General features: G+C 67.1%; 46 protein-coding genes and 1 tRNA gene (2 of these 47 running past the window's edge). 12 read left to right on the forward strand and 35 right to left on the reverse strand.

The genetic code is table 11. The features are described 5' to 3' along the window. The 10 genes from KF833_08260 to KF833_08305 form a co-directional block, all read right to left on the reverse strand. Positions 1-1,208, reverse strand: partial view of a CRTAC1 family protein gene (locus KF833_08260; GenBank protein ID MBX3745291.1) — the 5' portion only. Its footprint begins 316 nt before the window's first position; 1,208 of the gene's 1,524 nt are visible here — the first part of the coding sequence; its start codon is at positions 1,206-1,208; its stop codon lies off the left edge, out of view. A 146-nt stretch (positions 1,209-1,354) separates the two neighbouring features. Continuing rightward, complete coding sequence (locus tag KF833_08265; GenBank protein ID MBX3745292.1) at positions 1,355-3,595, reverse strand: amidohydrolase family protein; 2,241 nt, start codon at positions 3,593-3,595, stop codon at positions 1,355-1,357. Beyond that, positions 3,592-4,527, reverse strand: coding sequence for an ABC transporter ATP-binding protein (locus tag KF833_08270; GenBank protein ID MBX3745293.1), 936 nt, complete (start codon positions 4,525-4,527; stop codon positions 3,592-3,594). The genes KF833_08265 and KF833_08270 overlap by 4 nt, the downstream gene beginning before the upstream one ends. Beyond that, on the reverse strand, positions 4,524-5,303 hold the full coding sequence (locus tag KF833_08275; protein ID MBX3745294.1) for a CPBP family intramembrane metalloprotease: 780 nt from the start codon (positions 5,301-5,303) through the stop codon (positions 4,524-4,526). The genes KF833_08270 and KF833_08275 overlap by 4 nt, the downstream gene beginning before the upstream one ends. After that, complete coding sequence (locus tag KF833_08280) at positions 5,296-5,952, reverse strand: CPBP family intramembrane metalloprotease (GenBank protein MBX3745295.1); 657 nt, start codon at positions 5,950-5,952, stop codon at positions 5,296-5,298. Before KF833_08280 ends, KF833_08275 begins: the two co-directional genes overlap by 8 nt. Further along, positions 5,927-7,288, reverse strand: coding sequence for a YcaO-like family protein (locus tag KF833_08285; protein MBX3745296.1), 1,362 nt, complete (start codon positions 7,286-7,288; stop codon positions 5,927-5,929). Before KF833_08285 ends, KF833_08280 begins: the two co-directional genes overlap by 26 nt. Before the next feature lie 20 nt (positions 7,289-7,308). Then, entirely contained in the window at positions 7,309-8,412 is a 1,104-nt protein-coding gene (locus KF833_08290; protein MBX3745297.1) for a hypothetical protein, read from the reverse strand. Positions 8,413-8,422: 10 nt separating this feature from the next. Continuing rightward, positions 8,423-9,406, reverse strand: coding sequence for a SagB/ThcOx family dehydrogenase (locus tag KF833_08295; protein MBX3745298.1), 984 nt, complete (start codon positions 9,404-9,406; stop codon positions 8,423-8,425). Between the two features lie 33 nt (positions 9,407-9,439). Then, a complete protein-coding gene (locus tag KF833_08300) occupies positions 9,440-10,597 on the reverse strand; it encodes a radical SAM protein (GenBank protein MBX3745299.1) in 1,158 nt (385 codons plus the stop codon). 47 nt (positions 10,598-10,644) lie between these two features. Continuing rightward, on the reverse strand, positions 10,645-11,811 hold the full coding sequence (locus KF833_08305; GenBank protein MBX3745300.1) for a GyrI-like domain-containing protein: 1,167 nt from the start codon (positions 11,809-11,811) through the stop codon (positions 10,645-10,647). A 738-nt stretch (positions 11,812-12,549) separates the two neighbouring features. Between KF833_08305 and KF833_08310 the strand changes: the two genes are divergently transcribed. Next, on the forward strand, positions 12,550-13,470 hold the full coding sequence (locus tag KF833_08310; protein ID MBX3745301.1) for a hypothetical protein: 921 nt from the start codon (positions 12,550-12,552) through the stop codon (positions 13,468-13,470). 184 nt (positions 13,471-13,654) lie between these two features. Here the strand turns inward: KF833_08310 and KF833_08315 are convergent, their stop codons facing one another. From KF833_08315 to KF833_08340, 6 genes are all read right to left on the reverse strand, one after another. After that, entirely contained in the window at positions 13,655-15,121 is a 1,467-nt protein-coding gene (locus KF833_08315) for a DUF1501 domain-containing protein (protein ID MBX3745302.1), read from the reverse strand. Between the two features lie 81 nt (positions 15,122-15,202). Continuing rightward, positions 15,203-16,285: a hypothetical protein gene (locus KF833_08320; protein MBX3745303.1), complete on the reverse strand. Its 1,083-nt coding sequence runs from the start codon at positions 16,283-16,285 to the stop codon at positions 15,203-15,205. A gap of 106 nt (positions 16,286-16,391) precedes the next feature. Further along, positions 16,392-17,969 (reverse strand): sodium:solute symporter family protein, encoded by a 1,578-nt coding sequence (locus KF833_08325; protein ID MBX3745304.1) that lies wholly within the window; start codon positions 17,967-17,969, stop codon positions 16,392-16,394. Continuing rightward, on the reverse strand, positions 17,966-18,217 hold the full coding sequence (locus tag KF833_08330) for a hypothetical protein (protein ID MBX3745305.1): 252 nt from the start codon (positions 18,215-18,217) through the stop codon (positions 17,966-17,968). The genes KF833_08325 and KF833_08330 overlap by 4 nt, the downstream gene beginning before the upstream one ends. Positions 18,218-18,340: 123 nt before the next feature. Beyond that, a complete protein-coding gene (locus KF833_08335; GenBank protein ID MBX3745306.1) occupies positions 18,341-19,948 on the reverse strand; it encodes a PQQ-binding-like beta-propeller repeat protein in 1,608 nt (535 codons plus the stop codon). A 143-nt stretch (positions 19,949-20,091) separates the two neighbouring features. Beyond that, positions 20,092-22,428, reverse strand: a complete 2,337-nt coding sequence (locus KF833_08340; protein ID MBX3745307.1) for a PQQ-binding-like beta-propeller repeat protein — start codon at positions 22,426-22,428, stop codon at positions 20,092-20,094. A gap of 120 nt (positions 22,429-22,548) precedes the next feature. On the opposite strand from KF833_08340, the gene KF833_08345 reads away from it, so the two are divergent. Both KF833_08345 and KF833_08350 read left to right on the forward strand, forming a co-directional pair. Next, on the forward strand, positions 22,549-23,028 hold the full coding sequence (locus tag KF833_08345) for a MarR family transcriptional regulator (protein ID MBX3745308.1): 480 nt from the start codon (positions 22,549-22,551) through the stop codon (positions 23,026-23,028). 17 nt (positions 23,029-23,045) lie between these two features. Beyond that, on the forward strand, positions 23,046-24,920 hold the full coding sequence (locus tag KF833_08350) for a CRTAC1 family protein (GenBank protein ID MBX3745309.1): 1,875 nt from the start codon (positions 23,046-23,048) through the stop codon (positions 24,918-24,920). Between the two features lie 75 nt (positions 24,921-24,995). On the opposite strand, the gene KF833_08355 is transcribed toward KF833_08350, so the two are convergent. After that, a complete protein-coding gene (locus tag KF833_08355) occupies positions 24,996-25,367 on the reverse strand; it encodes a prepilin-type N-terminal cleavage/methylation domain-containing protein (GenBank protein ID MBX3745310.1) in 372 nt (123 codons plus the stop codon). Between the two features lie 350 nt (positions 25,368-25,717). Between KF833_08355 and KF833_08360 the strand changes: the two genes are divergently transcribed. Next, complete coding sequence (locus KF833_08360; protein ID MBX3745311.1) at positions 25,718-26,299, forward strand: DNA-3-methyladenine glycosylase I; 582 nt, start codon at positions 25,718-25,720, stop codon at positions 26,297-26,299. A 20-nt stretch (positions 26,300-26,319) separates the two neighbouring features. On the opposite strand, the gene KF833_08365 is transcribed toward KF833_08360, so the two are convergent. The 4 genes from KF833_08365 to KF833_08380 all read right to left on the reverse strand — a co-directional run bounded on the left by KF833_08365 (position 26,320) and on the right by KF833_08380 (position 32,594). Beyond that, positions 26,320-27,681: a M20/M25/M40 family metallo-hydrolase gene (locus tag KF833_08365; GenBank protein MBX3745312.1), complete on the reverse strand. Its 1,362-nt coding sequence runs from the start codon at positions 27,679-27,681 to the stop codon at positions 26,320-26,322. A gap of 56 nt (positions 27,682-27,737) precedes the next feature. Next, a complete protein-coding gene (locus KF833_08370) occupies positions 27,738-30,437 on the reverse strand; it encodes a hypothetical protein (GenBank protein ID MBX3745313.1) in 2,700 nt (899 codons plus the stop codon). Positions 30,438-30,490: 53 nt separating this feature from the next. Beyond that, positions 30,491-31,531 carry a TIGR00730 family Rossman fold protein gene (locus tag KF833_08375; protein MBX3745314.1) on the reverse strand — a complete coding sequence of 347 codons (1,041 nt, stop codon included), beginning with the start codon at positions 31,529-31,531 and terminating at the stop codon, positions 30,491-30,493. A gap of 436 nt (positions 31,532-31,967) precedes the next feature. Next, positions 31,968-32,594, reverse strand: coding sequence for an EF-hand domain-containing protein (locus KF833_08380; GenBank protein ID MBX3745315.1), 627 nt, complete (start codon positions 32,592-32,594; stop codon positions 31,968-31,970). A gap of 214 nt (positions 32,595-32,808) precedes the next feature. Here KF833_08380 and KF833_08385 point away from each other — a divergent pair, with 214 nt between their 5' ends. Next, on the forward strand, positions 32,809-33,546 hold the full coding sequence (locus KF833_08385) for a response regulator transcription factor (protein MBX3745316.1): 738 nt from the start codon (positions 32,809-32,811) through the stop codon (positions 33,544-33,546). 22 nt (positions 33,547-33,568) lie between these two features. Then, the gene (locus KF833_08390; GenBank protein MBX3745317.1) at positions 33,569-35,125 is read left to right on the forward strand and encodes a HAMP domain-containing histidine kinase; all 1,557 of its coding nucleotides are present in this window, start codon (positions 33,569-33,571) and stop codon (positions 35,123-35,125) included. A gap of 87 nt (positions 35,126-35,212) precedes the next feature. Here the strand turns inward: KF833_08390 and KF833_08395 are convergent, their stop codons facing one another. The 12 genes from KF833_08395 to KF833_08450 all read right to left on the reverse strand — a co-directional run bounded on the left by KF833_08395 (position 35,213) and on the right by KF833_08450 (position 50,823). Further along, the gene (locus KF833_08395; protein MBX3745318.1) at positions 35,213-37,354 is read right to left on the reverse strand and encodes a hypothetical protein; all 2,142 of its coding nucleotides are present in this window, start codon (positions 37,352-37,354) and stop codon (positions 35,213-35,215) included. Positions 37,355-37,376: 22 nt separating this feature from the next. Then, positions 37,377-38,828 (reverse strand): HAMP domain-containing histidine kinase, encoded by a 1,452-nt coding sequence (locus KF833_08400; GenBank protein ID MBX3745319.1) that lies wholly within the window; start codon positions 38,826-38,828, stop codon positions 37,377-37,379. After that, on the reverse strand, positions 38,825-40,006 hold the full coding sequence (locus KF833_08405; protein MBX3745320.1) for a hypothetical protein: 1,182 nt from the start codon (positions 40,004-40,006) through the stop codon (positions 38,825-38,827). Before KF833_08405 ends, KF833_08400 begins: the two co-directional genes overlap by 4 nt. 136 nt (positions 40,007-40,142) lie before the next feature. Then, the gene (locus KF833_08410; protein MBX3745321.1) at positions 40,143-40,754 is read right to left on the reverse strand and encodes a hypothetical protein; all 612 of its coding nucleotides are present in this window, start codon (positions 40,752-40,754) and stop codon (positions 40,143-40,145) included. Positions 40,755-40,880: 126 nt separating this feature from the next. Next, positions 40,881-42,395: a sigma-54-dependent Fis family transcriptional regulator gene (locus tag KF833_08415; GenBank protein MBX3745322.1), complete on the reverse strand. Its 1,515-nt coding sequence runs from the start codon at positions 42,393-42,395 to the stop codon at positions 40,881-40,883. Positions 42,396-42,406: 11 nt separating this feature from the next. Beyond that, the gene (locus tag KF833_08420) at positions 42,407-43,243 is read right to left on the reverse strand and encodes a type II secretion system protein (GenBank protein ID MBX3745323.1); all 837 of its coding nucleotides are present in this window, start codon (positions 43,241-43,243) and stop codon (positions 42,407-42,409) included. Positions 43,244-43,563: 320 nt separating this feature from the next. Continuing rightward, positions 43,564-43,911 (reverse strand): glutaredoxin, encoded by a 348-nt coding sequence (locus KF833_08425; protein ID MBX3745324.1) that lies wholly within the window; start codon positions 43,909-43,911, stop codon positions 43,564-43,566. A 53-nt stretch (positions 43,912-43,964) separates the two neighbouring features. Continuing rightward, on the reverse strand, positions 43,965-45,695 hold the full coding sequence (locus tag KF833_08430; protein MBX3745325.1) for a GAF domain-containing protein: 1,731 nt from the start codon (positions 45,693-45,695) through the stop codon (positions 43,965-43,967). A gap of 51 nt (positions 45,696-45,746) precedes the next feature. Further along, complete coding sequence (locus KF833_08435; GenBank protein ID MBX3745326.1) at positions 45,747-46,868, reverse strand: LptF/LptG family permease; 1,122 nt, start codon at positions 46,866-46,868, stop codon at positions 45,747-45,749. 46 nt (positions 46,869-46,914) lie between these two features. Continuing rightward, on the reverse strand, positions 46,915-47,754 hold the full coding sequence (lpxI, locus tag KF833_08440) for a UDP-2,3-diacylglucosamine diphosphatase LpxI (protein MBX3745327.1): 840 nt from the start codon (positions 47,752-47,754) through the stop codon (positions 46,915-46,917). A gap of 400 nt (positions 47,755-48,154) precedes the next feature. Continuing rightward, positions 48,155-50,179 (reverse strand): M48 family metallopeptidase, encoded by a 2,025-nt coding sequence (locus tag KF833_08445; GenBank protein MBX3745328.1) that lies wholly within the window; start codon positions 50,177-50,179, stop codon positions 48,155-48,157. A gap of 50 nt (positions 50,180-50,229) precedes the next feature. Further along, a complete protein-coding gene (locus KF833_08450) occupies positions 50,230-50,823 on the reverse strand; it encodes a LemA family protein (GenBank protein ID MBX3745329.1) in 594 nt (197 codons plus the stop codon). Between the two features lie 418 nt (positions 50,824-51,241). Between KF833_08450 and KF833_08455 the strand changes: the two genes are divergently transcribed. Together KF833_08455 and KF833_08460 are read left to right on the forward strand one after the other, a co-directional pair. Further along, entirely contained in the window at positions 51,242-51,994 is a 753-nt protein-coding gene (locus tag KF833_08455; GenBank protein MBX3745330.1) for a TIM barrel protein, read from the forward strand. A 385-nt stretch (positions 51,995-52,379) separates the two neighbouring features. Further along, entirely contained in the window at positions 52,380-53,042 is a 663-nt protein-coding gene (locus KF833_08460) for an intradiol ring-cleavage dioxygenase (GenBank protein MBX3745331.1), read from the forward strand. Positions 53,043-53,088: 46 nt separating this feature from the next. On the opposite strand, the gene KF833_08465 is transcribed toward KF833_08460, so the two are convergent. Next, the gene (locus tag KF833_08465; protein ID MBX3745332.1) at positions 53,089-54,165 is read right to left on the reverse strand and encodes a PA0069 family radical SAM protein; all 1,077 of its coding nucleotides are present in this window, start codon (positions 54,163-54,165) and stop codon (positions 53,089-53,091) included. Positions 54,166-54,221: 56 nt separating this feature from the next. Continuing rightward, entirely contained in the window at positions 54,222-55,622 is a 1,401-nt protein-coding gene (gene ffh, locus KF833_08470) for a signal recognition particle protein (protein MBX3745333.1), read from the reverse strand. 91 nt (positions 55,623-55,713) lie between these two features. On the opposite strand from ffh, the gene KF833_08475 reads away from it, so the two are divergent. The 4 genes from KF833_08475 to KF833_08490 form a co-directional block, all read left to right on the forward strand. Further along, a tRNA-Tyr gene (locus tag KF833_08475) sits at positions 55,714-55,801 on the forward strand. 63 nt (positions 55,802-55,864) lie between these two features. Then, positions 55,865-57,061, forward strand: a complete 1,197-nt coding sequence (locus tag KF833_08480) for a site-specific integrase (GenBank protein MBX3745334.1) — start codon at positions 55,865-55,867, stop codon at positions 57,059-57,061. Then, positions 57,058-57,417, forward strand: coding sequence for a hypothetical protein (locus tag KF833_08485; protein MBX3745335.1), 360 nt, complete (start codon positions 57,058-57,060; stop codon positions 57,415-57,417). Before KF833_08480 ends, KF833_08485 begins: the two co-directional genes overlap by 4 nt. 74 nt (positions 57,418-57,491) lie before the next feature. Next, positions 57,492-57,671 carry the 5' portion of a helix-turn-helix domain-containing protein gene (locus KF833_08490; GenBank protein MBX3745336.1) on the forward strand. Its footprint extends 51 nt past the window's final position, so only the first 180 of its 231 coding nucleotides appear in the window; its start codon is at positions 57,492-57,494; its stop codon lies off the right edge, out of view.

The following is a 57,671-nucleotide window of genomic DNA, read 5'->3' on the forward strand; positions in this document are numbered from 1 at the left end:
GAGACGAGCAGGTCCATCCGCCCGTCGTTGTCGATGTCCCCGACGCACAGCGCGCGCCCCGCGATGCCGCGCCGCCAGCCCTCACCGAAATGAGTGACCTCGATGAACCGGCCCTCGCCCGCATTGCGAAAGACCTGCAACGGCTGGCGCGACGACGTTGCCGGATCGAGTTCTTCGATGCGATGGAGCGGGTGCCCATTGGCCACCACCAACTCCGGCAGGCCGTCGTTGTCCAGGTCCACCCATTGCACGCCCCAACCGACCGTAGGTAGGGTTGCCGTGCCGAGACCCGAGGTGAAGGCTGCGTTCAAAAACCGGCCCGATCCCTCGTTGCGATACAGGCTCATCGGCTCGTCCCGGTAGTTGGTCACCACGAGATCCTCGAGCCCGTCGTCGTTGTAGTCTCCGAAGGCCGCTCCCATCCCCGACTGGACGCCGCCGTGGATTCCCAATGCGGTCCCCGAAGAAAGGCCCGCGCTCACGAAGCCGCGGCCACCCCGGTTGAGAAAGAGGTCGCACGGCATACGATCATTGGCGATGTAGAGGTCCGGGTACCCGTCGTCGTCGATGTCGCCGAAGGCCACACCCAATGCCTTCCCCTCCGCCTCACCCAAACTGAACTCCGCCGTTGCCTCGACGAACCGGCCCTCTCCGATCCCCCGATAGAACACCCCCCGCTGCGGCCCGAACTCATCCGGGCCGCACGCCGTCACGATGCCGTTCGGATAAGTGCACGCACCCGAGTGCCCCGCGAGATCCACGTACCTTCCCACGTACAGGTCCAATCGGCCGTCGAGGTCCACATCCGCGAAGGCCGCGCCCGTCTGCCAGGCCTCGGGCGGCACGTCCCCCAACCCGCTCTGCTCGGTGATGTCCTCGAACCGGCCACCCCCGCGGTTCCGGTACAGGGCCGCGCAACCGAAGCCCGCCAGGAACAGGTCCGGCCGCCCATCGTTGTCGACATCCCCAACCGCCACGCCTTGCCAGTAGCCCTCCTGCCGGAACCCGGTGTCCAACACCTCCTCGAATCGCCAGTTGCCGAGATTGCGAAACAACGCCACACGGTTCGGCCCCGCCAGGAGCACATCCAGCAACCCGTCGCCGTCCGCGTCGAACAGCGCCGCCGCATGACCGATGGTCTCCTTGATCCCGACATCCCGGCTCGTGTCGTACGCCAGCGGAAACCGAATGCCTGAGGTCGGTTGCATGTTCTCGAAGCGAATTCCCTCCGGCGCCCCCGCCTCCCTGACCGCCTCCGCTTCCGGTCCACTGCGGTCACAGGCCGCCAGACAGACCGCGACCCCAATGATACCCGGTCCGGCCCGCCGGACGCTCCGCCAGTACCCCGCCCCCTTCATCGCCGGTCAACCCCCGCCCGCGGCATCCAATCGCCGGGAGCCGATGTGAGAATGGTTTCGCGATCCAATCGTTCCCCGCGGAAATAAACCGCCCGGACCCGTCGCAAGGCGCGGATGTCCACCGAAGGATCGCCATCCAGAACGACCAGATCGGCGAACGCCCCCGGCGCAATTCGCCCCACGTCGGTGGACCCGAGACGCCGGGCCGCCGCTCCCGTTGCCGAGATCAATGCCTCCGCCGGTGTCATCCCCGCAGCATCGACCAGCAGCTCGAGTTCGCGCAGCAATCCGAGCCCATGAAACGCCCCCGGATTCCCCGCATCGCTGCCCGCCAAAATCGGAACGCCTCCCGCCACCGCCCGCCGGATCGCCTCCAACGTTCGTTCGTGCCGTCGTGTGTAATACGCGACCGCCTCCGCCGAGGCGCCCACGCGGGTCACCCACGAACCGGGCGAGGTCAGCGACACCACCACTCGAGGGTCCACCCACCGTCGCACGTCGGAGTCGGTGACCGCTTCGCCCCGAATCGCCCGTGCCAATCCCTCCGACGCCGCCAGGGTGGGCGTCAATGTCACCCCCCGCTCCGCCAATTCCGCGATCGTCTCCGCAGACAAATCGGGAGGCACGTGCTCGATCCCTCGAACCCCGAGGCGAATGGCGAGACGCGCGTGAAGGTCGCTGTCCACATGCGCGGTGGTCGCAAGGCTCATGGCGCGCGCCGCGTCCATCCCCGCCGCCGCCGCGCTCTCCGTCAGAACCGGCAGGGATTCCCCAATGCGACCGGCGTCGAGATAGAACTTGATGAGATCCACCCCGCCCGCTCCGAGTTCCCGGACCGCCGCGACGGCCCCCTCCGGGCTGTCGATCTGCCGCGTGATCCGGCCCGCCAGACCCGGCACCGCCGCGAAATACACCGACGGATGCCCCCGGGGCGCGGTGAGACCCGGACCCGAGAAGAAGGGGCGCGGCGCCCGCATGGTCCCTCGCCCGACCGCTTCGCGAAGGCTCCTCAAGTCGTCGGGATCGTCGGTCATCGAGACGAACGACGTGACGCCCCATGCCAGGTAAACCTGCAGGTCGCGCCGCAATCGCGCGGCGCTGAACTCCGCGGACGACGCCGCGCCACCCGCCGAGCCGCCGAGGTGGACATGCGAATCGATCAACCCCGGGACGATGAACGCCCCTCCCATGTCGGTCCCTCCCTCCGTCCCCACCCCTCCCGCCGCCACCTCGACGATGCGTCCCCCTTCGATCGTCACGCGCCCGCGCTCGATGCGTCCCCCGAGCCCATCCAGAATCGTCGCACCGAAGAGCACCGTGCGGTCGGACGACCCCGAATCCGGAACGCCCGCCGACGGCAAAGGCGCCTCGGACGGCAGCGGCTCGGTCGGCGGTGGCCGGCTCGATTCCAGCGCCTCGCCCCGCAACAAGGCCGCCCCGTACAGCGCGGCCAGGCACACCACCGCCACCGCGACACGCCGTCGCTCGATCGGACCCTCGCTCTCCCAGCGAAAAGCCGCCGCCGCCAGCGGCATCCCCACCAGGACCGTCAACACGAGCATCACCGTCGGAAACGCAGGCCACCCGAATCCCGCGCCACGCAACGCAACCGCCTGCAGGAGGTCCACCACGTACGTGGACGGCAGCGCCAACGCCAGCGTCCGAATCCAATCGGGCATGAGAAACAAGGGCATGGCGGCCCCGGACAGAAACATCATCGGGAAAAACACGAGATTCGAAATCATGGGCGCCGACTTCATGTCGCGCGCGCCCCCGCCAACCAGGAGGCCCAGCGGCAGCAACGCCAGCGCCGCCAGCGCCGACGCCGCCATCAATGCCGGAGAATCCCCCCAGAACGTCACGCCGAACAAGGCACGGGCCAACGCGAGTTGCAGAGCCACCGAGACCATCATGTTCGCCATCGCCGTCACGACGTGAGCGGTCACCACGGTGGACGAAGTCGCCGGGGTCGCCCGCAACCGGCGGTACATCCCGCGCTCCCGAAGACTCACCATGTGCAGCGCCAACCCGAACACCGACGCGCTCAGCAGGTTGATCGTCAGGATCCCCGGCACGATCCAGGTCACGCGCTCCGTCTCCCCGCCCCCGAACACATAGGACAACCCGATCAGGAACAGCAGCGGCAGGACGAGGTTCCAGAACAATGCCGGCTTGCTCCGCCACGACTGCACCAGAAACGCCCACGTCAGGGCGCCAACCCCTCGGAATCGCCTCATGACGTCGCCTCCCGGCCGGGGTGCGGCTCCCGCCCCATCACCTCGACGTAGAACGCCTCAAGACTGGGTCGCCGCAAGTCCAGCCCGACAAGCTTCACCCCGCCGCCCTCCACGATCCGTCCTATCGCCACCATCGCCGCATTCGGATCGGGAGTGACGTAACGCCGGTGGCTCCCCTCCATGCCCTGCGCCATCGCGCCGGCCCTTAGCAGCGGCCCGTCGTCAAACGCCCCCTCCACCGCGATCCGAAGCACGGGAAGCGTTCCCGTGCCGGACGCCAGTTCCGCGGGCGTTCCGTCCGCGACGATCTCACCCGCTCGCAGGAGAATCACCCGGTCGCACAACCGCTCCACCTCCTCCAGGTCGTGGCTGGCCAGCAACACCGTCCGACCCGCCGCGCGCAACGCCGCCAGATGGGTGTGAACCTCCCGGCGCGCCACCGGGTCGAGCCCGCTGGTCGGTTCGTCCAGGATGACGAGTTCCGGATCGTTCACCAACGCCAGCGCCACCGCCAAACGGCGCTGCTGTCCCATCGACAACCTTCCATTCGGAACATTCCCCACCCCCGCCAACCCAACCGTGTCCAGGAGTTCGCCCGGCGGCCTTGCCCGGGCATAGAAAGCGCCGAACAATCGAAGCGTCTCGCGCGGGGTCAGTTCGGGAGGCAGCACCGTCGATTGCAGTTGCACGCCGATGCGTTCGCGGAGTCGCGCCGCCTGACTTCCCGGATCCAGTCCCAAAACCGTCACCCGCCCCGCGCCTGCCGTGCGAAGTCCCTCGATGATCTCGACCAGCGTCGTCTTCCCGACGCCGTTCGGTCCCAGAATGCCCACGATCTGCCCGCTCCCGCCGATCGTCAGGCTGACGCGCTTCAGCACCTCCGTCGCGCCGTACGCCTTCGACAGGTTCTCAATCTCGACGATCGTCATCACATCGGTGCCTCCGGGATTCCGGCAGGGTCGCCCCCCGGGTTCCGTCGCCATCGCCCGAGAAAAAAGACGACGAACGACCCATGGCAGACCACCGCCGGAATCACGCTCCCGGTCAACATCACCAACACTCCCCCAACGAACGAGATGGCCACGCACCCGCCGCCGACCACCGTCGCCTGGAACCGCGTCCGCAATTGCAGGAGCTGTTGGCCACAGAACAAGGCCCCCACCACCGCGACCGCCGTCCACGGTCCAAGGCCGACACGGCTCGTCGCAATCTCGAGCAGGACTCCGCGAAAGACCCATTCCTCGACCATCCCGCTCACCGCCCCAAGAATCACCGCCACCCGGGGCGGCAAAACCTCCAATCCGCGGATCCACGGAATCTCGCGCAACTCCGCGAACCGTTCGGGTCCGCCCTGCCGGGTCATCGCGCAGGCGAGTTCGACGCCCAGGTTGGTCAGCGAGATCACGGCAACGAGACCGAGCAGTGTCGGGCCCCACGGATCCGACCGGGAGGCGATCAGCTCCGCCGGGCGTATCCCGTAAGCCCAACCGAACCCCGCGGCGATCAATAGGCCCGCGCCCAGATAGATCGAGGTCAGCAGCAGGGATCTCACCTCCGCGGGCCGACGCCGACTGTAACCCATCGCCGCAAACTGCACCGACCGGAACAGCCTCGACCGCTCGTCGGCGTACCACAACGTCCGACCCCATAGCCAGGAAGCGCCGGCCGCCATCGCCAGGAACACCGCGATGGAAACCGCGCTAGGCATGGCGACCTCCCGCGAGACGAAACAGCAGCACGTTCTGCAACCCGTGCGCGACAATCGCCGGCCACAGACTTCCGCCGGCCGCGAGGAACAGGAGGCCGTACACCGCGCCGCAAAGGCTCTTCGACACCACCGTCCATCCGCCAAACGCCAGGTGATTCAGCCCATATGCCACGGAACCCGCCGCAAGAGCCACCGGCATGGCCCACCCCAGTGAGGCCATCGCAACCCCCAGCCACACCTGCCGATAGAAAACCTCCTCCCCCACCACGATGGCCCCGACCAGCAGCCGGTCCGTCGGACGAAACCGTACCCGCCAGATGGGAGGCAGTTCGAATCGCGGGAACCGGCCCGTGGCCCGATAGGCGCGCAGACCGTGGATCCCCAGCTCCATCCCCAGCGCCACCGGCGCCGCAAGAACCGCCATGGCCAGCCATCCGGCGGACGCCGGAGCGAACGCGATGAGACCGGGACGCATCCACACGATCGCGAACGCCACCGCGACGTACGGCAGAAGCAGGACCCCGAGGTAGGCGGTGGTCACCGACCCCGGCCTTCCTCCGAAGGTGTGATGGAGCGAATGACCGAAGCCGGAAGGATACGCGGTGGCCGCCAGAATCAGGCAGTCAAGGAAGGGGGTGGGGAAACCCATTGCGAATCCCTCCATGCGCCCGAAGACGCGGGTGCTCGCCGTAGGGAACCCCCGGCACACACATCGTCACCAACTCCGGCACGAACACCCGCATCACCCTCCACCCGCGCCCAGCCGTCTCCGGGGGCGTGATGTCCAGGTACACCCCGTATTCGCTGTGTCGCGAGAGCTGCCGGATCAAACGGGCGGTGTCCGCCTTCGCATCCCCGCTGTCATGGGAGGGCAGCCCCGACAACACCGTGCGTTCCCCGATCAACCGGTCGATCGTCGCCCGCTTCTCCGCGGCCCGGTCGGGCGACGCGAAGAAGGCCACGTTGGCGTCCAGGTCGTCGAAGGCCTCCTCCGCCGACCGCGTCGCCATGTACTTGTCCGGAAGAAAGACCGGTCCGTAGATCCCGAGAAACGCGATGGCCACGGCCTCCATGAGGCTCCGGTAGTACGCGCGAACCGGGTCCAGATGCCCCTGGGCGCCGAGCACGATGTACGGGCGCTCGCCACGCCGGTTGATCAGTACGGATGCCAGGACATGGGCATCGACTCCTTCGAGAAGATTCAGCAGCAGCGGCACCACCTCGTAGCGGGAGTCGGCCTCGTGGAGCCTCGGAAGCAACCTCGCCACGGTGAGATCATCAACCGTGACTCGTGGGGCCTTCAAGGCCGCGTACCAGTGAATCATCAGGGCGTCGATCTCGATGAACTCCAGCAGGGCGCTCTGCAAGGCGCGCTCGACCGACCGATGCGCGGCCGTGCCGGTCGAGAACCCGGGGGAAAAGGCGACCTCGTTCCGCGCCCGGTTCAGGCGGTACCCGACGAACAGCATCTGCGCCGGTATCCAGATCTCCCGCGTCGGATCGAAGAGCGACGGGCACCGGATCCAGCCGACCACGTCGTCCCGTTCCAACCGCTTCATCCCCCGGTACTGGCTCCGGGCAAGCTTCTCGCAATCCGCCTCCGAAAACAGCCGAAGCCACTCGAACGGAACCGCGCCCCGCTCGCCCTCGATGTCGCTGTACGTGGCGTATTCGATGCGCCCGGCCAGGGTCACCTGGGACACCAACAGCGCGTATCGCTCGATCGCCTCGCCCGCCAGACGGACCAATGCCTCCTCGTGGAAGACCCCGTACCCGCTGAGGTGGTACTGCATCTCGAGCAGCGGATTCAGCAGCACCTTGTGGTAGGCCGGCATCTGCGCGACCACCGACTTGATGTCCAGGTCGTCCGCATACTTCACCGGACTCACCAGCAGGCTCCGCGTGATGCCGCCGTGCTCGGAACAGATCGGCTTGAGGATGTCCTCGAGCAGGTGCGCCGAAAACGGGTAGTAGGTCGGTTCCATGAGAAGCCCCCGGCCCCGGTTCAACCCTTCACCTCGACCCGCTTGAGCATCTCGTCCACCAACCGCTTCGACGAGGTGTACAACTCGTCCATGCGCGCCTTGGCGACAAAGCCGCAACCGGGACAGTACGGAACCCTCAGCAGATCCTGAACCTGGATCTCCAGGAGGGGCAGATAGGCGTTCACCACCCGGCCCGCCAACCGCGTCATCCCCACCGATGCGTAGAGCAATGCCTCCGACAACGCGGCGGCCGTCAGGAGATGCAACGACGGCGCCGACCGCGTCGCTCCCCTGCCGACGCCGCCCCCGTCCGCCGTGCCGCTCACGTACTTGTGGTACACCACGGTGTCCTGCTGCCTCGCCAGCAGGCGCTGCTCGTAACATTCGAAGCAGCCCGTCTGGGTCGGGTGCGCGGCCAGCAGACTCAGGAACGGGCCGTCCACCAAACCCAGCACCAGGGGCTTCTCCAGGTGAACCAGCACGCGGTTCAGATTCCGCAACATCGAGACGCACGGGTCGCCGAGGCAGCCCACCACCACCGCGTACGAACCGAAAAGGCGGGAGAACCGTTCCAGATCCCGCTCGTGCCCCACCGCGTCCACCCGCGTCGTCAGGTCCACCCGCGTCAACGCCTGGAGATCGTCGTCGGCCAGTACGTCCATGCGCATCGGTACCTGGCGCGCCAGCAATTGCGCCGCCTCCCGCGAAGACTCGCGATCGCTGAAGAACAGAATCGGCCGCGGCTCCCGAATGTAGTCCTCGAACCCCCCGAGACTGCCGCCCAGCAGCGCGTTCACGGTCCGCGCGACATCGCGCTGTCGCGGCCCGCACAGATACTGCTGGCTCGCCAGGCTGTCGAGGAGCTGGATGTAGCCGGTCAACTCCTCCGCGCCGGCGCCAACCTCCTCCCCAATCGCGTCCACATCGGCGTCCCGACCCTGCCTCAGCGTCTCGTAAACCGCCGTGAAGAAGCCCACCACCCGTTCGCTCTGGCCCGCCAATCGGACCACCGCCTCGTTGAAGTTCCATACCCCCTTCCGAAAGCGAATCTCGTCGCCGCCGCGAAAGACCCTTACGCCCTCGTTCAATGAATAGACTCGTGGAGATGATTCGCCGCCGCTCATGCGCTCCTTCCTATTTCCCGACCACCGTGAGATGAATCAGATGCCTCGACAAGCCATCCGCGTCGAAGAGGCGCTCGCACCGCCCCTTCGAAAAACTGCCGACGTCGCATGTGCCCATCCCCAATGCGGTGCCGGCGAGGTGGACATGGGCCGCCATCGCGCCCGCCTCGATGAACGCATAGGCGAGACCCGCATCCCCGTACTTCCGGGCGTTCTCGAACTGGTTGTACACATACCCGATCAGGAACGCCGCCCGGTCCGCTTCGATCTCTCCGAACTGGGCCAGCGAGGCCACCGGGGGCAACGCGTCCGGCGGCCCCGATCGCCGCAACGCATGATGGCGCGGCAGGTACCGGTACGCCCCCGCCGCTAATCCTTCCACCCGCAGCGCCACCACGAAAAAGTCCACCGGGTACAAGCCCCCGCCCGAGGCCGCCGTTCGCAGATCGATGCGGTCCGTCGGCCCCAGCGAGGCCGTCGCCGGGACGTTCGTGACCGACATCGAACCCGAGATGCCGCCTCCGTGATAGAGAATCGTCGATAACTCCTCCAGGGTGGCCGACTTCCCGGAATAACGCCGCACACTCCGCCGGCTGCGGATCACCGGACCCAGGGGAGCCCGCAGCGTATCGTACGGCGGCAACGCGATGTGCCCGCCGTCCTCTTCCTCCAGGTCCCGATGCGCCACCGCTGCCACCGCCACAGGCAGCCGGAAATTGTTGACCCCGATCGCCACACCGAAGTCCGCGTCGCTGCGCCTGAAATTCAGCAGGTACTCCTCCGCCACCAGCCGGTTGTGCGAGAGAATCAGCCCCCGGTACACGACCTCCGGTGACCTGGCCACCGTGGTGTCCGCATAGAGCGACATCGGCAGGTTGTTGCAGAAGGTGACCACACTCGAAACCAACGGCGTCTCCTTCGACATGAACTCGGCCGCCGTCATCGTGGTCTTCGGGACGTCGTCCGAACCTCGTTCCGCCTTCGATTCGCTCATACCCGTTTCCCGCTCGTCGCCATCGGTCCCGCCTCAATTGAATCGGAGCGCCGTCTCCTTCCAACGGTCGTACACCCGAAAATTCATGTTCCAAAACGGTGCGTGCCGCATGCAGGCGTGACTCGTGCTCGCCTCCATCGAGCTTCCGAGCTGGCACACCCACGCCCGAACCAACCGGTCGAACCCCGCGTGCTCGTACCGGTCGCGAAGGCGTTCGAGCAGAAACTTCGTGCAGACCGGCTGACCCGCCGCCATCGGAAGATCGAAGGACAGCTTCTCCGCCAGACACCCTCCGTAACACACCTCCCTGAACTCACACGTCGAACAGATCCCGTCCAGACGATTCCGCATCCCGGCGAACAATGCGTCCATCTGCCGGCCCAATCGTTCGAAACTCTCCGGACCATCGAACACCACCCGCGGCACGTCCGGATGCCCCGCAATCAGCGGGCACGGCACGATCTCCCGGTTCGGCCGGATCCCGAAAAAGCGCCGGCCCGCCATGCACCGCCGCGTGGTCAACGCCGGTATCGAGGCCGGAGCCGCCGCGGCCGCCGGGTCGGGCCAGTCCAATGCATCGGCATGGGTGAGGGCGAAGTCAATCAGACTGGCCAGCAGGTGCTCGTGCAGCTCGGAGGTGACCCGCGCCGCCTTCCCCTTGTTGACCCTCGAAACCGGCACGCAACGGACAAACGCCACCTTCTTCTCGACACACATCCGCAGGATGTCCGGCACCGCCTCCACATTCCCCTCGCTGACGGTCACGCCGACGCCGACATTGATCCCGTGGCGCACCAGGAGATCGATCTTCTCCATCGTCGTGTCGAACGTCCCCTCCCCCCTCAGCCGGTCGTGTGTTTCCCGATCCGGCCCATCGACACTGATGCGAACCCGCAGGCGCCAGAACGGCCTCAACCGCGCAATGCGGGTCTCGTCGAGCAGGCCGCCGTGCGAGAGAATCGTGATCCAGTAACCCAGGCGATGGGCAAAATCGAGCACCTCGAAGATGGGCTTGTAGAGGAATGGCTCGCCCCCGGTGATCGACACATAACGGTTATTCTCCTGGTACGCAGCCCGCAGGATCGAACACACGTCCTCGAAACCAATCCGGGGCGCCTCCGGCTCGTCCCAGTTGAAGCAATACCGGCACCTGAGGTTGCAGGCGTCGGTCAGGTACACGTCCAAGGCCATCTTGCTACCATTCCCCCCTCAAGGTGGGGAGCCCCGGCACGCGGCCATCAGCCCCCGCCGACCGCCCCCAGGGGAACGAGGAATTGCGTCTTGATCTCGTCGGTGGTGGCCACCGTGTCCGGATCGGTCAGCAGGCGCAACGCCACCGGCCATGTGGGCTCCAACGGAGCCTGCGCGGCCGTTCGCGCGACCTGCGAAATCTCCGAGTGAATCGCCGACAAACGTTCGTACTCACCCGCGTGGGTGTAGAGCACCGTCCGATCGAACCCGACCTCACGCAGTCGCAGCGGCTCCTTCACGTCGGCACGCCGCACCAGTGGCAACCCGATCTCCATCTCAACCTCCCTCACCAGGTCGGGATTGCTGTACACCAACGCCAAGGGCGCCGTCGCGGCACCGGCCAGCGATTCCCCAAGGCCTTGTTCTTCGAACGCCGCCATGAACTGCTTCAGAAACTCTCCGATCCGCTCGATGGGGCCCACGAACCGTTGCGAAGCCAGCAGGTACTCGACCCGCCCCGCCGCCCCGACGGCGTCCGCCACCCGTTTCCTCTCGTCGTCGGTCAGCGCAGGCGGCCGCACGACCGGGACAACGAGGTCCGTATGAATCAGGTCGGGCTCGACCGTTCGGGGATCGTTCATCAACCGAAGCCACACCGGGAATGTCGGCCGACTCCCTTCGGGCAACGCCTTCTCGATCTCCTCGAACACCTGGTTCAGCCGCTCGTACGGACCCATGTGCGAACACCGCACCGCCACCGGTTCGAGGAATCGTTCCAGGGTCAGGGGGTCCCGCGGTCGCAGCGCACCCGGAACCGTCAACCCGATGGCCATCGGAACCTCGGCCATGCCCCTCGGATCCTGGTACACGATCACCACGGCCTTCGACTCGAAGCCCTCACGGGTCAACAACGCCTCATCCAGACCCTGCGCTGCAAACTCGCGCGAGAACGCCTCGAGGAGGGCCTCCACCCGCTGGAATGGTGCCGTGACCCTCCGGACGACGGCCCATTGGCCCACCGGCCCAGCCTCGTTCGCCGCGGCGCGGATGCACTCGATATGCTCTTCATCCAATCCTCCTTGTTCCTGGGAAAAGGCCGTCGCCCCCACGAGGAATAACGCCCCCGCCAGCAGTGACGCCCCCGCCAGCAGTGCGGTGAACCCTGCGCCCGCTCCCAGGCGAACGCTTCGAACGAACAAAGTTAGGTCTTTCACAATGGGTGTCCTCCAAGACCGGACCCACCGGCCTCCAACAGGGATTAGCCGCGGTTGGGTTTCGCCGCGGTTGGGGGTTGGGTTTCGCCGCGGCTTACCAGCAGCAACTCGAACAACAACTGCAGTGGCCCCCGCCGCAAGTCGAACTCGCGCCCGGGACCAGGACGATACTCTGCACGCCCAAATCGCACGTGGACCCGATCTGGTGCGAAAACTCAATCAAGGTAGTGTTCATATCGATCCTCGAACGGCTTGCCAATATGGTCTTTGCCAACGACGGCCGCCGTTCGGCCCCTCTCTCGGGTCACCCCACGGCAAGCTCCCAACCTCCATGTGTTCTATCCGTGAATCGCCGTGTGTGTAGAAAACGGTCCGGATAAAGTCAATTCATATCTAATAAAATGCCGGGAAATAAACTCCGCCCTGGATCGACCGCCTCGGGCTGCCTGGACTGCGGCGCTCCAGAACCGGTGCGCCGGCATCGCCTCCGTCCCGGACGACTCGTGGAGGCACCGGCGCTTATCTTCAAGAGAAGAATCCGCTTGACGCGTTGGACCGGCCGAGTGCTACGGTCCGAACCTCACGAAAGGAGTGCTTGTGGGTATTTCGTCCGACCGGTTCGACTGTCATCCCGACTCCGGCTCGTTGCTCCCTGCGGTGTCCCGACCCGGGTTGCGACCGGTGCCGGAACCTCACCCGGACACCGCACCGCCCCGCCGCGTCTGTCGCACATCGGCCGTGCTTTCCATTGCCGCGGCGATCTCCGTCGTCCTGCTCCTCGGCTCCGGCAAACTCGCCGCGCAGTCCGATTCTCCCGACCGGTTGGCATTCGTGTACACCCACCAGATCGAGGTGAACTGTCAGGATGCCGTGGCAACGCAGTCCGGGTGGATCGACGTCAAGACGGGAAGTTATGGTTTCGATTATGTCATCAAGAAATTCATCCCGGGCTATCGCTGGGAGGTTGCTAGCCCCGTAACCCTGGCCACCTCCAGCGCGGGTCCCATCGCGGCCCTGCAAATCGATGGCGCAAGCAACCTCCTCTCACTCACCGGCGGCGCGCTGAAATACTCGGCATTGGTGACCGCAAAGGGCCCGCTGATGGACCTGCGAACGCGGATTTTCGTGGAACGAAGGGGTGACGTCGTTTACGCGAACCTGCACACGCGCGGAAAGTCCGACCTGCCCGACCTGACGACCCTGGTCTCGCCCATGGTCGTGACGCAGACCCCAAACCCGGGCGGCGGATTCACCGAGCGCGGCGTGAAGGTGATGTTCGCCGCCGACGGAACCCGCCTCGAGAGCGAATTCGAGGCGGTCTACACAGGTGTGGACCTCCCAGGCCCGCAGGTGCGCACCGTCGATATTGCCTTCGTTGACATGGCCCCCGATCGTTCGTGCGGGCGCTTGAATCTGACCAGCGAGGTCCGCCCGGCCACTCCTGCCGTGGCGCCTGCCATCGACATCGCGCGCCGCGACGCGTCCACGGTGCGACTCCACTGGCAGGGCTCCTCGGCATGCGCCATCGAACGGGCCGAGTCGATCTCCGGACCCTGGGTGGGCAGCGATCTGGTCCCGCAGTGCGTGGACGGAACATGTGAGGCCTTCGCGCCGACAACCGGCGCCGGAGCCTACTATCGCCTTCGTTGCGCCAACTGACGCTCCTCTCCTGGCTCCGCTCGTTGGACAGGACAGGTTTCCCCTGCGCAAACCTGGCCGGGATCTAAGAGCGCATGAAGGGTCGATGAGCCACGACCCGATACCGCCTGGCATCCGATACCGCCTGGCATCCAATAGCACCCCTCGTGACCCGCGTTGAAGCGCGGTTGTCGAATGTAAGCACTCACCCCAGCACCCCGGGAATGGGCCGTGCCCCTCCCGCCACACCGGTCAGCCGTTCCTGCCGTCCGGCCACCTCGAAGTGCAGCGCCTCGTGGTCCAGCCCCAAGGCATTCAAGACCGTCGCATGCAAATCCCGGAAAGGGACCGGCTGATCCGCCGCCATCAACCCGATCTCGTCCGTCGCCCCGATCCGCGCCCCCGGACGAGTGCCCCCGCCCGCCAGCCACACGGTGAACCCGGCGGCATTGTGCTGACGCCCACGGTCCCCCTGCATCATCGGAGTGCGTCCGAACTCACTCGCCCAAACGACCAGCGTCTCCTCCAGCAACCCGCGCTCTTCCAGGTCGGACAGCAGCGCCGCGATCGGCTCATCGGTCCAGCGCGCCCGCGGGGTGTGATTCTGCGTCAGGCGATCGTGCGCATCCCACCCGTCCTTGTCGGGCATGTCGTACACCTGCACGAACCGCACCCCCTTCTCGACCAGACGCCGGGCCAGGAGGCATTTCCGCCCGAAGCTCCGGGTCCTTCCGTCCCCATGCTCGAACCCATAGGCGCGCCGCAACGATTCGGGTTCCCCTTCGACATCGCCCACCTCGAGGGCCGCCGCCTGCATCCGGTACGCCAGTTCGTAGCTGGCCATCCGGGCCTCCAGTCCGCCATGCCCGGGACGGCTCTCGCGATGACGCCGGTTCAAGTCATGGATCAGGTCCAGCGACGCCCGCTGCCCCGCACGGAAGGGTTCCGGCGGCAGGAGGTCCAGCACGGGCGTCCCCTGATCCCGCAGGCGCGTCGGCTGGAAGGCCGGAGGCAGGAACCCGTTGGAATAGTTCGCCGCGCCCCCCAACGGACCCGCATCGAACAACATCACGTACCCCGGCAGATCCTGGTTCTCCGTGCCCAGCCCGTAAGTCACCCATGAGCCCAGGCTCGCCTTCCCCGGCCGGATCTCACCCGTGTGCAACTGGTAACTCGCCGGGGCGTGGTTGTTCGATTCCGCCTGCACCGAATGCAGCACGCACAACCGATCGGCGTGTTCCGCCACCCGCGGATACAACTCGCTCACCCACAGGCCCGACTCCCCATGCTGCTTCCACGCGTACGGGCTCCCCATCAACTCGTCCTTGCAGCCATGGAAGACATTCGCATGCCGGCTCGCTTCCACCGCCTTCCGGATCGAGTCCGGCACCGGTTTCCCATCCAGCTTCTGCAACAGCGGCTTGTAGTCGAAGGTGTCCACCTGCGACGGCCCGCCCACCATGAACAGGAAGATCACCGACTTCGCCCGGGGCGCGAAATGCGGCGGCCGGGCGGCGTACGGCCGCATCGGATCGATCACCGGCCCGACCGACGGCCCTCCCGCCGCCCGTGCCTCCCCCTGCCGCAGCGCCGTCAGCGCCACCGCCCCGAACCCCGCCCCCATTCGCCGCAGGAAATGCCGGCGATGACACGGTGATGGCGCAAGGAACATGCAGGCATCCTGAACCTGGCCTCCCACCCCTGACCAGTCGCAATCTGCGCCCCGCTTCACCCTTCGGAGGGACGAGCTCCGCTAGTACACCCCTTCCACGATCTGCTTCTCCATCGCGCCAAACGGACGCACATCCCCCACCCCGTCCCATGCATAGGGCGGACGCGGCGGCCGCCGCATCGCCTCGTCCCGTTCGAGAAAGCGCGGCATGAAGAACTCCCGCGTCAGGGTGGTCAGTTCGACCCGCCCGAATTCGCCGTACGGCACCAGTTCATCCGTTTGTTTCGGGTTCACCACCCGCAGCACGGCCCGCGGCTGCGGGGCATAATACGTCACGCTGAACTGGTCCTCGGGCTCCAACGGCACGCTGGCGGCCAGTCCCATCAGCGTGTTGCCGTAGGTCGGATAAAAGCCGATGCGGTTCTCCAGCAACTCCTCGACAAGGAACCGGACCTCCTGCGGCTTCATCGAGGTTCCCCCGCAAAACACGCCCCGAATCCCGGCCTCCCAGAGGTTCACCTTCTCCGCCAGGGCCTCGAGCAGCTTCGGGGTCGTGAACAGGCCGCTGACCTTCCGGTTCTTCAGGATGATCACCGCCTGCTCGACCACATGCGCCATGTAGGCCTTGGCCACTTCGTACTGCTTCTGAGCCAGCACCTTCTTCACCCAGCGCGGATCCAGGTCGATGAAGTAGCAGGGGCTCCCCCGGAAATTCGCCAGATGCTCGATCGCCAGACGCAACCGCCGCGGCCCCGTCGGACCCACCATCAGCCAGGCCCCGCCCCGCGGGAAATGCTCGTCCTTCACCTTCCCGCTGAACTCTTCGTAATCGACCTTGAAATCGTTCCACCCGATCCGCTGCTTCGGCATCCCCGTCGTCCCGCCCGTCTCGAACACATTGTATGGCTTCCCCCGATAGGCCGCCGGCACCCAGACCTCCGGCTGCATGTCCCGCAGCCACGCATCCTCGAAGTGCGGAAACCGGGCCAGATCCGCGAACGTTCGCAACTCGGTCCGTGGATCCCAGTGCCTGGCCGCCCACTCGAGCCAGAACGGACATCCGGTCTCGGGGGAAAAATGCCACTTCAGGATCTCGCGAAGGTGGGCGTCCAGGGCCTGTCTGGCTTCCTCGAGGGTTTCAGGTGCAACAATGGGAATCGGCATGGGAGTGCTTTGGGTTCAGAAGGGATCGAGCGCGTGGGATGACTTCCGGGATGGCTCCTCACTCCTGGCCACGGCCTTTCGCCCCGTCGAAGCCAGGAGCAACCGTTCAGGATTTCGGCGGAAAGAACTTCTCCACCGTCTCCGGCCGCGGCGGTTGAGTGGCCAGCGACACCGTCACCAGCGTCACCAGCGCCGCCCCGAAGATGAACACCACCGGCATCATCCCGAAGATCAGCAATTCATCCACCCCGGGCGGCCGGTCCGTTGCCAGGATGTCACGGTAGAACAGGACGAGCCAGGTCACCGTCGCCGCCGCCAGCGACGCCAGCGCCCCGGCCCGGGTGGCCCGCTTCCAGTACGCCGCGGCGAAGGCCAGCGGAAACAGCGACGCAAACCCGCTGAAACACCACACGCCCAGGTCGAACACATGCGCGCTGTCCTGCAGATACAACGCAAGGCCGTAGGTGATCGCCACAATCATGACAATGAATCCCCGTGCCAGCAGGATCTTCTCCCGGTCGCTGAACCGGTGCTTCCCAAATCGGCGCACCACGATGTCCTGCGTGAACATCGTTCCCAGACACATGAACTGCGAATCCAGGCTCGACATGATCGCCGCCAGCACGCCCGCGGCCACGACGCCCAGCAGCACCGGCGAATGCACCAGGTCATTCACCATCCGCCCCAGCACCGCGTTCGGATTCGACCCGGCCCCAAGCTGCGCCGCCGACCACATCCCGATCAGGATGCACGGCAGCCACACGATCATGATGCACACCGGATGCGCGATCACGGTCAGCCGGAAACTCTTCGCGCTGCGGGCCGTCAGCCAGTGCTGGAACAGATGCGGAAACATCCCGACCGATAACGGTATGAGACAGTAGGAGAAGAACTGCGCGTGCCCGATCAACCCTTCCCGCGCCATCCGCGCGCCTCCGAACACGCTCTCCGCCGCCAGCCGGCTCGCCTCCGCCGGACCTCCCATCCGGCCCGAAATCATGACAAATGCCAGAATCCCAGCCCCCATGAACACCAGCGTCTGAAACGTGTTGGCCCACACCGCCCCACGCAGGCCCCCGAAAAACACATAGCCCAGAACAATCAGACAGATCACCCCGCCTCCGATCCATGGAGGCAACCCTCCCGAGAGCGGCGACGGACTCCCGTCCGGTCGCAACAACGGAAAGGCCTCCGGAAACATCCCCGCCGTCGTCGATTGCAGAAACTTCCCCGCCGCAATCACGCCAACCAGCAGATAAGGGATCACCAGCAACACCAGCACCGGAAACAGCGCATAACCCAGGGTCGGCGACTCGAATCGATCCCGGAAATACGAGCATTGCGTGACGTATCCGTACCGCTTCCCCACCGCCCACATCCGGATGCCAATCAGGAAGAACACGGCCGAATGGATCAGCCCGGACCAGGAGGCCATCAATCCGTACACCCCGATGCCCGAGGTGTACGCCTTGCCGGTCGAACCCACGATGGCAAAGCCGGTCATCGTGGTGCCAAAGATCGACATCAGCAGCAGAAACGGCCCGATGGACCGGCTCACCACGAAATAGTCGGCGCTGGTGCCCCGGAAGAACCGGCTGCTGACCACGCCCAGCCCCAGCAGCAGTGCCAGATAGCCGCTCAGAATGAACAGCGGCAGCGTCGAGGGAGCTTCCGCCGGATTCATCGTACACCCCCCTCGTCGCCGGTGACCGGGTGCTCCGCCCATGCCTCGATCTCACCAGGCCAGGCAAACCGCGTTGCCGCCGCCCAGAGCATCGCCGCCGCCACCGAAAACATCCCGTGATACGCCAGCCCGATCGGCACCACCCCCAGGACCAGGCTGCGGTCGTCCCACCACCAGAAGTCATGGTGCAGGATGAAGAGGAGAGCGAAAATGCCCCAGATAACCCGGCGCGAGAAGGGCGTTGTCATGTGTTCTTGTTCGGCGTTGCTCCATCAAAAACGCCCGGCCCCCGGACCGGGCGATCTCACCATACCGGCGTCAGGGGAAACCAACGGCGCGTACCCGGCATTCCCCAGAGTGGTCCTGACCCCCTACCGTGTTGCCGGCTCCCCCAGGCGGAGATCCAGACGGCGCGGCTGGTCGGGAGCCGCCTCGGCCTTCGCCGAATCGTGAAACGCATAGAGATGGCTGTTGCTGGCCACGTAAATCACCCCGTTGGCGACCACCGGGGTCGAGTAGATGGGCGCGTTCAGGTTCGTCGTGTCGTTCAGGATCTTCTTCTCACGGGTCGCCGCCAGCACCACCAGATCCCCTTCCTCGTCCCCCACGTACACCTTGCCATCGGCCACCATGGTGCTGCCCCACATGTGGGACTTCATGTCGTGCGTCCAGAACAGCTCACCGGTCTCCGCATCGAGACAGTGCACAAAACCCGAAAAGTCCCCCACAAAGAGCAACCCCGTCTCCGGATCGATCGACACCGTCGAAATGCTCCGGTGAATGCCGCGGTAATCCCAGATCAGCCCGGAATTCGTGATGTCCCCCGTCTTGGTGGCATCCACGCACACCAGGCGCCCCACACCCTCGCCGTGCTCGGGATCCTGACCGATCGCCACATAGACACGGTTCTTGTAGAAGACCGGGGTGGAGTTGATTTCGCTGGGCCCGGAGGCGTGAGGATACCGGATCGGCTGGCCGTCCCGCATCTTGTATTCGGGCGGGTTGCAGTCGAACCACCACACCCGGCGCAGAAAGCTCGAATCCTCCGCATCCTTGGGTTCCGGATCGAAGGCGTAGAGCACCCCGTCCCCCCCCCCGGCATACACCTGCCACCGCCCGCCCACCTGACCGGCCGACATGGAACTCCACTGCCCGTGGAAGATGTTGGGCCCGATCTCCGCGTCGTCCTCCCCGGCAAACTCCCCGGTATGCTTGTTGACGGCGATGAAGCTGGGCGCCAGCGGCGCCGGAATGTTCACATGCGTCCAGTCCTGCCCGTTCGAGGTGCAGACATAAACCAGATCCCCGACAACGAGGGGCGAACTGTTCGAGGCGTTGTGCGGAAACACCCCCAGGTCGTCCATCATGTCGTACACCCAGATGATGTCGGCGTCCTTCGGTCCGATCTTCGCCGGCGGCCGCCCGGTATCCTTCACGACATAATTCGCCTCGTCCTGCATGCCCTGGTTCCCGTTGGCCATCCCGTGCAGGTCCAGACAGATCACTTCGCATCGGCTGGTCACCAGATACACCCGGTCCCCTTCGACCACAGGCGAACTCAGTATGCCCAGACTCTCCCAGTCGTTCACCTTGCCGGATCGCAATTTGGGAACCACCAGCTGCCAGAGAAACTCACCCGTCGCCTCGTCGAAGCATTTCAAGATGGACCGGTCTCCCTGGTGCTGCGGATCCCTCGGAAAGTCATTGTTCGTTCCCACCAGAACCCGCCCCTGCGCCACCGTCACGTTCCCGTAGCTCTGCGAACCCAGCCGGGCCACCCACTTCACGTTCTTCGTCGTGGAGAGATCCACGTCCTGGGTCCCCCGGGTGAACTGCCCCGCCTCGAATCGATAGGGCAGGTTTTTCGCCGGGGAATACATGTTGCGATTCAGCGTCCCGCCCCACTGGGGCCAGTCGCCAGCCATCGCCCCCCCGCTGACGCACGCCATCCCGGCGGCCGCAGCCCAGAACGTCTTCATCTTCGTCATGGTTTTCAGTGTCACTGGTCTTCGTTGCGGGCGCCAGCCGGTTCTGCGGAAGGCGCCGGTTAGGGTCGGCAGGAATGCGTTCCGTCTATCACAGGCTCAGTCCGGGGGGGTCTCACCGCCGGTTGCATCGTCCCTCAGTTCGGGGTCACCCGGATGTTGTCGATGAACACCCGCATCTCCTGCGGGCTGAACCCGAACAGGCCGGGCGACCCGCGGGCGTGTGCCGTCCGGTGCGGCACCTCGATCGTCCAGGCGGCGGGCTCGGGATCCCCGCGACGCCAGGCCTTGGCCCGGACCACGCCCTCCCCGCCGGGCTCCCGGTCCACCCGGGCCTTCAGGGTGTACCACTCGTTGGGCTGCCATCGGAAGGGTACGGTCACCCGCAAACGTTCCAGGTTGGAATTCACCTCCATCTCCTGCGCGTTGCCCTTCATCACGATGATGTACCGCTGATTGATGAGTCCCACCTCCGACATCTTCCGGCGCGTGCCCTCGCTCCGTACGTCGGCCTGGATCGTGTAATGGCTCATCGTCGGATCCCCAATGAACGACATGCCCCTTTGGAACAACCGGTTGTCGATCGTCTTGGTCAGGGCCTTGGTACCGTCCACCTCCCGAACCTCAAACCGGAACCGCGCCCCGATCCACGCCAGCGGCGGATAGGCGTATGGCGTCGGCGGCTCCGCGGTGTTGGTGGTCGTGTTGCTCAACTGGAATCCCTCGAAGTCCTCGAACGACGGCAGATACGACAGCACCCGCCCCCGCATCGTCCCCTTCAATCCGTCCAGTTCCGCCTCAAACGCCCCGGCCGACATCCGGGCATCCCGGGGCACTTCCAACTCCCCGGCCGCGTTGAACGATCCCTCCATCGTCGCCCGGACCAGCGCCGTCGGCGGGATGTACGGCGCCCACTTCAACCGTGCCACGTCGGTCACGTTCGACACCGTGAACCCCTTGGCATCCAGCTTGCGGACCCGGAACGACGCCTTCTCCCCGGGGTGCAGGAGCACTTCCGACGGGATGATCTGAAGCTGGGCCGCCGGACCCGGCTGCGGCCATGCGGGCTCGGGGACGGGCGCCGGCAACCCGGGGTTGCGGCCAGCCTTGCCGAACGCGTAAAGATTGTTCTCCGTCTGGATGTAAACCTTCCCATTGTACGCCACCGGGGACCCGAAACATCGCCCGTCCAGCTCGATGTGCGTCAGCGTCTCCACCGACTCCCCCAGGTCTCGGAGGATGTAGAACCCTCCCTTGGTCCCGGCTTCCGCCGACACGCCCTGCGCCTTCCCGGACGGATTGTCCAGAATCGGCACGTAGATCTTCCCGTCCGCATACAGCGGACACGAATTCCGCTGCTCGATCCCCAGCAGCATCGACCAGAACACCCGCCCGGTGTTGGCGTCCACCGCCACCAGGTCCCCCTTCTCCTTGGTCACATAAACCCTGTCCCCCACCAGAATCGGCGAACTGGTCGAGGTGGAAATGGTGGGATCGCTCCACAACTCCACCGCCTGCCGCTCCACCTCCACCGGTCCCGCCTGCCCGGGGGCCGGCGCCACGTCGGGAATCCGGAAGGCGACCATCTCGCCGGGCTCGTACGGCGTGCCGAAAATGGCGATCACCTTGTCGTCGTTATGCACGACCACCGTCGCATTGATGCCCGCCTTCGCCAGCGGCACCCGCCACAGCGGATCCCCCGTCCGCGCATTGAAACACACCACCGTCCCGTCGCCCGCCGCCACAATCATCACCCGCATCCCACGGAACCATGTCAGGTAGGGGTGCGAAAACGAATTGTCGAGAGGCCGCCCGCTCGGACTCGATGCCCACACCAATTCTCCCGTCTTCTTGTCAAAGGCATAGAAGCGGTCGCTCGCCGCCCCCTGGGCCCCCCAGTTGCTCGTGATCCCCCGCGTGATCACCAGGTCGCGATCCACCACCGGGCTCGCCGTGCGGCTGTTGGGGAAGGTCAGGCGCCCGAACTTCTCCATCAGCGAATGGCTCCATAACGGCTCCCCCTCCCCCGTGAACGCCGCCAGAATCCCCTGCGTCCCCTGCATGAAGACGTACCCGGTCTCCGCATCCACCGCCGGCGTCGAGGTCGAGTACCTTTGGTAGATCGTGTCGCTCAGGAAATCGTTGAACGCCCGCTTCCACAGCAACCGCCCCGTCTCCGCATCGAAACACGCCACCCCCTCCTGCAAGTCCGGCCCGTCGTCCCGATATCCAAGGATGTACAACTTCCCGTTCGCAATGACCGGCGTGGACTTCCCGCCCCAATCCGCCACCCATAACGCCTCGTCCGCCGAACCGATCCGCTCAGGCAGTCCTGTTTCCCGCGAAACGCCCGTCTGCTCGGGCCCCCGCCATGACAGCCATCCGGTCACCGGCGCGGCCGCCACGGCTTCCAGGGTCAAAGTGACGGCGCACAGCGCGGCGAGCGCCCCTCGGGGGAGGATTCCCTTCGACATCGTATGGAGATCTGGATGATGAAACCGCAAGACGGGCCAAGACTGTTAGAGCGGCAAAGCCCGTTTGCAAACGAATTATACTTGTACGTATCATCTCGCCCTCATTCGCATCCGCATCCCATGGGCCGACACGCCACCGACTCCCCCCCCGCCGGCAACCCGGGCGATCGCCGCCTCCCACCCCTCCTCCGGCGCGCCTGGTACGGCCTCAACCAGGCCTTCCGCCGCCGTATCGCCCACCTCGAGATCACTCCCGACCAATACACCGCCCTCCGCAACCTCTTCGAGGCCGGCCCCCGAGGCCTCACCCAGTCGGAACTGACCGAACAGATGTCGTCCGACCCCAACACGATCGCGTCCCTGGTCGAGCGCATGGAATCGGCCGGTCTCCTCCGCCGCGAAACCGATCCGGCCGACCGCCGCGCCCGCCGCCTCCGAATCGCCCTCACCGGCCGTCGTCGCTTCCAACTCGCCCTCACCGTGGCGCACGAACTCCAGGATGAGGTCCTCGAGTCGCTCGATGCCGAAGAGCGCCAGCACTTCCTCGCCATCCTCGACAAGTTGTCCGATGCCTGCCGTCGGGCCGCCGAGCGCACCTGAACCGCCCCTCCCACCCCATGCCCCCAAGGGAACCTCTCCCGCACGCCGCCCCGGAACCGCCCCCGGACGACGCCGTCATCGGGCGCGCCCTCCGCATTTCGCTCGCCGTCTTCGCCGCCCTCCTGCTCGTCGTGCTCGGCATCGTCCTCGGCAGCGGACGCCAGCCCGATCCCGCCGTTCAGATCACCCCGATCGCCCCCCCACGCCAACCCGCCATCCCCGCCGCCCGACACATCCCCGTCACCCCCTTCACCGATATCACCCGGGAAGCCGGAATCGATTTCAGCCGCTTCAATGGCGCGGCCGGAGAAAAGCTACTTCCGGAAACCATGGGCGGCGGCGTCGCCTTCTTTGACTTCGATGGCGACGGCCGGCCCGATCTGCTCCTCCTCAATGGCGCCCACTGGCCCTGGGCCGATCCCGATCCCGACCGTCCCCCACCCCGCCCCGCACTCTACCGGAACGACGGCGGCACCTTCACCGATGTCACGGACGGCTCCGGACTGGACATCTCCTTCCATGCCATGGGAGTGGCCTGCGGCGATTTCGACAACGACGGACTCGTGGATCTCCTGATTACCGGCGTGGGCGACCAGCGCCTGTTCCGCAACGAGGGCGGAGGCCGCTTCCGGGATGTGACCGCGGAGGCCGGCCTCGAGGTGGGCCCGACGGACTGGGGCACCAGCGCCGCCTTCATCGACTACGACCGGGACGGCTGGCTCGATCTCTTCGTCTGCGGGTACGTCCGCTGGTCCCGCGAAATCGACTTCGAAGTGGACTACCGCCTGGTCGGCATCGGACGGGCCTATGGCCCGCCCATGAACTTCCCCGGCGCGTTCTCACGCCTCTACCGCAACACCGGCGACGGCCGGTTCCTCGACGTCTCCGCCCAGGCCGGCATCGAAGTGCGCAACCGGGCCACCGGACTGCCCATGGCCAAGTCCCTCGGCGTCGCCCCCGTCGATTTCAACCGCGACGGCTGGATGGACCTCATCGTGGCCAATGACACCGTGCAGAACTTCGTCTTCTCCAACCGCTGGGACGGCACCTTCGCCGAAATCGGCGCCGAATCCGGCATCGCCTTCGACACCTTCGGCGGCACCCGCGGAGCCATGGGCATCGACGCCGGCCGCTTCTCCGAGGACGAGAGCCTCGGCATCTCCATCGGCAACTTCGCCAACGAAATGCTCGCCCTCTACGTCGCCCAGCCCGACACCCTGCTCTTCGCCGACGAAGCCATCGCCCAGGGCGTCGGCGCCGCCAGCCGCCTTTCCCTCACCTTCGGCGTGTTCTTCTTCGACTACGACCTCGACGGGTGGCTCGACCTTCTCACCGCCAACGGCCATATCGAGGACGAGATCCACCGCATCCAGGGCGCCCAGCACTACCGTCAACCCGCCCAGCTCTTCTGGAACGCCCGCGGAACCCGGGGCGGCCGCGGTTTCGTACCCGTCACGCCCCAGCAGGTCGGTCCCGATCTCCTTCAACCCCTGGTCGGCCGCGGTTCAGCCTATGCCGACATCGACGGCGACGGCGACCTGGATGTCATCCTCGTCCAGAACCACGGCCCTCCCGTCCTCCTGCGCAACGACCAGCGCCTCGGTCACCACTGGATCCGCCTGCGCCTCGTCGGGACCCGCAGCAATCGCGACGCCATCGGCGCCTGGGTCCGACTGCGCTCCGGCCCCCACACCCAATGGCGGCAGATCATGCCCACCCGCGGCTACCTCTCCCAATCCGAACTCCCCGTCACCTTCGGCCTCGGCCGCAACCGCCGCGTGGACGACATCGAAATCCACTGGCCTTCCGGCATCCGCCAACGCCTCGCTCCCCAGGACATCCGGATCAACGCCCTCACCGAGATCCGGGAAGCGGCCCCACGGGGACCCTGAGGCGGGTTCGCAAGTCGCGACCCGCGAATCCGGAATCGGGAATCGGGAATGGTCGAACCACCCTCCGACCCGGCCTCAATCCTCCGGTAATGAAATCACACTGCTGGCCGCGTGGGTGCCCAGCTTGCCACCCAGGGTCGCGGTGGGCGGCGACCCGACCGGGTTGATGTTGTAAGTCTCGCCCGCCACCGCCCGAGGCCATCCGTCGTACATCCGCATCTCCTCCACCGTCGGCGTCTCCCCGCTCCCCTTGTTGTTCTCCAGGGACCACAGGTTCTTCGCGGCGTCGATCTTTCGCAGGTTCTGCTCGATCATCCGCAACTGCGCCCGTTCCCGGTTCTTGCTGATGTTCGGAATGATGGCGATGGCAAGGAGCCCGATGATCCCCACCACGATCATGATCTCGATCAGGGTGAAGGCCCTGCGCCGGCTGACTTGAATCTTCATGGCTTGCTGGATGTGCTGTCTCTTGGGCGACCCGGTATCCCTCGGGACCCCTCTGTTTGACTGAGACGCTAGGAGTCCTGGCGCCCGAACGTCAATGCCAACACCAGTCCCCCCACGAAGTTCCTCCAACGCCGTCCCCAATCCCGGGACAAGCCCGCCCGAGCGATCTCGGTTCACCTCCTGCACCCCCCCCGCGAAGCGTAGTGCTTCCGGAGTGAAGCAAAGGGGTGAAATCGGAGGGCCGGGTTCCACGAGGCCGCAGGGGAGTGGTGCACTCGATTGCGGACTCGCAGAGCTCGTCCCTCCCGGTTGAATTCCAACCCGCCGCCGTGACATCCTCGCCCCCGTCCATGCCCGATGCCCCCATCCGCTGTCCCTGGGTCGATCTCTCCAAGCCGGATTACGTCGCCTACCACGATCTCGAATGGGGCGTCCCGGTCCACGATGATCGCCGGCTCTTCGAGTTCCTCACCCTCGAGTCCGCCCAGGCCGGACTGAGCTGGTACACCATCCTTCGCAAACGCGAAAACTACCGCCAGGCCTTCGCCCAGTTCGACCCCGAACGCGTCGCCCGCTTCACCCCCGCCGACATCGACCGGCTCCTCGCCAATCCCGGAATCGTCCGCAACCGCCTCAAGGTCGAAGCCGCGGTCGTCAACGCCCGCCGGTTCCTCGAGGTCCAGTCGGAATTCGGCTCCTTCGACGCCTACATCTGGCGCTTTGTGGACGGGCGCCCCGTTGTGAACCGGTTCCATTCCCTCCGCGATTATCCGGCCCGCACCGCCCTCTCCGACGCCCTCAGCAAGGATCTCAAGGCACGCGGATTCAAGTTCGTCGGCTCCACCATCATCTACGCCCACATGCAGGCCACCGGCATGGTCAACGACCACATCGTCACCTGCTTCCGCCACGCGCAGGTTGCCCGCGACTGACCGCCCACGCCCCCTCCTCGTCACCGCGCCAGCGGCTCAGGCATCGCGTCCAGCGCATAGAGCATGACCGCCAGGGCCGCCACGCACCGGTTCAACTCGTCCGGATCCACCTTGTCCACCGTGTCCGCCGCGCTGTGGTGGAACCAGAAATAGTCCCGCCGCTCCGTCCACAAATCCATCACCGGCACCCCGCGTTGGAGCAGCGGACCCAGATCGCTCCCGCCCGCCCCAGCCCGCATCTGGTCCGCCCCCAATCGCGTCAACAGGGGCAGCACCTCCCGCAACTGGGCATTCGCCCGTTCACTCCCAGTGAAGGCAAAGCCCCGCACCGGCCCGATCCCCCAATCCGACTCGATTGCCACCACATGCCGCGCCAGTTCCTCCTCCGGCCTCGCCGCATAAGCCCGCGCCCCGCCCAGCCCGTTCTCCTCATTGGTCCACAAGACCAGCCGCAGCGTCCGGCGCGGACGATACCCCGCCTCCCGCAACAACCGCAGCGCCTCCCACGCCGCAATGCAGCCTCCGGCGTCGTCCAGCGCGCCCTGGCCCACATCCCACGAGTCAATGTGCCCACCCACCACCACGATCTCGTCCGGCCGTTCCCGCCCGCGCCACTCGGCAATCACATTCCTCGAAATCCCGTCAGGCAAGGTCCGCGCCCCCAGGCTCAATCGCAGCACCGGCTCGATCCCCCGGCGCTGCAGCCGCAGCAACCGGTCCGCCTCCTCCGTCGTGATGGCCGCATGGGGAATCCGCGGCACCCCGTCCTCATACGCCATCGCACCCGTGTGCGGCGTCTGCAGCGAAAACGGGGTCGCGGACCGCACCAGGCTCGCCACCGCCCCCACCTTCGCCGCCTCCACCGCTCCCCGGTACCGGTACCGCACAATCTCCCCGTAACTCGTCCACGGCGGATGAAACACCACCATTCGCCCCGCCGCTTCGGCACCGCGGGCCCTCAGCTCCTGGAAATTCGTCACCACCAGCACCGGCGCCGTCAGCCCGCCCGAAGGGGTGTTCGTGGTTCCCCCCAGACCCAGCAACGGCAGGTTCCACGGCACCGGCGAAACCTGTTCCAAGGACTCTTCGCCCCTCACCCAGACCGGCACCCGCACCTCCTCGCCCCGCACCGTGTCGAACCCGTCCTTGCGAAGCATGTCCAGCACCCAGTCGATCGCCGCCTCCAGATTGGGGGTCCCGCTGAACCGCGGTCCGAAGGTGTCGCACAACTCCGCCAGTCGCGCATACGCCACCCCGCTCTCCATGGCCATCGTCACCACCCGGTCCACCAACCCCTCGTCCGCCGGCCGCGTCCGACCCGGCTCCCCCCTGCCCCATCCAGCCGCCCCCAGCCACATCGCCATCGCCAGCCATTGCGTCATGCGTCGCACTTGCATCCCCGCCAATCTGACCGATCCCCCACGCCCCCGTCACTCCCTCACCGCCGGCTCTCCACCTCGATCCGCGGCTGCCCCCGCACCTCGATAATCAATCGCCCGGCCGCCCGGTCGTGCGTATGGACGCCCCCCCAGGACACCTCGTCTCCATCCAACCGCACCGTCACCGGTCCGTACACCCCGGTCATCAACACCCAGTGCGACCCCTCAGCCCAACCCCGGACCCGGAACCCGAACCGGTCGGCGTCTTCACGCGCCTCGCCAATCTCTCCGGCGGCATGCACCCAGACTCCGTGTCCGCCGAAGCGCCGCGCATCATAAACCGGCCCCCCACCCAGATGCCGCGCCGCCGGAACCATCAGCGTCGCCGGATTGATGTTCGCCGGATTCCGCTGCTGCGCCCGCAGCGAAAAGGCATCCGGTAGGAGCCCCGGATAGTCCGGGTCGGTCTCCGGATACGTCTGCTGGATCCCACTGGCCACAATCCCGTCCGCCAGCCGCTCCCACGGTCCGTCCGGGTCGTGCCGCACCAACCGCTGGAGCGCATCGGCATACACCAGCCCGCACCACTGGACCGGCAACCCGATCCAGTTCGGCGCCACCCACTGCGTCGCTCCCAGCACCGGAATGGTCGCATACAACCCCACCGGCCCGTCGGTCGGCGGATGCAGATACACAAACGGCACCCCCGTCCACGCCCAGTACCGCGCCTCCTCCAGAAACGCCGCCTCCCCCGTCCACTCGTACCCAAGACAGTACGCCCGCACCAGATGCGCCGAGGCCAGTATGTCAGGCGTGTGCAACGGGATCTCCCAAGTCTGCGCTCCGCGCGGCACCGTCCCCCGGAACTTCTCCAACCCCCGCAAATGTCGCAACCCCTCTGCCGCCAACCCGCGATCCCCCCCGAACGCCGCCGCCTCCAGCACCTCCACCAGCACCTGCGCCGTCAATCCGCTGGCCTCGTTGGTCCAATGGGTCCGCCCGTAATCCAGTCCGCCGGGCGACGGACGGTACCACACCGTTCCCACGCCTTCAAAACGCCGCAGCAGCGACCAGCCCCGGCGAATCGCATGCTCGGCGTTGTCCGCCACCCCGCCGGCCACCAGGGCCCCCACCGGCGTCTTCACGTGCCCCACCCCGGACGCATGCCGCGCCGCCGGTTCCACCCGGCTCCAGGCCCCTTCCGCCGCCGTTCGCAACCGGCTGGCCCACCCGGCCTCCTCCACCCGCCCCGCCAGCCACTCCATCCACCACGCGGCATCCGCCGCGGGCTGCGGACGGAACTCTCCCACCACGGCGTGCCGGTACAGGTCCCCCTCGCGCAAGCCGCTTTCCAGCCAGCCCCGCGCCATCCAACGGGCGTAGTCCCCCAGCGCCACCCCGGTCTCCGGCACCTCCGGCCAGGCATTCAACCGCGCGTAGTGCCGCACCACCGCCACCCCGTCGGTGCCGCGCCCTCCCAGCAGTTCCGCTTCCACCTCGATCGTGCCTCCCGCCGGAATTCGCCATCCTTCGTACGGCACCAGGCTTCCTTCGTCCCGCAACGTCCCGTCCGAACCCGGCACCACCAACCCCATGGCATGCCCGCCCGAGCCGAACACACGATCCGGCGAATCGAAAAACACGCCCACCTCCGGCGCCATCCTCCAGCTCAATCCCACATACCGCTCCCCCCGAACCACCGCCGCCAGCGGAAACGTCAGCTTGATCGTGTCCGGAACCTGCCGGCGCGATTGGGGCCCCTCCAGATCCGCTTCCGAACTGCTGGGCTCGTCCTCCAGATACTCGACCCCGGCCAGCAATGCCTGTCGTTTCCCCGAACCCTCGCCCATCCCCGTCAACACCAGCAGCGGCATCCAATGCAGCACCACCCGCTCCCGATCCACACTCAGGGTCGTCCGCACCCGGATCACCCCGTCGCCCCGCCCCGGCTCGAAGACCTGACGCCACCGCCACCGCCCCCCATCCGGATCCTCGGCCTCCAGCACCGATTCCACCCCCCGGCCCACACCCCGGACCCCTGCCGGAGTCCCTTCCGCAAAGGCCCACCACCGGGCCTTCCCGTCCGACAGGTAGCCGAGCAACGGACGACTCTGGCCCACCGCCTCCCGACGCCCCGCCACCTCGATGGCGAACCCGCCCCATTGCCCGCGCCCATGCACCAGGCGCACCTCCCCCGAACGCACCTCCGGATCGCCGTCCCCCACCTCCGGCGCCACCGCCCCCGGCCACTCCGGATCCGCGTACCGCACCCGTTCCTCGATCCACAACCGCTCCACCACGCACACCCCGCGTTCCCCGGGCGGATCCAGCCGCAAACGGTATCCCGCCCCCAAGGCAGGCAAGGGTACCCGCACCTCGACCCAATCCCCCGCCCGCACCGCGAACCGCACCGAATCCGGTTCCGTGGGCCCCCTTCCCTCCCGGAAATGGAAAACCTGTCCCGTCCCGCCCACCTCCGATCGCAGTCGCAGATTCAACCACCACAGCGTTCCCTCCGGATAATCCCGCGCCGGACCCGCAAGGTACGGATCGGCCCCCGTGATCCGCGCCACCATCCCCTCGGAGCCATGCGTCAACGGCGCGAGATCGTTCAACGCCGTCCAGCCCCTCGCTCCCTCCCCGGTCCGGAAATCGAAGGAAACCGCCGCCCGTGCCGACCCACCCGCCACCACGATCGCCGCCAACACCGTCAACGCCGCCAACCGCGCCACCGCTGCTCGAACCGCATGCCATCGCATGACACCGAGCAAACCCCGGCCCCGTCCCCCGGACAAGCTTCCAGGGTCAGGGTCTAGTAGTTGTTCAGCGCCTCGATCAACTGCTTCAGCCGCCCGTACTGGCGTCGATCGAACCGCATCGCCAACCGCGGCAGATCGAGGTCGTCCTGGTCCTCAACCTCCTCCGGAAACGGCTCCGTCACGCGCAACGACCCGCCCGCCTCGATGATGTCGGAAAAATCCTCGTTCAACCCCTCCATCGCCGCCTCGCCCGGCACCCGCTTCACCCGGATCACGAACCAGTCCTTCACGAAACGCGCCGACTGGTAGTTCCGGTAAAAGCGATTGATCACCCGCACCGCGTCCTCGCACCGGTCCGTCATGCGGTACAGATGCAGGTCGTCCGACGAGATCAACCCGTTGTCCAGCAGATGCTCCCGCACATACCGGTCGAACGTCCGCCAGTACGCCCCGCCCGGCCGGTCCATCAGGATCAGCGGACGCAGCTTCGCCTTGCCCGTCTGCATCAGCGTCAACGTCTCGTACCCCTCGTCCAGAGTTCCGAACCCCCCGGGAAACAACACGATCGCGTCCGACTGCCGCAGGAACATGAGCTTCCGGGTGAAGAAATACCGGTACGTGATCAGCTTCTGGTCGCCCACAATCACCGGGTTGGCCTCCTGCTCCCAGGGCAGCCGGATGTTCAACCCGAACGACCGGTCCGTTCCCGCCCCCTCATGACCCGCCTGCATGATCCCTCCCCCGGCCCCCGTGATCACCATGTACCCCGCCGCCGCCAGTTGACGCCCAAGCTCCGCCGCCAGCCGGTACTCCTCCCGGTCCGCAGGCGTTCGCGCCGAACCGAAGATCGACACCTTCCGCGTCCCCGCATACGGCTCGAACAGCCGGAACGAATACCGCAGCTCCCGCAAGGCCGTCGCCATCAGCCGCGCATCCCCGCGGTCCTGCACATCCGCCAGCATCTTGATCGCGCTGAGAATCATGTCCGCCGCCAGATCCGCGTGCGGCTGTCCCGGCCCCACCTCACCCGCCAGCCACGCCTCGATCCGAGCCCGCCGCTCCGCGTCCACCGCACGCCGTCCCGATGTCGTCATGCCCCCAACCCTGCCCTGTCCCCCGCCCCCCTGGCCACGCCGGAATCAGCACCCCTTTCCCTCGGGCTGCATCCCGGAGCTGTGGGGGTGGAGGCAGCGAATCGGAGGGACGAGCTCTGCGAGTCCTCAACCCAACGCGCCACACCGTTGCGGCCTCCTGGAACCCGGCCCTCCGAAGCGCCGCTTCGAGGAGTTCGCACCCCTCCCCACAACTTCGGGAGGCACGGCGCTCGCCCTCGCCCTCCATCGTTGTCGCGGTGGTTGTCGCGCCAGGGACGCCGGTAACCGCCGTTCAGGGTGGCCCCGGACCGTTCCGGAACCACCCTGTCCTTGCTTGCGAAGCCCCTCCTTCCGATGCCTCCAGGCGCGTAGGTCAGGACGCAAGCCTCCAGGCGATCCACTCCCCTGTGCGCCTCACGATCACACTTCCCGCCGGCTACCCGCGCGGTCCTCCCCGCCATCCGCCACCGCCTTGCCGCCGCGGGGCACCCCACGCACAGCACGGACACGGCTGCACCTGACGACCGTCCATCCGACCCCAGCCCGGCCGACCCTGCGGCACCGCACCCGGCCCCCGGGGTCCCATCGGTTGCGGACCCCACTGGGCCCGGGGCGTCAGCGGTCCCGACGGAGTTCGCTCGTCCGACTGCAACCTGTCGGCCCGGTTCCTCCCTTGTCCCAGTCCCCGATCCGCCGGTGGACCCGCCTGGCGCGGCCCATCCTGACGGAGACCCAGGCCCGGACGTCCGCTCCGACCCGTGCGATCGCCCAGGGCACCCCGACCCAACCCGGGAACCCCGGACGGACGCCATCCCCTCAATTCGTCCGCATCGATCGCCCCGTCCCCATCGCGATCCAGAGCCCGCAGCACCTCCCCGGCCCGCGCCAACTCCGCCTCGGACAACCTCCCGTCACCGTCCGTGTCCAACACCGCCAGCGCCGGAGGCAGTCCGGCACTCCCTCGTCCTGGATTGGCAGCCGGGACTTCGGACTGCGCCCAGGCAGACGCCCCCAGCAGACCCACCGTCATTCCCACCATCCATCGCGTCGTCAACGTGTTCATGATCTTCGCTTTCTCGGTTGGCGGCCGGGCCAGCCCCGGTGGCGCCTGGTTCAGTTTCCCCCGGCTGGCGGGGTCTCGACGGCCTTCCGTCATTCACTTCGCCTTCATCCAACACCCCCCACGTAAAGCCCGTGCGAACGCGGACCCGGAGATTTGTTAAGCCGGCGTAAATCTCGTCGCCGGACCCCGCGCCGAACCGCCATCCTTCCGCCCGGTGGCCACGCCCGATTCCATCCCCCCCGCCGACAAGGCCCCACGCGTCCTGCTGGTGGACGACGACCGCAAACTGTGCCGCCTTCTCGCCGACTACCTCGGTCCCATGGGCTACCAGATCCATGCCGTCCATGACGGTCCCGCCGGGGTCCAAACCGCCATCCAGGAACCGTGGCACGCCGTCATCCTCGATGTCATGATGCCCGGTCTCGACGGCTTCGAAGTCCTCAAGCGCATCCGCCGGGAATCGGATGTCCCCGTGCTCATGCTCACCTCCCGCGGCGACGAAGCCGACCGCATCGTGGGCCTCGAAATCGGCGCCGACGATTACCTCCCCAAGACCTTTTCGCCCCGCGAACTGCTCGCCCGGCTGCGCGCCGTCACCCGGCGCCATCATCCCGCCGCCAACCCGCCCGACCCCGCCGGCACCGAAATCGTCGTCCGCGACCTCCACCTCAATCCCGACACCCGCACCGCCGTCCTGGGAGACCAACCCCTTCAACTCACCGCCGTCGAGTTCGACCTCCTCCTCAGCCTCGCCCGGGCCCCCGGCCGCGTAAAAACCCGGGAACAACTCCTCGATGAAGTCCGCGAACGCGAATTCGAGGTCTTCGACCGGTCCATCGACGTCCACATCTCCTCCCTCCGCCGCAAACTGGCCGACGATCCCCGGCAACCCCGGTTCATCGAAACGGTTCGCTCCGTCGGCTATCGCATGATCGACCCCGCCGCTGCCTGATTCCCGGATCGGCCCCGCCCGCATGGACACTCCCGCCCCTCCCCTCGAGCCCCGGATGCCGTCCCGCTGGCGCCGCGCCTCCGCACGGGTCGCCGGCTGGACCCTCGCCACCAAAATCCTCGCCGGTCTGCTCGCCAACGTCCTGCTGGTCGGCGCGCTGTTCGCGGCGGTCCTGCTCGTCCAGGTGCGAATCAACCCCGCCTGGACGTTGGCCGGGCGCGCCGGCGACCGGCTCCAGGTCCTGGCCCAATCCCTCGTCGCCGATATCGCCCCTCTCTCAACCAACGAACTTCCCGCCCTGCTCCGCCAGTACGAAACCACCTACCGCCTCCCGTTCCTCATCCTCACCGACGAGGCCCGACCCCTCGCCGGAACACCTTCCCAACTGCCCCCCGAAGTCCTCCTCGAAGCCCAGCGGTCACGCGGTCCCCGCCTCGCCCGTGCCGGCCGCGGTGCCGCCGGGCCGCCCGGCCTCGGACGCGGCCCCGTCGAGGGCGGTCGCGGCCCACGCTGGATGCTCCCCCCGGGACCCGCCGGCCCCGAACCGTTTCCCCGCACCGTCCTCCGGGCGGGCCGTCCCCCTGCCTACTGGATCGTCATCCAACTGCCCCTCCCCGCCCGCCACCCCGCCCGCACCCTCGTGCTCCGAAGCGAATCCTTGTGGTCCGGCGGACTGCTCCTCGACACCCGTCCCTGGCTCCTCGCCGGCCTGGCCACTCTCGTCGTCTCCGGCCTCTTCTGGCTCCCGTTTGTCCGCCGCATCACCCGCGACATCCGTCGCATGACGCACCAGACCGCCACCATCGCCGCAGGCCGGTTCGATTCCCGTCTCGACCTCCATCGGGGCGACGAACTCGGGCGCCTCGCCGATGCCATCGACCGCATGGCCGCCCAGCTCGCCCGCCATGTCGAGGGCCAGCGCCGTTTCCTCGGAGACGCCGCCCACGAACTCTGCTCCCCCCTCGCCCGTATGCAGACCGCGGTCGCCATTCTCGAGGCCCGCGGCGACCACCCTTCACCCTCCCATCTCACCGATCTGCGCGAGGAACTCGACGAAATGGCCGCCCTGGTCGAGGAACTCCTCGCCTATGCCCGTGCCGCCCATGGACGTCCGCCCCGGCTCGAACCGGTCCAGCTCCGTCCCCTCCTCGACCGCGCCTGGGCCCGCGAAGGCCGCCCCGATGCGACCTTCCTCGTCGAACTCCCCGATGACGCCCTGGTTCTCGCCGACCCGGCCCTCCTTCTGCGCGCCCTCGCCAATCTCCTCCGCAACGCCGTCCGCTACGCCGCCCACGCCGGTCCCATCGAAGTCACCGCCCGCCCCGAACCGCAGCACTGGATCCTCTCCATCGCCGACCAGGGCCCCGGCGTCCCTCCCGACGACCTCGAACGCATCTTCGAACCCTTCTACCGCCCCGAGACCTCCCGCCATCGCGATTTCGGCGGCGCCGGGCTCGGCCTGGCCATCGTCCGCACCTGCATCGATGCCTGCGGCGGCACCGTCTCCGCCCGCCTGCGCCAGCCGCAGGGCCTGCAAATCCTCCTCGAACTCCCGCGCCCGTCGCCCACCCCGCCCTGAAGGGCAATGGGGTCAACTCTGTATTTTTCAATTGCCGGTTTCCGGCACCCGCCCCGGCCTGCAACCCACGGCCCCCTCCACCCCGCCTCAAGGCCCGGTCCTCGTCCGGTAAAACCGGAACGCTCCCGCCGCCGGCCGTCCATGCACCGCCTGGCCCCCGGCCCCGAGTTCAAAGGTCCCGTCCAACCCCCATTCCGGAAAGGCTGTCGCCCCTTCCAGCCCAAACCCGCGCTCCGGCGTGCCCTCGAACAAGAACAGATCCACCGGTGCCCCCGGTCCCCGCCGATGCTCGAACAACCGGATGGCCACCGGGTCCGGCACCGCCGGCTCCCAGCCCCGCAGCACAATCCCCTCCACGCCGCCCATCACCAGTTGCGCCCCCGACGACGCCAGTCCGTGCAGACCCTTCCGCGTCGGCAGTCCCACCGGCTCCCAAACCGCCAGATCCACACTGCGCAACAGCGTCCCCCCCAACCCGCACACGTAATACACGCCGCCCACCCGCTCGACATCCGTCAGCCACACGTCCGTCCCGCTCGCCCGCGTCTCCCAGCCCCCGCCTCCCTGCCGGGTCAGGATCAACCCGTTCTGTCCCACCCCAACCACCGTGTCACCCCAGGCACCCAGCCGATAAATCCAGGAACCTGTTCCCGACGCCTCCGGTTCCCACGCCACCCCGTCCGCGCTCCGGAACAACCGCCCCTCCGTCCCCCCCGCCAGCCACCCATCCGCCACCGGCACCACGGTGCTGAAGAACGCCTCCGACGGAATCCGCCCCACCTCCCAGACCTCGCCGTCACGACTGCGCAGCACCGTTCCCTGCGCGCCCACCACCACGTACTGCGTCCCGTCCCAACCCACCCCTTGCAGCGTGTTGGTCGTCGGTTTCGGTTCGATCGCCTCCCATACCACCCCGAGCAGATCGGCCCGATGCGTGCTGACCAGCGCATGCGTGACGTCCCCCACCTGGACCGTGTTGGTCACCTGCACCACCTGGCTCCATCCCGGACTGCGCAGCACCACCCCCTCGCTCCCCACGGCCAGCGCGAGCCGGGACGATCCCCCCACGCCAAACAGAATCGTGTCGCCGTCCACAGGCGTCGATTCCAGCGCCCACTCGGTGCCGGAAATGCTGCTCAGGACCGTCCCCCGCTCCCCCACCGCCAGGTAGGTGTCGCCCAGCCTTTCCACCGCCCACAACCCGTTCCGCGGCGATTCATCCAAACGAAACCAAAGGGTCGCACTGAAGAACGGCGGCAGATTCGTCTGCACCCCCTCCACCATCACACCCGTCCGTCCCCCGGCGAGGTAACGCTGTCCGTCCCACAAGGCTGCCAGGTACGTCCAGTCAGGAGCCGGGATGGGCGTGGCCGATTCCTGCAGGTGATTCTGCCAGCCCGTGATCGGGGACCGGTACATCACCGCCGACTCCCCCACCGCCACACGGGTTCCCGGCCCCACCGCCGCCGCCAGCAACGTGTTCGTAATCCCCGTCGCCCCGTCCGCACCCCAGGTCGTCCCATTGGTGCTGACCATCACCACACCCCGCCGCCCCACCGCCAGAAACCGGTCGCCTCCGAAATTCACCCGCATCAGGTCCTCCGTCGTCCCGGTGGCGCGCCGCGTCCACACCAGGCCGTCCGGACTGCTGGCCACCAACCCCGACTCGCCCACCGCCACGAAATGGCCCGCCCCGTAAGCCACGCCGTTCATCCACTCGTCCAGCCCCGTGCCCGTCACCCGGTTCCACCGCTCGCCCTCCGCGCTCCGATAAATCGCCCCGTTGTCCCCCACCGCCACCGCCATCGTCGCCGATGCCGCCACCCCCTCGAACCAGTCGTCGGTCGCCGGTTCCACCACGGCCGCCCGAAACGTCCGCCCGTCGTCGCTCCACCACGCCCCGCCCGACTCCCCCGTCACCAGCAATCGCTCCCCCAGAAACGCCACGCCCCGAAGATCCCTTCGCGTCCCCACCTCGCGCCGCTCCCAGATCACCCGGTTGGTGCTGATGTAAACCCCGCCCAATTCCGTCACCTGCACGTACATCCCCGCCCGATGCGCCAGATCCACGATGTTGTTGCCGTGCGGCGACGGATGCGACCACCGCCATTCCTGCCCGGCCGCCAACGCCCCCATCAGCACGCCCATCCCGCCGGCAGCCAGCCCGAATGCCCGCCGCACCCGCGCCGCCAACGCCCCCCCTCCCGCCCCTCCCGGGCCCCCGCTCATCCTCCCTGCCCTGCCGCCTCGCTCACGTGATTCCATGGTGTCGCACCGGGTGACTCGTGTCCTTCGCCACGGAAGCCTCCGACCGCGCCGCCGGAATCTCCACCCGAAATACCGTCCCTCCCGGACCCGTCGAGACCAGCCGCACCGTCCCTCCCAGTGCCAGGGCCAACTGGCGCGTGATGGCCAGCCCGACGCCGCTGCCCCCTTCCTTCCGGCTGCTCTGCGGCTGGAACAGCCGTTGCCGTGCCTCCGCCGCCAACCCCCCGCCCTCGTCCATCACCTCGCAGGACCAACCCCCGTCGCCCCCCAGGCGAATCCGCACCTCCCGCCCGGACGGCGTGGCCTCCACCGCGTTCTCCACCAGATTCGACAACAGCAGAATCAGCAACCCCGCGGTCCGGTTGTCCAGCCCCCCCGGCGGATCCCCCTCCCGCACCAGTCGCACCCCGCGCGCATCCGCCATCGGACGCGACCGCCTCACGACTTCCTCCGCCACCTCGCCCAGGGAAACCTCGTACGCCAGTCCCAACTGATGATCCGCCAGCACCCGCACCACCTGGCGAATCAGCGACTGCATGCGCCGCGTGGCCGCCAAGGCGTCCATCCATGCCTCGTCCCCCGCCACCCCGGACTGCGCCTGGGCCTGCGCGGCGACAAAGGTCTGCAAGCCCGACACCGGACTCTTGAGTCCGTGCATCAAATGGGCCGCCACCGCCCCCAGGGCCGACACCCGCGCCGATTGCGACAACTCCAGGTTCGCCTGCTGCAAATCCTCGGTCCGGCGGGCCAGCAACGCGTTCGCCCTCGCCAACCGGCGGAACGCCCAGCCGAGCGCACCCCCGGTCACCGCCCACGCCCCCGCCACGATCCATCCGGCCTGCCTCGCCAGCCTCCGATCCAGCAGCGCGAACTCCCGCGCCACTCCGCGACCATCCAGAAGAAACCAGGCCGCCGCGTCGAACCCGTTGTCCTCCCTCCGTTGCAGCGGCACCCACACCTCCATCGCCGGAATGGGTTCGCTGCGGGCCAGCCACTCCACCGTATTCGTCACCCAAAGAATGTCCGCCAGCAGGAATCCGCTGTGAAACCGGCTCACCGGATCGAGTCGTCGGAGCGCCTCCCAATCCGCCTCAGACACCCCGCCCTCCCGTACACTGGCCGGAAGCGACGCCACAAAATCCCCCTCCCCATCGTACAACCGCGCCGCCAGCACCCCCTCCAGCCGGTCCATCCGCAACAGCACCAGCAACGGATCGTCCGGCAGCGCCATGTCGTCCTCCGCCGCGGCCGCCCGCACCACCCGCGCCATGGCCTGGAGCAGCACACCGTCCCGTTCGGTGATCTGCTGGCGGATCTGCCCGCGCAGTTCCACCGCGCCCCAAACGACCAGGACCGCGGTCACCAGCCACGTCAGTCCGATCGCCAGCCATGCCGGACGCCAGGCCGTCTGCCTCTGGTCTGTCTCTCGCCTCACAGGTCGAAACTCATGCCGCCCCCGATCGATTGGGCCCGGTAGTCGCTCGCCGTCACGTTCTCGTCGGACAGCTCCAGACCATACTCGGCGAAGAGACGCAGCCGGCGCCCCGCCCGCCATTCCCCCCGCGCATGAAGGCTGCCATCCATCCGGCGCCGCCGCGGCCCGTCCAGAGCCCCGGCCGGCTGCACCGGATACCGATACCAGCGCCAGCGCGCCTCGGTCCGAACCTCCCACCGATCGCTCGCGTAACGCAACACCCCGGACACCAGCGCCCGATCGTAATCGTAGTAGCCCCCGCCGTTGTCCAGACTCCGCGCCCATCCGCTCCGCAGCGTCGCCCGCCATGCCCCGTCCGCTCCCCATGTCCTGCGCCACATCCCTTCAACCTCATGCTGCCCCTGAAACAGAGACCCTTCCATCGGCTGCCCGGCCGCGCCCCGCGGCGCCCGGGTGTCAAACCACCGCCCCCGGTACCGGTACAGCCCCCCCACCTCGTCCCGTGCCCCAAGCTTCCGCGTGGCCCGCAGCACCGTTCCCATCTCCCAGAACCCGTCCAGCGGTTGCGCCAGCCATTGCCGGCTCGGCTCCCAACCCCATTCGAATTCCCAGCGGTCCCCCGGCGACCAGCCCAGTCGCGGACGACCTCCCAACAGATGCCCCTCGGCACGCACCACCCCGGGCACTCCTTCCAGCTCCGAGGCATCGAAAATCTGGTGGAGATACAGGTATTCCGCCCCCAACCCCGCCCACCACCCGTTCCCCCAGTTCCGTCGCACCCGCGCGTCCATCAGCGCAATCGATTCCGGGTCCAGGTTCCCCTCGCCATACCCCACGTGCTCGGCCATCGCGAACACCGTCACTTCCCATCCATCCGCCGGCAACCGATACGCCATCCATTCGCCTCCAACCGCCCAGAAGGCCGATTCCACCGCGTTGAGGCTGCTCAATTGCGGGTTGTCCTTGTACCCCGCCCAGGTCCGCAGGGTGATGGCGTGATCCCACAACCGCGGACGAAGCCCCGCCTCCTCCAGCCAGTCCAGGTCAAGCTCCCCCGCCAGGTCGCTCCCCGCCTCCACCTCGGGTTCCCCCCCCACGCCCCCGTTGCCCATCCCCGCCACACCCCCCAATCCCGTCACCAGCCACCCCGCCAAGACCCACGCCAGGAGGGATCGCATCCCGTCACCCGGCGCGCTCGCGCCTCGTCCTGCCCAACGAAATGCCACGTGATGGTTGAAAAACGAACCAGGCGGCCCTATTCGGACCGCCTGGCATTAGTTACCCCGAACACCCACCCAGTCTTCGGAGTAAAAATCAATCTCCGCCACCCCGGCGCTCGCGCACCCGCTCACGGGCCCGCTCTCTCGCCCCCTCAATCAGCTCCCGATGCTCCGGATGCCGCATTCGGAACTCCTCGAACCTCTGCCGCAAATCGTCCCGCAATTCCTTCTGCCGCTCCAGCAACGCCTTTCGAAACTGGTCGAATTCGAGCTTGATGCTCTCCCGAATCCGGTCGCGCTCTTCCGATCGCCCATCCCGCGCCTGCTTCATCAAATCCTGATACTGCAGCAACAACTCCCGCTGCTCGCGCTTGAACTGCTCCGTCAACTCGCGCACCTGCTCCGCCAGCGTCAACCCCGCCAGCCAGTCCTGCTTCGCCGGCAACCCGGCTTCCACCGCCTTCTCACTCTCCCCTTCGGCAGCCCCTACGGCCGCCGGCAGATTGCCGGACACCCCCTGTCCACTCTGCCCCCCCGGCGAACCCACCACCGCTCCAGGCAACTGCCCCTGTCCCACCGGCGGTGCCACCACCTTCGCCGCCCCAGCGTTCCCCCGCGCCTCCGGCGCCGCCCCCTGTACCACCGGCACCGCAAAGCAGGTCAGCGAGAACACCACCGTTACTGCATATCGCTGAAACGCCTGCATACACTCCTCTCCCGGCGGTTCGCCCTCGTCTGCTTTGACTTCCGTCCACCCGACCGCCACGCCTGATGTTTAGCAACCTCGATGCCAGTCGGGAACGATTCCAGGGCACCACTGAACACCAACACGTTACGGATTTTCATCGTGGATGCCTTGACCCTGGGTTGGGGATTCTTCCCCATCCCCGGTGACCTCACCCCGCCCCCCGGGGGAACCTTCCCCAGCCCGTCCCCCGCGCCCGTTCAAACGATACCGCACCACATCCCGGGAAACCCCCAGCAACCGCGCCGCCGCCGACACGTTGCCCCCGGTCTGCCGTACCGCCTGTTGAACCAGCCGGTCCACCACCGCCTCCAGCGAGAATCCCTGCGCCGGAATCCGGTACCCGGCCCTCATCCAGTCCCCCCCATCCCCTTCCATCCCCCCCGTCACGCCCCCTTCCCCCGGTGCCCCCACCCCGCCCGACCACGGAACCAGATGGTCGAAATGCAATGCCCCATCCTCGAAGATCAGCGCCCGCTCCAGTTCGTTGGCCAGTTCCCGCACGTTCCCCGGCCAGGCGTACGCTTCCAGCCGCGCCTCGCCTTCTGCCGCAATCTCCCGCGGGTCCAGCCGATGACGCCGGCCGATGCGCGCCATCAGCGACTTCGCCAAGGGAACAATGTCCTGTCGCCGTTCCCGCAAGGGCGGGATCAACACCCGGAAGAGGTCCAACCGATGCAACAGATCCTCCCGGAACTTCCCCTCCGCACACCACGCCCGCAGGTCGCGGTTCGACGCCGCAATCAACCGCACATCCACCGGAATCGTCCGGTTGCTCCCCACCCGACGTATCCGCCCATCCTCGATCGCAGTCAGCACCTTGGCCTGCAATCCCAACGACAGGCTCGCCAGTTCGTCCAGGAACAGCGTCCCGCCGTGGGCCGCCTCGAACAACCCGATCCGCGCCGTCCGCGCGTCGGTGAAGGCCCCACGCTCGTGCCCAAACAATTCCGACTCCGCCAGGCTCTCGGGCAGCGCCGAACAGTTCACTTCCACCAGCGCCTCCTCCGCCCGCGGTCCCCGCCGGTGCAGCCACCGCGCAATCGTCGTCTTCCCCGTCCCCGTCTCCCCCTGGACCAGCACCGGCGCCAATCCCGTCCTCATCCGCCGGTCCGCCGCCAGGATGCGGTCCAGCAACCCCCGCAACCCCTCCAAGGCGGACCCGAACACAAACTCGTCTTCCTTCGGCGCCTCGTCTTCCCGCCGGTGCTCCTCGATCCGCCGGCTCTGGCGATGTCGCGTCACCCGCTGGAACACCAGCGGCAGTTCCCCGGGCTCGAACGGCTTGGTGAGATAATCCAATGCCCCCAGTCGCATCGCCCGCACCGCCCCCTCGACCTCCCCCTCCCCGGTCATCACCACCACCCCCGTCGTGCCCGCAAACCGTTCCTCCTCCAGAAGCGTCGTCCCCCGCCCGTCCGGCAAATGCACATCCACCAGCGCAAAATCGAAACTCAACGCCTCCAGCGCCCGCCGTGCCGCCCCCAAATCCCCCGCCGCCGTCACCTCCGCCCCCGCCCGCTCGAGGTAGGCCGTCAACTGGCGCCGCAACAGCGCGTCGTCCTCCACCACCAGCACGCTCCGATCCTGGAGTTGGAGCATGATTCGCCCGCCTAAGGGTCAATCTGGTTGGCCGCCGTGGGATTCACCGTCCACCGCGTCGGCGAAAGCTCGTGATCGTTGTTCCAGCGCCGGTGCCAGCGCTCGTTGTTCGGATTGATCACGTCGTTCCGCACCGCCACCTCGGCATGCCCGTCGCAGAACATCAACACCGTCCGCCGGTTGTGCCGGTTCGACGGCCACTCCGCCTCCGTGGTCGGATCGATGTTCCCATCGAACTGGCCCCGGGTCGTCCGCGTGATCTTTCCGCCCGTCCCCGGCTTGCTGTCCCCCAGCATGATCATGTCCGCCGGGCGCAGCACCTGGCTTTCCCGGATCTCCGGGAATTGCGGAAGGTCCACATCCCCTCCCAGTCCCCGCGTCCCGCCCGCCGGCGCCGCACCCCAGTCGTTGTAACCGACCGAAAACAGCGTCGTCTCGCTGATCCCCCAGATGTCCCGGCCGCCCCCCGTGATGTTCGGCGCCCCCAACGTCCGGTTGATGTTGGTGTCCCACGCGCTGAACGGCGTCGCCGTCGGGCACGAAAACACCGCCCGGTTTGTCCCCATCTGCGAAAACAACCGCGCCGGCCACACATATCGGAACCCGCCCTGCACAAACAGGCACCCCGGGTATCGCTCGAACTCCTGCACGTACATCACCGTCGCGATCCCGATCTGGCGCATGTTGTTCATGCACTTGGTCTGCTGCGCCTGGGCCTTCGCCTTCGCCAGCGCCGGCAGCAGCATGCTGGCCAGGATCGCAATGATCGCGATGACCACCAGCAGTTCGATCAGCGTGAACCCGCGGCGTCGGACGCCCCGCCATTCCAGGGAATGCTCGGTCTTCATGGGAGGTATAAGTCAGTGGATCGGGATGCGCCCCACTCAAACGCCTCCCGCCCCCCGTTGTCCAGCCCACCCGAACGGTCAGTGCAGCGTCCGGTGCATCCCGGAGTTGTGGGTGAGGAGGCAGCGCATCGGAGGGACGAGCTCTGCGATTCCTCAACCCAACGCTCCACACCGTTGCGGCCTCGTGGAACTCGGCAATCCGAAGCGCCGCTTGGCGGGGTTCGCACCGCATCCCCACAACTCCGGGATGCACGGTGCAACGTCCACCGCCATTCCCAACCTTCCCCCCTCCGCCCGGACGCCCCGGCACCAACCGCCCCTCAGCCGCGGGGGCGAAACCCAATCCCCGCCGCCTGCGGCATCTCGTTCGGACAAGGCTGGTCGATCGGAGCCTCCGGCACGCGATCGTTGGGCGTCACCACCTGGTTCGCCAGCAGCCACGCCTCCACTTCCTCCCCGCTCACATCCGCCAGCATCCGGTCTCCCACCTGCACGCACGGGCTCAACATCTGCCCGCTCTTCTCGATCATTTCCGCCCGCTGCTCCGGATCATTGATGATGTCCCGGTCCTCAAACGGCAGATCGTACTTGTTCAAAACGGCCCGAACGCCGCGGCTCCACCCGCAGGTCGGCTTCAAATAGGCGATGATCTTCGGCTTCTCAGACATATAAACAGACCCGCATCATGCCAGCCCCCAGCCCAATGGCAATCCTCCCGTCCTCACCCCTCGCCCCCCACCGGAAACCGCAACAGCACCGTCGTCCCCAGCCCCGGCTCGGACCTGAACTCGCACCGGCCCCGGTGCCCCTCGACCACCCGCGTCACCACCGCCAGCCCCAACCCCGTCCCCTGCGGCTTGTTCGAGCCCAGCAACCGTCCCGACGGACCTTCCCGCAGCCCGTCGGGCAACCCCGTTCCCGTGTCGGCGAAACTGACCGTCAGTTCCGGTTGCCCATCGTCCCCCCGCCCCACCTCGCACCCAATCCGCAGCGTCCCCCCTTCCGGCATGGCTTCCACCGCATTCAGAATGAGGTTCAGGAACGCCTGTTCCAACTGCACCGGATCCGCCACCAGCACCGGGGTCTCCGCGGGAACCTCCTGGACCCACTCAACCTGGTGCGACCGCAGCTTCTGTCGCGTCAGCACCCGAAGATCATCCAGCAGGGGTCTCACCGATACCTGTTCCAGCCGGGGTTCCGCGTGCCGCGCGAAGTCCAGGACCTGCTCCACAATCCGGTTCAGCAGATCCATCTTCTGCCCGATCACCCGCGCATCCTCCGCCCGCGGATCGCCCTCCGGAAACTCAAGATGCAGCGAGTGGTACAGCATCTTCATGACGGTCAGCGGATTCCGGATCTCATGCGCCACCTCCGCCGCCAGCAATCCCAGCGCGCACAGCTTGTCGTTCCGCCGCAATTGATCCTCCGCCAACGCCATCCGCTCCGCCCAACGCGCCCGGTCCAGCGCGATCGCCGACAACTCCGCCAGCGCCGAAAGTGTCTGGATCTCCTCGTTCGAAAACGTGTGCACCTCGCCCGAATACACGTTCAACACCCCCCGCGCCTCTTCCCCCAAGGTCAGCGGCACACTCAGCAGCGACACCAACCCCTCCCGCCTCGCCACCTCCGTGCTCTGGTACAACCGCGCCGTCCGCACATCCTCGACCTGCAACGCCTTGCGCCGCCTCAGCACCACCCCCACCAGGCTCTCGTCCACCCGCAACCGCCCCCGCCCCAGATAGTCCGGTCCCGCCCCATGACTCGCCCGCAGTTCGAGCGTCTCCGGATCGTCGCCCAGCATCAGCACCGAACTCACCTTCGCCCCCATCAACTGGACCGCTTCGCGCGTGATCAGATGCAGCACCTCGTCCAGCCCGAACGCCGTGTTCATCGCCCGCGCAATCCCCGCCAGCGCCGTCGCCAGGGTCGTCCGCCGTCGCGCCTGCTCCAGCAGCCAGGTGTTCCGGATCACCACCACCGCGTGCCGCGCCAGTTCCTCGAGCAGCGCCTCGTCCTCCTCCCCAAACGCGTCCGCCACCTCGGAATCCACATTCAGCACCCCACGCACCTCCCCCTCCACCACCAACGGCACCGCCAGCTCCGACCGAACCTCGGGCCGCACCGCCAGATACCGCGCGTCACCCGCCACATCGCCCACCCGCAATGGCCTCCCCATCCGCGCCACCCATCCGGTGATCCCTCGCCCCATCGGCAGCCGCAGGGACCTCGCCGATGCCGGCAATCCGATGGCCGCCTCGATCTCCAACAGGTTCGAGTTCGGGTTCCGCAGCACCAGGGAACCGCTGCTCGCCCCCGTCAATCGCACCGCCTCCCCCACCAGCACCCGTAACGCCTCCTCCGGCTCCAGCGAAGCATGCACCGTCAACGCCGCCGCATTCACCGCCTCCATCCGGCGACACCGCGCCAGGACCACATCGAGTTCCGTCCGCACCCCCGGATTCCATCATGCTTCCCCCGCCCGGTCCACGCCGACACCACCCCACTACCGCGCCCTCCAGATCCCCAGCGCCCCCACCCCCCCGAACACCACGTTCGGCAGCCACGCCGCCACCCATGCCGGCACATACCCCCCCGACCCCGTCGCCAGACTGAACTCCTTCATCACGAAATACGCGAAGGCCACGAAGATCGACGCCGCCACCCCCACAAACGGATTGCGCCGTCCCGACCCCACCGCCGCCGGAATCGCAATCAGCACCACCACCACGCAGGTCCACGGCGACGCCAGCCGGTCGTGGTACCACGTCCGCAACAACGCATCCATCTCCGGCGCCAGTCGCGGATGCAGCTCCCGGTACTCTCCGATCTCCCGCAGCGACAACTGCACCTGCCGCGACTTCCGCAGACTCCCCAGCAGCCGGCTGATCTTCACCTCGCTCCGCAAATGACTCGGCGTCTCCGGAAACCCGCTCGTCTCCCACCGGTTCGTCCAGGTCTGCACCGGGTCGCTCTCCATCCCCGCCGGAAAGGTGAACCGGCTCACCTCCTCGAACACCCACCGCCCGTTCCGCCAAAACCCCCGCTCCGCGATCATCCGTTCCCCCGCCCCCCCCTCTCCCGGCCACTGAATGTCCACCCCCACCAGATCCCCCGTCCGCGGCCGGAACGCCCGCACCAGCCAGATCCGCCCGGTCTCCGGATCCCGGAAGTTCAGGTTCTCCCGCCATTCCCCAGCCCCCTCCGCCTCCCGCCCCGCTCCCCGCTCGAGCACCGCGTCCGCCCGCGCCGCCGCATCCGGCACCACGTACTCGTTCAAGGCCATCAGCCCGAGGCTCAACGCCGTGCCCACCCCGAAATACGGCACCGCAATCCGCCACCAGCTCAACCCCGCCGACCGCATCGCCACCAGCTCGTTGTGCCGCGCATGGTGGGATACCACGTAAAGAAGCGACAGCAGCAGCGCCACCGGGATCTGCAGCAGAAGATACAACGGCAGCCGGTGCCCCAGATACTGCACCACCGCCCCGGGCCCAACCTCCCGCCGCCGCAGTTCGTCCATCTCCCCGAGCAACTCGAACGACAGCCAGAATACCAGGATCCCCGCCAGGCAGTAGCCCAGCGCGGTCAGCAACTCCTTCAGCAAATACCGGTCCAGCCGTCGCACGTCGCCGCCACGCTACGGGCCCCGCCCCGTCCCCCGCAATCCCTCCTCAGATCAACGCTTCCTCCCCTCCCGTCGCCACCACCGTCACCCGCACCTGCGCCGCCAACCGCTCCAGATCCTCCTTGTCCAGCAGCAGCGTCATCCCCGCCTCCACCGCCAGCACCTCGATCCCATGGGCCGCGCACACCTCCAGCGTCGTCGGACCAATGCACGGAATATCGAACCGCAGATCGTGGTTCCTCTTGGCCACCTTCACCGCCACCGCCCCACGATCCCGTCCCGCCAGTTCCCCGCCCCGCGTCAGACACTTGTCCGTCCCCTCGAACCCCTCCACCGCCAGCACCGTCCCCTTCTTCACCACCACGCACTGCCCGATCTCCAGCCGCGAAATCTCCTTCGCCACGCGATACCCATACGACACATCCGCCGCCTCCCGGTCCGCCAGCGCCGGTCCCACCCGGTACCCGGCCCCCGGCATGATCGACTCCAGCCATGGCACCGCCGGGATCACCCGTACGCCGTCCTTCTCCAACTCATCGGCAATCGCCCCGAAAATGGTGTGCGCGTTCTTCTCCTTCAGCCGCATCAGCACCGATATCCCCCGCATGTCCGGACGAACATCGAACAAACTCCTCGGCGCAATCAGCCCCAGCATCACGCAATGCGTCACCCCACGGTCCGTGAACGCCTTGATCATCCGCCCCAACTGACCCACCCGCAGCCACACCACCTCGTCCGCCAGCCGTTCAATCTCCCGATCCGTCTCCCCCTCCGCCGCCACCGCCACAATCCGACGAATGCCCTTCGCACGCGCCTCCCGCGCAAATATCAGCGGCAGCGACCGGCTGCCCGCCACCAATCCGATGGTTTCAATCGCAGGTTCCACGAAGCGCCGATTATGCCCAGCCCGCAAGCCCCTGCCAACGCCCGGGTCACGCCACGGTGCATCCCGAAGTTGTGGGGTGGGTGCAACGGGAGGCTCACACCGAGGTTCTGAACGACACAGGATCGCAGCCGCTGTTCACGGCCCTTGAAGGCATTCAAGGGGTCCTGGAATTTCGCAGAAGAGACGCTGCAACGCCGAAGACGTCCCGTTCCCGCTTGTCTCCGGATGCCGTCCACGCAGAATCCATCTCGACGAAACCGATGGGCTTGAGGACGTGCTGGAACTCCATTCCCCTTGAGCCTCGTGAAACCCGGCCTTGAGGGATCCCGGCCCTTCCAGGCCTCGCCCCCGTCTCCAAGGGGCAGCAGCGCCCGGTCCCCTGGCGCGTCTCGCCTTCCCCTCAGGATCCGCCCTCCGTCGCCGCCGGGCGCCCCCCGAGGAACGGCGGTAATGGACAATCCAACGTGTCCGCGATGGCCCGCAGCAACTCCCCCTCCCGCTGGGAAATCTGCCCATCCGAAGCCACCGCCTGAGCACAGGCGTTGAGCACCCGGCCCCGGATCGGCGGTGATGCCAGTCCCAGCCGGTCGAGCGCCACCTCCACCTCGGACAACCCCGCCTTCTCCTCGACCCGGATCCCTGACGCCACGGCATCCACCCCAAGCGCCCGCATCCCGTCCAGAAACGCCGCCTGAACCGCCTCCGGCGAGTCGTGCCCGACCCGGGCCAGAACCGACAGCACCACCGCACAATCCGGCAGCAGCGGGTTCAAGGCGTGATACTGGGTCACGCGCCCCGGCTTCGCCCCGAAATGCGGCGCCAGATGCCGTCGCAGCATCTTGTCCAGCGCGTACTCGAACAGGTCCATCTGCTGATCCGCCTCAATCAACTGCCGCAACAGCCGTTCGAAACCGGCGTATTGGTCCGGAGACAACCGGCGCAGGCTTGGCAGGCACAACTCGACCAACGGCAGCCGCGCCGAGGCCTCCAGCCGGTCCAGTTCCGGCAGCAACCGGTCCAGTTCCATGGCCACCCCCGGAGGCATCGCATCCCGCCATCCCTTGAGCCCCTCGATGCGCGCCCCCGGCGCCTCGCCCAAGAGCAACCCGTACACCAGGGCCTCCGCCCCCATGGGATCGTGACTGGCCTCCCGCAACGCCTCGGGCATCGCCCGGATCAGATCCGAAGCCCACTGCAGGTGGGCGGGCGTCACCCGGCCCGCCTGCCGCACCACCTCCCCCGCACCCATCACCGCCGCACCCGCCAGCACCATACCGTGGGTGAACGGCGGCAGCCCCGCGCCCCCGACCGCGCCCCCGACCGCGCCCTGATTCGCGCGCCGGGCTGACCGGACCCCGGGCGGCAAGGGTGGCGGCGCATCGGGTTCGGGAAAGGTCACCCGGCTGAACTTCCCGTCGAAGTTCGGCTCCCAGACCCGGATGCGATCCACCAACGGCGGGTGCGTGGACAACGCCGAAATCCACGACGGCGCCAGACCGTTGCCGAACATCAGATGACTCGCCTCCTCCGCCCGTGGGTTGGACAGTCGCGCCCCCTGCACAAATCCGCCGATCTTCTTCAGCGCCCCCACCAGACCGTCCGGATTGCGCGTGAACTGCACCGCCGCCGCGTCCGCAAGGAACTCCCGCTGACGCGACACCGCGCTCTTGATCAGCCGCCCGAAGAACAGACCAATCCCCCCCGCCACCAGCAGCGCCAGCCCCAGCAGGGGAATCGGATTCGCACCCCCCTTGCCTCCCCCGCTGCTCGAAGATCGCCCGCGCCCGCCCGTGTAAAACGAAATCCGGAGCAGGAACTGCCCCAGCATCGCCAGACCCAGCAGTCCGTGAACAATCCCCATCAGCCGAAGGTTCAGCCGCATGTCGCCGTTGGCCACATGACTGAACTCATGCGCGATGACCCCCTGCAGCTCGTCGCGCGTGAGCAACCGCATGCATCCGCGCGTCACCCCCACCACCGCGTCGCTGGTGGTCAACCCGGCCGCGAACGCGTTGATCCCCTCCTCATGCTCCAGCACATAAACGTCCGGCACCGGCAACCCCGAGGCGATCGCCATCTCCTCCACCACATTCCACAGCCGCCGCTCCAGGGGATCCCGTGACTGCGGATCCGCCGGACGCCCGCCCAGCGCCACCGCCACCGCGCTGCCGCCCCGCGACAGTTCCCACATCTTCTGCGCCATCCCCAGAAACACCACCCCGAGCGTCCCCACCGTCACCCAGAGAAACAGCTCCGCATCCCATGCCCGCCGCCAGTCCCCGCCCAGAATCTCCTCCGGCCCCAGGAAGATCAGCGCCGCTGCCCCGTACAGCAGCGCCATCGTCAGCACCACCGCCATGACGAAATACACCAGCAACCGCCGCGTCTGGCGGTGCGCCCGGTCCTGTTGCCCGAAGAAATCCATGCAACACCCACCCTTCCGTCCTCTGCCCTCTGCCTTCCGCCCTCCGTCCCTCAGGAGAACGACACCTTCGGCGCCTGCCGTTCCTCGGCACGCTCGACGGTGAACAGCTCCGCCGGACCGAAGTTGAACACGCCCGCCACGACGTTGGTCGGGAACATCTCCCGGGCGGTGTTGAAGCTCATGACCGAGTCGTTGTAGGCCTGCCGGGCGAACGAAACCTTGTTCTCGGTGCTGGTCAGTTCCTCCATCAGGCTGGCCATCGTCTGGTTCGCCTTGAGATCCGGATAGGCCTCCGCCAACGCGAAGAAGCGCCCCAAGGCCCCGGTCAGGGCCGTCTCCGCCCCCGCCACCGCCTTCACCGCCGAGGCGTCACCCGGATTCTCGGCGGCCTTGGCGTTGGCCGACGCCGCCGCATTCCGCGCCGCGATCACCGCCTCCAGCGTGCCCCGCTCGTGGGCCAGGTAACCCTTGGCCGTCTCGACCAGGTTGGGAATCAGGTCGTACCGCCGTTTGAGCTGCACATCGATCTGCGCGTAGCTGTTCTTGAACCGGTTGCCGAGACTGATCAGGCGGTTGTAGGTCGAGATCACCCACCCGCCCACCACCAACACCCCCAGCCCCAGCACCAACAACACAATCAACATTCCGGACATGGCCTTCCTTTCTTCTCAGGGTTTCTGCAGCGCCAGTGTGCGGGACACCCCGCTCCACGCCAACCGCGTTCTCTCTTCAACCTTCGCAGAGACGATCCCCCCCCAGCTCCTCCTTCGGAGGGACGAGCTCCGCGAGTCCGCATCCCATCGCTCCAATCCGCTTCGCCCAACCGCACCACCACCAGCTTCCCATTGCCCCGGTTGCAGAAATCCTGACAATTCACCCATGCCCGATCCGCGATCCCCCCTCACCCGCCGCGCCTGGCTTGCCCACACCGCCGCCGCCGCCGCCACCGTCGCCCGCTCCACCACCCCAACCCGCGCCGCCGAACCTCGGCCAGGACCGCGACCGGAGGACACCGTGGATCCCGCCTTCCGCATCCGGCATGGGCGCATCCGCCAATCCATCATGGGCTGGACCTATAATCCCATGCCCACCCTCGAACTCGCCCGCCTCTGCCGCGACATCGGCCTCGTCGCCATGGAAGGCATCGACGCCCGCCACTATCCGGAGATCCGCGACCTCGGCCTCGAAATCTCCCTCGTCGGCAGTCACGGCTTCGCCCGCGGCCCCTTCAACCCCGCCCACCGGGAACACGTTGTGACCCGTCTTCGCGAAGCCATCGATCTCGCCGTCCAGGTTCGCTGCCCGCGGGTGATCACGTTCACCGGCATGCGGGAACCCGGCATCTCCGACGACGCCGGCGCCCGCCATTGCGTCGAGGCCTGGAAGGAGATCATCCCCCACGCCGAGGCCGCCGGCGTCGATCTCTGCCTCGAACATCTCAACAGCCGCGACGATTCCCACCCCATGAAAGGACACCCGGGATACTTCGGGGACGATGTCGATCGTTGCGCCGATCTCATCCGCCGCGTCGATTCGCCCCGGATGAAACTCCTCTTCGACATCTACCACGTCCAGATCATGCACGGCGATGTCATCCGCCGGATGCGCCAGCTTCGGGACCTCATCGGCCATGTCCACACCGCCGGCGTCCCCGGCCGCGCCGAACTCGACGCCACCCAGGAGGTCAACTACCCCGCCGTCCTCCGCGCCCTCCTCGATCTCGGCTACTCCGGCTACGTCGCCCAGGAATTCATTCCCACCTGGCCCGATCGCGCCCTCGCCCTCCGCCACGCCGCCTGGATCTGCGATGTCTGAACCCGCACCCATCCCCTGCTCCTGGAACAACCCCCCCCCTGCACCTAATCTTAATCTTAATCTTAATCTTAATCTTAATCTTAATCTTAATCTTAATCTTAATCTTAATCTTAATCTTAATCTTGATCTTGATCTTAACCCCCCCCCTCCCTTCACCCCCGTGCCTCCCGGAGTTGCGGGGAGAGGTGCGAACTCCGCCACGCGGCGCTTCGGAGGGCGGGGTTCCACGAGGCCGCAACGGTGTGGCGCATGGGGTTGAGGATTCGCAGAGCCCGTCCCTCCGATTCGCTGCCTCCTCACCCACAACTCCGGCATGCACCGCCTGCACCCCGCCCGCCCAAACCCGGCTTGCTTCCCCGACGCCCCAGGTCTTTCATCAGCACTCATGACCCCGCGCATCACGCTTCCTGATCGTCGTCGATTCCTGAGCCGCACCCTCGGCGCCGCCCTCCTCGCCGCCGCACCCGGAGCCTATGCCGAACTCCTCACCCTCACCCCTGCCCAGACCGAAGGACCGTTCTACCCCGACCGGCTGCCGCTCGACACCGACAACGATCTTCTGATCCTCAACGACACCCTGACCCCGGCCTCCGGCGAGATCACCTGGCTCAGCGGTCGCGTCCTCGATGCCCGCGGACATCCACTCCGCAACGCCACCGTCGAGATCTGGCAGTGCGATGCCCACGGCGTGTACCTCCATTCCCGCGGCGGTGACCGCCAGAAGATCGACCCGCACTTCCAGGGCTTCGGGCGCTTCCTTACCGGGTCCACCGGCGAATACCTGTTCCGCACCATCAAGCCCGTCCCTTACCCCGGCCGTACCCCGCACATCCATGTCGCGGTGAAGCGGACCGGCCAGCCCAAATTCACCACCCAATGCTACGTCCGGGGCGAACCCGCCAATGAGAAGGACGGCATCTGGCGCAATCTGAGCGACGCGCGTCAGCGGGACGCCGTCACCGTGGCGTTCGCGCCCCTTCCCGGCTCCCCAGCCGGTGAACTCCAAGCCCGCTTCGACATCGTCCTCGGCGTCACCCCCGAGGCGTAATCTCTCCCCGGCACCCGGCGCCCCTGCCCCGCACACCTCCCCGTCCTCACAGCAACCGCAACTGCGTCCCGCCCGGGCGCCGGAATGACCCCGCATCCAGCCTCGGCCCGTGTTCCTCCAGGCCCGAACGGCGTCGCGCCGCCTGGAACAACTGCTGGATCTGGTACGCGAACATCCCTTCGCCCCGCAGCCGCGAACCGAACCGCGGATCGTTGAGGCGCCCCCCCCGCATCGCCTCCAACCGGTGCAGCACCTTCTCCCGGCGATCCGGAAAATGCCGCGCCAGCCAGTCCGAAAACAGCTCCTTCACCGCGTGGGGCAGCCGCACCAGCGTGTAACTCGCAAAGCACGCCCCGGCCAGCTTCGCCGCCTCCAGCAGACCCGGTATCTCATGGTCGTTCACCGCCGGTATCACCGGCGCAATCATCACCCCCACCGGCACCCCCGCCGCCGCCAGTTCACCGATCGCCTTCAATCGTGCCGCCGGAGGCGACGTGCGCGGCTCCAGCACCCGGCGCAAATCCGGGTCCAGCGTGGTCAGCGACACCGCCACACTCGCGGCGTCGTACCGGGCCAGCTGCGCCAGCAGGTCCCGATCCCGGCTCACCAGCGCGTTCTTCGTCACGATCCCCACCGGCTGCCGGAACTCGACCAGCACTTCGAGACAACGCCGCGTCAGACCCAGCCGCCGTTCGATCGGCTGGTAGGCGTCCGTGACGCCGCTGAGCGCCATCCACTGCGGAACCCATGAGGACGCCGAAAGTTCGCCCCGCAGAAGTTCCGGCGCCCGTTCCTTCACCAGGATCCGCGACTCGAAGTCCAGTCCCGCCGAGAACCCGAGATACTCGTGGGTCGGCCGCGCATAGCAATACACGCAGCCATGTTCGCAGCCGCGGTAGGGATTGAGACTCACCCGGAACGGAATGTCCGGGCTGTCATTGCGGCTGATCACGCTCACCGACAGGTCCCGCAGGAACTGCGTCCGCCGTTCCGGCGCCTCCCGCGGGTCGAGATCCGAATCCGGGTCGGGTTCGTACCGGATCTCCTCGAATCGGTTCGCCGGCTCCAGCCCCGTTCCGCGGGAACTGTCTCCGCCCCCGCCATGGCGCACCGGTGAGTTCATGGCAACCGCTGCTCCGCCCTCCGCCTTCCGCCTTCCGCCTTCCGTCCCGGCACCCTTCACCGGGGCAACCGCGGGAATCCCCCGCCCATCCCCGGAATCCCGCCGCCCAGGCCTCCCATGCCCCCCATCCCCGGCAGACCGCCGCCCATCTTCGAGATCATCTTCTGGAACTTCCCCATCTTCTTCATCATCTGCTGCATCTGCGCGAACCGGTTGAGCAGGCTGTTCACCTCCGACACCTGCGTCCCGCTGCCCCGCGCGATCCGCTGGCGCCGCTTCGCATTGAGCACATTCGGATTCCGCCGCTCCAGCGCCGTCATCGAACAGATGATCCCCTCCATCCGGCGCATCTCCCGTTCCCCCTTCGACAACGAGTCCCCCTGCATCATGTCCGAACCGCCCGGCAGCATCTTCACCAGATTCTCGAGCGGACCCATCTTCTTCATCGCCCGCATCTGCTCCAGCATGTCGTCCAGCGTGAACTGGCCGCGCCGCATCTTCTCCTCGAGCTTCGCCGCCTCGTCGAGATCCACCGCCTCCGCCGCCCGCTCCACCAGACTGACCACATCCCCCATCCCCAGGATCCGCGACGCCATCCGCTCCGGGTGGAACGACTCGAAATCGTCGAGCTTCTCGCCCACTCCCACGAACTTGATGGGCTTGCCGGTCACCGATTTGAAGCTCAACGCCGCCCCGCCCCGTGCGTCGCCGTCCAGCTTGGTCAGAATCGCGCCCGTCACCCCCAGCGCCTTGTCGAAGTGCTGCGCCACATTCACCGCCTCCTGACCCGTGGCCGCATCGAGCACCAGCAGGATCTCCTCCGGATGCACCTCCTTCTTCAACCGCACCAGCTCCTGCACCAGCGGCTCGTCGATCTGCAATCGCCCCGCCGTGTCGAACACCACCGTGGTAAGCCCCTCCTCCCGTGCCTGGTCCAGCGCCCGCCGCGCAATCCGGATCACATCCGTCTCCCCCCGCATCGCCAGCACCGGCAATTCCACCTGGCGCCCCAGCGTCTCCAGCTGATCCATCGCCGCCGGACGGTACACGTCCGCCGCCACCAGCAGCACCTTGCGACCTTCCCGCGCCAGCAACCTCCCCAGCTTCCCGCTCGACGTCGTCTTCCCCGACCCGTGCAGCCCCACCATCAGAATGCACGACGGCTGGCGCGACGACCCGAGCCCGCTGTGGTTCGATCCCAGCAGCGACACCAGCTCGTCATGGATGATCTTCACCACCTGCTCGCCGGGCTTGATGCTCTGGATCACCTCCTGGCCCACCGCCTTCGACTTCACCGCCTCGATGAAATCGCGCGCCACCTTGAAGTTCACGTCCGCATCCAGCAGCGCCATCCGCACCTCGCGCAGCGACTCGGAAATGTTGGTTTCGGAGATCCGGCCCAGACCCCGCAGATCCCGAAACACCTTCTGCAACTTCTTGCTCAGCGAATCGAACACCCCTGCACCGTAGGGAAGCCGCCCCGGGTTGACAAGGTGCACCGTTCCCCGCCTATAGTGCCCTCCCCGCCGGATTCCGGAGGGATGGATCGGTAGGATGCCGGAGCGGTCAATCGGAGCAGACTGTAAATCTGCCGGGCTAACGCCCTACGAAGGTTCGAATCCTTCTCCTACCACCACGTTTTTCAGGGGTTTTTGAGGAAAATTGACGAACGCTGACAAATTGCTGACAGTCCCGCCCCATGGAACTGAACAGCGATGAAGGCAGGACGGCGTTCGAGGTCTCCCGAGGGTCCGTGGCGGTCAAGGTCTACCCCCTCCGCGAAAGGCAATGGCAGGTTTGCTGGTACAGCCCCCGAGGCAGGCAGCGGAAAACCTTCGCCGACAAGGGCGAAGCCGCGCAGTACGCCCGCCAGCAGGCCGCGCAACTGGTCGGGCAACGTTCCCACGTCCGCACCCTCTCGGCGTCCGAGTCCGAGGATTTCAGCGCCGCCACGGCCATCCTCGGCCCTCTGGGCGTCAGCCTGCGGACGGCTGCGGCCGATTACGCTAAGCGGCACCGCACCACGGTCCGCAAGCCCATCAAGGAAGCCGTCGAGGCATTGCTGACAGAATTGTCAGCGCAAGGCTTGAGCGTCGCCTACCAGCGCACCGCCAAGAACAGCCTGAAACGGTTCGGGGACGACTTCGGCGGCAGCGCCCTCGACGACGTGTCCGGCCCCATCCTCCGGGACTGGCTGCGCGGCCTGGGAGTGAAGCCCAAGACGCAGCAGGGCATCCGGGGTCTCGTCGTCCGGCTCTACAATTTCGCCGCCAGCCAAAAATGGATCGCACGCGAACACGCCTTGGAAATTGCCGATGTTGAACCGCCCAAGGTCGTCGTCGCCGACAGCGCCACGCTGACGCCGGACGAACTGCTCAAGCTGTTCAGCGCCTCGACACCGGGGGAGCTGCCTGCCCTCGTGCTGCTCGCCTTCGTTCCCCTCCGCACCGCCGAGGTTGCCCGCCTCGACTGGCGCGACGTGCGCCTCGCCGAACGCGTCGTCATCGTCAACGCGGGCATCGCCAAGCTATCCGTGCGTCGAAACGCCCCGATCCCTGACGCCGCAATCGGATGGCTCGCCGACATCGCCAAGGAATCCGGTCCCGTATGGCCAGACCAGCCCGATCCGGATGGCAACAAGCTGGCGCACCGCCTGCCGGTGATCGCCAAGGCAGCAGGGGTGCAGTACCGCAAGAATTGTCTCCGGCACTCCTGCATCTCGGCCTTGATGGCGACGACGGAAGACGCCGCGAAGGTCAGCCTCTGGGCCGGAAACTCGCCGAGGCAAATCAGCGTCACCTACTCGGCGAGGTGGACCCACCAGCAGGGCGAGGCGTGGTTTGGTGTCCGTCCGGCTGTACCCGCGAGCGTCGTGAGCTTGGAGGCAGCGGCGTGAATGCGGACCATCCCTTTTGGCCTCCGCCGTCCAACGGAAATTTTGAGGTTCGAGTCGTTCCCGAGGCGGCGAAGGAGACAGCGAAGGAATTGGTTCAGTCCGGAAAGTCGCCCGAGGTTGTTGAAAAACCATCGACCAACAACCCGAAGAAGCCCGGCGCAAAGCCCAAGCCGATCTGGGGGGAGGTTGCCCGTGTCCTGCGGCAGTTTCCCGACCAATCCGAGAAGGACTTTCAGGCGACGGTGCTGCGAGAGTTGAGGCTGACGGAACTGCCGGTCAAGACGGACTCCTTCAACAGAAAGGTGCGGGACCTCAAGAAAGCCGGGGCGGGCGCAATTCGGGCGAAGCGGGCGTAATTCAATCCGCCCGCTTTTTCCAATTAAACCCGGTAGGCAGGGAACGGCTCTCTCCTGATATGCGTGGGGGTGCCATGAGCATTCCTGCACCGATTCACTCCCCTCCCACTCCCACTCCCAAAGTTGTCACCGTCGGCATTCCAGACGGCGACGAAATCCTTAATACCCCTGCCCTGGCCTCCCGCCTCGGCATCTCCGAGCGTCACGTCCTAGCCATGATCCGGGACGGCAGGCTCCCCTGCATGCGCGTCGGT

The sequence above is a fragment of the Verrucomicrobiia bacterium genome, assembly GCA_019634625.1.
Classification (GTDB): Bacteria; Verrucomicrobiota; Verrucomicrobiia; order Limisphaerales; family CAIMTB01; genus CAIMTB01.

Excerpts from the sequence above, each read along its gene's own strand:
- KF833_08265 (MBX3745292.1), bottom strand. The coding sequence starts at position 3,595 with ATGAGGCGATTCCGAGGGGTTGGCGCCCTGACGTGGGCGTTTCTGGTG.
- KF833_08275 (MBX3745294.1), bottom strand. The coding sequence starts at position 5,303 with ATGCCTAGCGCGGTTTCCATCGCGGTGTTCCTGGCGATGGCGGCCGGC.
- KF833_08280 (MBX3745295.1), bottom strand. The coding sequence starts at position 5,952 with ATGGGTTTCCCCACCCCCTTCCTTGACTGCCTGATTCTGGCGGCCACC.
- KF833_08285 (MBX3745296.1), bottom strand. The coding sequence starts at position 7,288 with ATGGAACCGACCTACTACCCGTTTTCGGCGCACCTGCTCGAGGACATC.
- KF833_08290 (MBX3745297.1), bottom strand. The coding sequence starts at position 8,412 with ATGAGCGGCGGCGAATCATCTCCACGAGTCTATTCATTGAACGAGGGC.
- KF833_08295 (MBX3745298.1), bottom strand. The coding sequence starts at position 9,406 with ATGAGCGAATCGAAGGCGGAACGAGGTTCGGACGACGTCCCGAAGACC.
- KF833_08300 (MBX3745299.1), bottom strand. The coding sequence starts at position 10,597 with ATGGCCTTGGACGTGTACCTGACCGACGCCTGCAACCTCAGGTGCCGG.
- KF833_08315 (MBX3745302.1), bottom strand. The coding sequence starts at position 15,121 with ATGTTCCTTGCGCCATCACCGTGTCATCGCCGGCATTTCCTGCGGCGA.
- KF833_08320 (MBX3745303.1), bottom strand. The coding sequence starts at position 16,285 with ATGCCGATTCCCATTGTTGCACCTGAAACCCTCGAGGAAGCCAGACAG.
- KF833_08325 (MBX3745304.1), bottom strand. The coding sequence starts at position 17,969 with ATGAATCCGGCGGAAGCTCCCTCGACGCTGCCGCTGTTCATTCTGAGC.
- KF833_08330 (MBX3745305.1), bottom strand. The coding sequence starts at position 18,217 with ATGACAACGCCCTTCTCGCGCCGGGTTATCTGGGGCATTTTCGCTCTC.
- KF833_08335 (MBX3745306.1), bottom strand. The coding sequence starts at position 19,948 with ATGAAGACGTTCTGGGCTGCGGCCGCCGGGATGGCGTGCGTCAGCGGG.
- KF833_08340 (MBX3745307.1), bottom strand. The coding sequence starts at position 22,428 with ATGTCGAAGGGAATCCTCCCCCGAGGGGCGCTCGCCGCGCTGTGCGCC.
- KF833_08345 (MBX3745308.1), top strand. The coding sequence starts at position 22,549 with ATGGGCCGACACGCCACCGACTCCCCCCCCGCCGGCAACCCGGGCGAT.
- KF833_08350 (MBX3745309.1), top strand. The coding sequence starts at position 23,046 with ATGCCCCCAAGGGAACCTCTCCCGCACGCCGCCCCGGAACCGCCCCCG.
- KF833_08355 (MBX3745310.1), bottom strand. The coding sequence starts at position 25,367 with ATGAAGATTCAAGTCAGCCGGCGCAGGGCCTTCACCCTGATCGAGATC.
- KF833_08360 (MBX3745311.1), top strand. The coding sequence starts at position 25,718 with ATGCCCGATGCCCCCATCCGCTGTCCCTGGGTCGATCTCTCCAAGCCG.
- KF833_08365 (MBX3745312.1), bottom strand. The coding sequence starts at position 27,681 with ATGACGCAATGGCTGGCGATGGCGATGTGGCTGGGGGCGGCTGGATGG.
- KF833_08370 (MBX3745313.1), bottom strand. The coding sequence starts at position 30,437 with ATGCGATGGCATGCGGTTCGAGCAGCGGTGGCGCGGTTGGCGGCGTTG.
- KF833_08375 (MBX3745314.1), bottom strand. The coding sequence starts at position 31,531 with ATGACGACATCGGGACGGCGTGCGGTGGACGCGGAGCGGCGGGCTCGG.
- KF833_08380 (MBX3745315.1), bottom strand. The coding sequence starts at position 32,594 with ATGAACACGTTGACGACGCGATGGATGGTGGGAATGACGGTGGGTCTG.
- KF833_08390 (MBX3745317.1), top strand. The coding sequence starts at position 33,569 with ATGGACACTCCCGCCCCTCCCCTCGAGCCCCGGATGCCGTCCCGCTGG.
- KF833_08395 (MBX3745318.1), bottom strand. The coding sequence starts at position 37,354 with ATGAGCGGGGGCCCGGGAGGGGCGGGAGGGGGGGCGTTGGCGGCGCGG.
- KF833_08405 (MBX3745320.1), bottom strand. The coding sequence starts at position 40,006 with ATGCGATCCCTCCTGGCGTGGGTCTTGGCGGGGTGGCTGGTGACGGGA.
- KF833_08410 (MBX3745321.1), bottom strand. The coding sequence starts at position 40,754 with ATGCAGGCGTTTCAGCGATATGCAGTAACGGTGGTGTTCTCGCTGACC.
- KF833_08415 (MBX3745322.1), bottom strand. The coding sequence starts at position 42,395 with ATGCTCCAACTCCAGGATCGGAGCGTGCTGGTGGTGGAGGACGACGCG.
- KF833_08420 (MBX3745323.1), bottom strand. The coding sequence starts at position 43,243 with ATGAAGACCGAGCATTCCCTGGAATGGCGGGGCGTCCGACGCCGCGGG.
- KF833_08425 (MBX3745324.1), bottom strand. The coding sequence starts at position 43,911 with ATGTCTGAGAAGCCGAAGATCATCGCCTATTTGAAGCCGACCTGCGGG.
- KF833_08445 (MBX3745328.1), bottom strand. The coding sequence starts at position 50,179 with ATGGATTTCTTCGGGCAACAGGACCGGGCGCACCGCCAGACGCGGCGG.
- KF833_08450 (MBX3745329.1), bottom strand. The coding sequence starts at position 50,823 with ATGTTGATTGTGTTGTTGGTGCTGGGGCTGGGGGTGTTGGTGGTGGGC.
- KF833_08455 (MBX3745330.1), top strand. The coding sequence starts at position 51,242 with ATGGGCTGGACCTATAATCCCATGCCCACCCTCGAACTCGCCCGCCTC.
- KF833_08460 (MBX3745331.1), top strand. The coding sequence starts at position 52,380 with ATGACCCCGCGCATCACGCTTCCTGATCGTCGTCGATTCCTGAGCCGC.
- KF833_08465 (MBX3745332.1), bottom strand. The coding sequence starts at position 54,165 with ATGAACTCACCGGTGCGCCATGGCGGGGGCGGAGACAGTTCCCGCGGA.
- KF833_08480 (MBX3745334.1), top strand. The coding sequence starts at position 55,865 with ATGGAACTGAACAGCGATGAAGGCAGGACGGCGTTCGAGGTCTCCCGA.